56 protein-coding genes and 5 pseudogenes (1 of these 61 cut by a window edge) are annotated in these 53,950 nt (G+C 72.4%); 34 read left to right on the top strand and 27 right to left on the bottom strand.

The features are described from left to right. Positions 1-18, bottom strand: the 5' portion of a protein-coding gene (locus ACFYOH_RS25205) for a hypothetical protein (protein WP_388629434.1). It extends 255 nt beyond the left edge of the window; only the first 18 of its 273 coding nucleotides appear in the window; it begins with the start codon at positions 16-18; its stop codon lies off the left edge, out of view. Between ACFYOH_RS25205 and ACFYOH_RS25200 the strand changes: the two genes are divergently transcribed. Further along, positions 13-567, top strand: a complete 555-nt coding sequence (locus ACFYOH_RS25200) for a hypothetical protein (protein ID WP_388629432.1) — start codon at positions 13-15, stop codon at positions 565-567. The two genes, ACFYOH_RS25205 and ACFYOH_RS25200, sit on opposite strands and share 6 nt — an antisense overlap. A 465-nt stretch (positions 568-1,032) precedes the next feature. After that, positions 1,033-1,911, top strand: a complete 879-nt coding sequence (locus tag ACFYOH_RS25195; protein ID WP_388629429.1) for a hypothetical protein — start codon at positions 1,033-1,035, stop codon at positions 1,909-1,911. A 359-nt stretch (positions 1,912-2,270) separates the two neighbouring features. Here the strand turns inward: ACFYOH_RS25195 and ACFYOH_RS25190 are convergent, their stop codons facing one another. Beyond that, positions 2,271-3,482, bottom strand: a complete 1,212-nt coding sequence (locus ACFYOH_RS25190; protein ID WP_388629426.1) for a cytochrome P450 — start codon at positions 3,480-3,482, stop codon at positions 2,271-2,273. Further along, positions 3,479-4,186, bottom strand: a complete 708-nt coding sequence (locus ACFYOH_RS25185; RefSeq protein WP_388629424.1) for a tRNA-dependent cyclodipeptide synthase — start codon at positions 4,184-4,186, stop codon at positions 3,479-3,481. The genes ACFYOH_RS25190 and ACFYOH_RS25185 overlap by 4 nt, the downstream gene beginning before the upstream one ends. A 226-nt stretch (positions 4,187-4,412) precedes the next feature. Here ACFYOH_RS25185 and ACFYOH_RS25180 point away from each other — a divergent pair, with 226 nt between their 5' ends. The 4 genes from ACFYOH_RS25180 (at position 4,413) to ACFYOH_RS25165 (ending at position 7,565) form a co-directional block, all read left to right on the top strand. Next, positions 4,413-5,255 (top strand): fructosamine kinase family protein, encoded by an 843-nt coding sequence (locus ACFYOH_RS25180; protein WP_388630161.1) that lies wholly within the window; start codon positions 4,413-4,415, stop codon positions 5,253-5,255. Positions 5,256-5,435: 180 nt separating this feature from the next. Continuing rightward, positions 5,436-5,627 (top strand): putative ATP-grasp-modified RiPP, encoded by a 192-nt coding sequence (gene tgmA, locus ACFYOH_RS25175; RefSeq protein WP_020938095.1) that lies wholly within the window; start codon positions 5,436-5,438, stop codon positions 5,625-5,627. A 16-nt stretch (positions 5,628-5,643) separates the two neighbouring features. Further along, a complete protein-coding gene (tgmB, locus tag ACFYOH_RS25170; protein WP_388629421.1) occupies positions 5,644-6,627 on the top strand; it encodes an ATP-grasp ribosomal peptide maturase in 984 nt (327 codons plus the stop codon). A 35-nt stretch (positions 6,628-6,662) separates the two neighbouring features. After that, positions 6,663-7,565 (top strand): Gfo/Idh/MocA family protein, encoded by a 903-nt coding sequence (locus ACFYOH_RS25165; RefSeq protein ID WP_388629418.1) that lies wholly within the window; start codon positions 6,663-6,665, stop codon positions 7,563-7,565. A gap of 123 nt (positions 7,566-7,688) precedes the next feature. Here ACFYOH_RS25165 and ACFYOH_RS25160 read toward each other — a convergent pair whose 3' ends face one another. Further along, the gene (locus tag ACFYOH_RS25160) at positions 7,689-8,597 is read right to left on the bottom strand and encodes a GNAT family N-acetyltransferase (protein WP_388629415.1); all 909 of its coding nucleotides are present in this window, start codon (positions 8,595-8,597) and stop codon (positions 7,689-7,691) included. Positions 8,598-8,849: 252 nt separating this feature from the next. Between ACFYOH_RS25160 and ACFYOH_RS25155 the strand changes: the two genes are divergently transcribed. Continuing rightward, the gene (locus ACFYOH_RS25155; protein ID WP_388629413.1) at positions 8,850-9,956 is read left to right on the top strand and encodes a PP2C family protein-serine/threonine phosphatase; all 1,107 of its coding nucleotides are present in this window, start codon (positions 8,850-8,852) and stop codon (positions 9,954-9,956) included. A gap of 27 nt (positions 9,957-9,983) precedes the next feature. Here the strand turns inward: ACFYOH_RS25155 and ACFYOH_RS25150 are convergent, their stop codons facing one another. After that, positions 9,984-10,424 (bottom strand): Lrp/AsnC family transcriptional regulator, encoded by a 441-nt coding sequence (locus ACFYOH_RS25150; RefSeq protein WP_388629410.1) that lies wholly within the window; start codon positions 10,422-10,424, stop codon positions 9,984-9,986. Between the two features lie 50 nt (positions 10,425-10,474). Beyond that, the gene (locus tag ACFYOH_RS25145) at positions 10,475-11,824 is read right to left on the bottom strand and encodes a transaminase (RefSeq protein WP_388629407.1); all 1,350 of its coding nucleotides are present in this window, start codon (positions 11,822-11,824) and stop codon (positions 10,475-10,477) included. 289 nt (positions 11,825-12,113) lie between these two features. Between ACFYOH_RS25145 and ACFYOH_RS25140 the strand changes: the two genes are divergently transcribed. After that, positions 12,114-12,581 carry a hypothetical protein gene (locus ACFYOH_RS25140; RefSeq protein ID WP_388629404.1) on the top strand — a complete coding sequence of 156 codons (468 nt, stop codon included), beginning with the start codon at positions 12,114-12,116 and terminating at the stop codon, positions 12,579-12,581. 4 nt (positions 12,582-12,585) lie between these two features. Here ACFYOH_RS25140 and ACFYOH_RS25135 read toward each other — a convergent pair whose 3' ends face one another. Next, positions 12,586-12,777, bottom strand: a complete 192-nt coding sequence (locus ACFYOH_RS25135) for a hypothetical protein (protein ID WP_388629401.1) — start codon at positions 12,775-12,777, stop codon at positions 12,586-12,588. A 282-nt stretch (positions 12,778-13,059) separates the two neighbouring features. Here ACFYOH_RS25135 and ACFYOH_RS25130 point away from each other — a divergent pair, with 282 nt between their 5' ends. Then, positions 13,060-14,310 carry a serine hydrolase domain-containing protein gene (locus ACFYOH_RS25130; protein WP_388629398.1) on the top strand — a complete coding sequence of 417 codons (1,251 nt, stop codon included), beginning with the start codon at positions 13,060-13,062 and terminating at the stop codon, positions 14,308-14,310. A gap of 117 nt (positions 14,311-14,427) precedes the next feature. Here ACFYOH_RS25130 and ACFYOH_RS25125 read toward each other — a convergent pair whose 3' ends face one another. After that, positions 14,428-15,987 (bottom strand): helix-turn-helix domain-containing protein, encoded by a 1,560-nt coding sequence (locus ACFYOH_RS25125; RefSeq protein ID WP_388629395.1) that lies wholly within the window; start codon positions 15,985-15,987, stop codon positions 14,428-14,430. Positions 15,988-16,338: 351 nt separating this feature from the next. Here ACFYOH_RS25125 and ACFYOH_RS25120 point away from each other — a divergent pair, with 351 nt between their 5' ends. From ACFYOH_RS25120 to ACFYOH_RS25110, 3 genes are all read left to right on the top strand, one after another. Beyond that, the gene (locus ACFYOH_RS25120) at positions 16,339-16,959 is read left to right on the top strand and encodes an L-threonylcarbamoyladenylate synthase (protein ID WP_388629393.1); all 621 of its coding nucleotides are present in this window, start codon (positions 16,339-16,341) and stop codon (positions 16,957-16,959) included. Between the two features lie 115 nt (positions 16,960-17,074). Next, complete coding sequence (locus ACFYOH_RS25115; RefSeq protein WP_388629390.1) at positions 17,075-17,830, top strand: dienelactone hydrolase family protein; 756 nt, start codon at positions 17,075-17,077, stop codon at positions 17,828-17,830. A 152-nt stretch (positions 17,831-17,982) separates the two neighbouring features. After that, positions 17,983-19,182: a glycoside hydrolase family 64 protein gene (locus tag ACFYOH_RS25110; RefSeq protein ID WP_388629387.1), complete on the top strand. Its 1,200-nt coding sequence runs from the start codon at positions 17,983-17,985 to the stop codon at positions 19,180-19,182. A gap of 69 nt (positions 19,183-19,251) precedes the next feature. On the opposite strand, the gene ACFYOH_RS25105 is transcribed toward ACFYOH_RS25110, so the two are convergent. The 3 genes from ACFYOH_RS25105 to ACFYOH_RS25095 all read right to left on the bottom strand — a co-directional run bounded on the left by ACFYOH_RS25105 (position 19,252) and on the right by ACFYOH_RS25095 (position 22,791). After that, positions 19,252-21,657 carry a M4 family metallopeptidase gene (locus ACFYOH_RS25105; RefSeq protein WP_388629384.1) on the bottom strand — a complete coding sequence of 802 codons (2,406 nt, stop codon included), beginning with the start codon at positions 21,655-21,657 and terminating at the stop codon, positions 19,252-19,254. Between the two features lie 340 nt (positions 21,658-21,997). After that, complete coding sequence (locus ACFYOH_RS25100) at positions 21,998-22,507, bottom strand: prolyl oligopeptidase family serine peptidase (protein ID WP_388629381.1); 510 nt, start codon at positions 22,505-22,507, stop codon at positions 21,998-22,000. Continuing rightward, positions 22,504-22,791: a DUF1905 domain-containing protein gene (locus ACFYOH_RS25095; RefSeq protein ID WP_388629378.1), complete on the bottom strand. Its 288-nt coding sequence runs from the start codon at positions 22,789-22,791 to the stop codon at positions 22,504-22,506. Before ACFYOH_RS25095 ends, ACFYOH_RS25100 begins: the two co-directional genes overlap by 4 nt. A 187-nt stretch (positions 22,792-22,978) precedes the next feature. On the opposite strand from ACFYOH_RS25095, the gene ACFYOH_RS25090 reads away from it, so the two are divergent. After that, positions 22,979-24,007, top strand: coding sequence for an LLM class flavin-dependent oxidoreductase (locus ACFYOH_RS25090; RefSeq protein ID WP_388629375.1), 1,029 nt, complete (start codon positions 22,979-22,981; stop codon positions 24,005-24,007). On the opposite strand, the gene ACFYOH_RS25085 is transcribed toward ACFYOH_RS25090, so the two are convergent. Further along, a complete protein-coding gene (locus tag ACFYOH_RS25085) occupies positions 23,919-24,806 on the bottom strand; it encodes a LacI family DNA-binding transcriptional regulator (protein ID WP_388630158.1) in 888 nt (295 codons plus the stop codon). The two genes, ACFYOH_RS25090 and ACFYOH_RS25085, sit on opposite strands and share 89 nt — an antisense overlap. Positions 24,807-24,900: 94 nt before the next feature. Here ACFYOH_RS25085 and ACFYOH_RS25080 point away from each other — a divergent pair, with 94 nt between their 5' ends. Further along, entirely contained in the window at positions 24,901-25,731 is an 831-nt protein-coding gene (locus ACFYOH_RS25080) for an aldo/keto reductase (RefSeq protein ID WP_388629372.1), read from the top strand. Between the two features lie 13 nt (positions 25,732-25,744). Here ACFYOH_RS25080 and ACFYOH_RS25075 read toward each other — a convergent pair whose 3' ends face one another. Next, positions 25,745-26,620 carry a helix-turn-helix domain-containing protein gene (locus tag ACFYOH_RS25075; protein WP_388629370.1) on the bottom strand — a complete coding sequence of 292 codons (876 nt, stop codon included), beginning with the start codon at positions 26,618-26,620 and terminating at the stop codon, positions 25,745-25,747. 161 nt (positions 26,621-26,781) lie between these two features. Here ACFYOH_RS25075 and ACFYOH_RS25070 point away from each other — a divergent pair, with 161 nt between their 5' ends. From ACFYOH_RS25070 to ACFYOH_RS25055, 4 genes are all read left to right on the top strand, one after another. Continuing rightward, complete coding sequence (locus tag ACFYOH_RS25070) at positions 26,782-27,645, top strand: oxidoreductase (protein WP_388629367.1); 864 nt, start codon at positions 26,782-26,784, stop codon at positions 27,643-27,645. A gap of 57 nt (positions 27,646-27,702) precedes the next feature. After that, positions 27,703-28,311, top strand: a complete 609-nt coding sequence (locus ACFYOH_RS25065) for a DNA polymerase ligase N-terminal domain-containing protein (RefSeq protein ID WP_388629365.1) — start codon at positions 27,703-27,705, stop codon at positions 28,309-28,311. A gap of 6 nt (positions 28,312-28,317) precedes the next feature. Then, positions 28,318-29,328: a non-homologous end-joining DNA ligase gene (gene ligD, locus ACFYOH_RS25060; RefSeq protein ID WP_388629362.1), complete on the top strand. Its 1,011-nt coding sequence runs from the start codon at positions 28,318-28,320 to the stop codon at positions 29,326-29,328. 107 nt (positions 29,329-29,435) lie between these two features. Beyond that, entirely contained in the window at positions 29,436-29,870 is a 435-nt protein-coding gene (locus ACFYOH_RS25055) for a cupin domain-containing protein (RefSeq protein WP_388629359.1), read from the top strand. Positions 29,871-29,895: 25 nt separating this feature from the next. On the opposite strand, the pseudogene ACFYOH_RS25050 reads toward ACFYOH_RS25055, so the two are convergent. The 4 genes and pseudogenes from ACFYOH_RS25050 to ACFYOH_RS25035 form a co-directional block, all read right to left on the bottom strand. Next, positions 29,896-30,140: pseudogene (locus tag ACFYOH_RS25050) on the bottom strand (SpoIIE family protein phosphatase); the annotation flags it as partial. Between the two features lie 317 nt (positions 30,141-30,457). After that, entirely contained in the window at positions 30,458-30,925 is a 468-nt protein-coding gene (locus tag ACFYOH_RS25045) for a peroxiredoxin (RefSeq protein WP_388629356.1), read from the bottom strand. Further along, on the bottom strand, positions 30,922-31,302 hold the full coding sequence (locus ACFYOH_RS25040; RefSeq protein ID WP_388629353.1) for a hypothetical protein: 381 nt from the start codon (positions 31,300-31,302) through the stop codon (positions 30,922-30,924). The genes ACFYOH_RS25045 and ACFYOH_RS25040 overlap by 4 nt, the downstream gene beginning before the upstream one ends. 81 nt (positions 31,303-31,383) lie before the next feature. Further along, complete coding sequence (locus tag ACFYOH_RS25035; protein WP_388629351.1) at positions 31,384-31,908, bottom strand: MarR family winged helix-turn-helix transcriptional regulator; 525 nt, start codon at positions 31,906-31,908, stop codon at positions 31,384-31,386. Between the two features lie 174 nt (positions 31,909-32,082). On the opposite strand from ACFYOH_RS25035, the gene ACFYOH_RS25030 reads away from it, so the two are divergent. From ACFYOH_RS25030 to ACFYOH_RS25020, 3 genes are all read left to right on the top strand, one after another. Continuing rightward, the gene (locus ACFYOH_RS25030; RefSeq protein ID WP_388629348.1) at positions 32,083-32,370 is read left to right on the top strand and encodes a putative quinol monooxygenase; all 288 of its coding nucleotides are present in this window, start codon (positions 32,083-32,085) and stop codon (positions 32,368-32,370) included. 232 nt (positions 32,371-32,602) lie between these two features. Beyond that, positions 32,603-33,268, top strand: a complete 666-nt coding sequence (locus tag ACFYOH_RS25025; protein ID WP_388629345.1) for a hypothetical protein — start codon at positions 32,603-32,605, stop codon at positions 33,266-33,268. 187 nt (positions 33,269-33,455) lie between these two features. Next, entirely contained in the window at positions 33,456-34,259 is an 804-nt protein-coding gene (locus ACFYOH_RS25020; protein WP_388629342.1) for an XRE family transcriptional regulator, read from the top strand. 373 nt (positions 34,260-34,632) lie between these two features. Here ACFYOH_RS25020 and ACFYOH_RS25015 read toward each other — a convergent pair whose 3' ends face one another. After that, positions 34,633-35,490, bottom strand: coding sequence for a LysR family transcriptional regulator (locus ACFYOH_RS25015; protein WP_388629339.1), 858 nt, complete (start codon positions 35,488-35,490; stop codon positions 34,633-34,635). A 110-nt stretch (positions 35,491-35,600) separates the two neighbouring features. Between ACFYOH_RS25015 and ACFYOH_RS25010 the strand changes: the two genes are divergently transcribed. Both ACFYOH_RS25010 and ACFYOH_RS25005 read left to right on the top strand, forming a co-directional pair. Then, positions 35,601-36,449: a DMT family transporter gene (locus tag ACFYOH_RS25010; RefSeq protein WP_388630155.1), complete on the top strand. Its 849-nt coding sequence runs from the start codon at positions 35,601-35,603 to the stop codon at positions 36,447-36,449. A 210-nt stretch (positions 36,450-36,659) separates the two neighbouring features. Beyond that, a pseudogene (locus ACFYOH_RS25005) lies at positions 36,660-37,098 on the top strand (PP2C family protein-serine/threonine phosphatase); the annotation flags it as partial. 31 nt (positions 37,099-37,129) lie between these two features. On the opposite strand, the gene ACFYOH_RS25000 reads toward ACFYOH_RS25005, so the two are convergent. Next, the gene (locus ACFYOH_RS25000; RefSeq protein ID WP_388629337.1) at positions 37,130-37,555 is read right to left on the bottom strand and encodes an ATP-binding protein; all 426 of its coding nucleotides are present in this window, start codon (positions 37,553-37,555) and stop codon (positions 37,130-37,132) included. 175 nt (positions 37,556-37,730) lie between these two features. On the opposite strand from ACFYOH_RS25000, the gene ACFYOH_RS24995 reads away from it, so the two are divergent. The 7 genes and pseudogenes from ACFYOH_RS24995 to hemC all read left to right on the top strand — a co-directional run bounded on the left by ACFYOH_RS24995 (position 37,731) and on the right by hemC (position 43,961). Next, on the top strand, positions 37,731-38,498 hold the full coding sequence (locus ACFYOH_RS24995) for an IclR family transcriptional regulator (protein WP_388629334.1): 768 nt from the start codon (positions 37,731-37,733) through the stop codon (positions 38,496-38,498). A gap of 44 nt (positions 38,499-38,542) precedes the next feature. After that, positions 38,543-40,057: a glycerol kinase GlpK gene (gene glpK, locus ACFYOH_RS24990; protein ID WP_388629331.1), complete on the top strand. Its 1,515-nt coding sequence runs from the start codon at positions 38,543-38,545 to the stop codon at positions 40,055-40,057. 225 nt (positions 40,058-40,282) lie between these two features. After that, a pseudogene (locus tag ACFYOH_RS24985) lies at positions 40,283-40,731 on the top strand (MFS transporter); the annotation flags it as partial. 145 nt (positions 40,732-40,876) lie between these two features. Continuing rightward, positions 40,877-41,833 carry an ATP-dependent DNA ligase gene (locus ACFYOH_RS24980; protein ID WP_388630152.1) on the top strand — a complete coding sequence of 319 codons (957 nt, stop codon included), beginning with the start codon at positions 40,877-40,879 and terminating at the stop codon, positions 41,831-41,833. Between the two features lie 105 nt (positions 41,834-41,938). Continuing rightward, on the top strand, positions 41,939-42,457 hold the full coding sequence (locus ACFYOH_RS24975) for a hypothetical protein (protein ID WP_388629328.1): 519 nt from the start codon (positions 41,939-41,941) through the stop codon (positions 42,455-42,457). Then, positions 42,454-42,930 carry a GNAT family N-acetyltransferase gene (locus ACFYOH_RS24970; protein ID WP_388629325.1) on the top strand — a complete coding sequence of 159 codons (477 nt, stop codon included), beginning with the start codon at positions 42,454-42,456 and terminating at the stop codon, positions 42,928-42,930. Before ACFYOH_RS24975 ends, ACFYOH_RS24970 begins: the two co-directional genes overlap by 4 nt. 95 nt (positions 42,931-43,025) lie before the next feature. Then, positions 43,026-43,961, top strand: coding sequence for a hydroxymethylbilane synthase (hemC, locus tag ACFYOH_RS24965; protein ID WP_388629322.1), 936 nt, complete (start codon positions 43,026-43,028; stop codon positions 43,959-43,961). Between the two features lie 31 nt (positions 43,962-43,992). Here hemC and ACFYOH_RS24960 read toward each other — a convergent pair whose 3' ends face one another. The 5 genes and pseudogenes from ACFYOH_RS24960 to ACFYOH_RS24940 form a co-directional block, all read right to left on the bottom strand. Continuing rightward, positions 43,993-44,520 carry a hypothetical protein gene (locus tag ACFYOH_RS24960; RefSeq protein WP_388629319.1) on the bottom strand — a complete coding sequence of 176 codons (528 nt, stop codon included), beginning with the start codon at positions 44,518-44,520 and terminating at the stop codon, positions 43,993-43,995. 189 nt (positions 44,521-44,709) lie between these two features. Further along, positions 44,710-45,526: pseudogene (locus tag ACFYOH_RS24955) on the bottom strand (ABC transporter permease). Next, on the bottom strand, positions 45,486-46,394 hold the full coding sequence (locus ACFYOH_RS24950) for an ATP-binding cassette domain-containing protein (RefSeq protein ID WP_388630149.1): 909 nt from the start codon (positions 46,392-46,394) through the stop codon (positions 45,486-45,488). Before ACFYOH_RS24950 ends, ACFYOH_RS24955 begins: the two are co-directional and overlap by 41 nt. A gap of 299 nt (positions 46,395-46,693) precedes the next feature. Beyond that, the gene (locus ACFYOH_RS24945) at positions 46,694-46,963 is read right to left on the bottom strand and encodes a hypothetical protein (protein WP_388629317.1); all 270 of its coding nucleotides are present in this window, start codon (positions 46,961-46,963) and stop codon (positions 46,694-46,696) included. A gap of 34 nt (positions 46,964-46,997) precedes the next feature. Continuing rightward, positions 46,998-47,426, bottom strand: a pseudogene (locus ACFYOH_RS24940) (MarR family winged helix-turn-helix transcriptional regulator). Between the two features lie 307 nt (positions 47,427-47,733). On the opposite strand from ACFYOH_RS24940, the gene ACFYOH_RS24935 reads away from it, so the two are divergent. Beyond that, positions 47,734-48,525: an RNA polymerase sigma factor SigF gene (locus ACFYOH_RS24935; protein ID WP_388629315.1), complete on the top strand. Its 792-nt coding sequence runs from the start codon at positions 47,734-47,736 to the stop codon at positions 48,523-48,525. A 71-nt stretch (positions 48,526-48,596) separates the two neighbouring features. On the opposite strand, the gene ACFYOH_RS24930 is transcribed toward ACFYOH_RS24935, so the two are convergent. Beyond that, complete coding sequence (locus tag ACFYOH_RS24930; RefSeq protein WP_388629312.1) at positions 48,597-48,911, bottom strand: ANTAR domain-containing protein; 315 nt, start codon at positions 48,909-48,911, stop codon at positions 48,597-48,599. 128 nt (positions 48,912-49,039) lie between these two features. Between ACFYOH_RS24930 and ACFYOH_RS24925 the strand changes: the two genes are divergently transcribed. Beyond that, positions 49,040-49,849, top strand: a complete 810-nt coding sequence (locus ACFYOH_RS24925) for a VOC family protein (protein WP_388629309.1) — start codon at positions 49,040-49,042, stop codon at positions 49,847-49,849. A gap of 14 nt (positions 49,850-49,863) precedes the next feature. Here the strand turns inward: ACFYOH_RS24925 and glgX are convergent, their stop codons facing one another. Continuing rightward, positions 49,864-52,008, bottom strand: a complete 2,145-nt coding sequence (gene glgX, locus ACFYOH_RS24920; protein WP_388629306.1) for a glycogen debranching protein GlgX — start codon at positions 52,006-52,008, stop codon at positions 49,864-49,866. After that, on the bottom strand, positions 52,005-52,559 hold the full coding sequence (locus ACFYOH_RS24915) for a pep a2 (RefSeq protein WP_388629304.1): 555 nt from the start codon (positions 52,557-52,559) through the stop codon (positions 52,005-52,007). The genes glgX and ACFYOH_RS24915 overlap by 4 nt, the downstream gene beginning before the upstream one ends. Before the next feature lie 326 nt (positions 52,560-52,885). On the opposite strand from ACFYOH_RS24915, the gene ACFYOH_RS24910 reads away from it, so the two are divergent. Together ACFYOH_RS24910 and ACFYOH_RS24905 are read left to right on the top strand one after the other, a co-directional pair. Beyond that, entirely contained in the window at positions 52,886-53,185 is a 300-nt protein-coding gene (locus tag ACFYOH_RS24910) for a DUF5133 domain-containing protein (protein ID WP_153541355.1), read from the top strand. Between the two features lie 106 nt (positions 53,186-53,291). Next, positions 53,292-53,950, top strand: a 659-nt coding sequence (locus ACFYOH_RS24905) for a maltotransferase domain-containing protein (protein ID WP_388629300.1), incomplete at its 3' end; no start/stop codon positions are given.

The following is a 53,950-nucleotide window of genomic DNA, read 5'->3' as shown; positions in this document are numbered from 1 at the left end:
CCAGTCGTCGCCGTGCACCGCGGCGAGCGCACCGCCACCGGTGTGGACACCGCCATGCGGCTCGTGGTGTCCGCGGCCGTCGTCGTGGCCGCTCCGACCGTGGTCGTCACCGCGACCGCGGTCGTCATCGCTCCCATGGTCGTCGCCGCGGCCGTGGTCCTCGCCCCGACCATGGTCGTCATCGTCGCCGCGGTCGTCGCCGCGGTCGTCACCCCGCACAGCGGCCAGCGCCCCGCCACCTGTGTGGATCCCGCCGCGCGGCTCGTCGTGTCCGCGTCCCTTGTCGTCCTTGTCGCCGTGATCATTTTCGCGGCCGTGGTCCTCGTCGGAACCGCGGCCGTGGTCGTCGTCGGAACCGCGGTCGTGGTCCCGGCTGTAGGAGGAGTCGTCGCGGCCTCCGTCGTCACCCGCGGGAACGGCGAAGGCGGCACTGGGCGCGCCGAAGGTGAGTGCGGCGGTGGCTGCCGCCGTGGCCAGAAGCATGCGGGCAGAACGCATATCGATGTCCTTCCGTCGTGGCCGGGCAGCGGATCCCTCATCAGCTGGATGGACCCGGCCTCGACATGAACCACCGTCAGTGAACGTGCAGCCGCCCACCATCCGAGCGACCCAGCCGGGTCACCGCGCCACCCGTCTGTCCCAGTGCTCCCGCGTCCGCGACCCTCCGTCCGGGCGAATCACCCGGCGTGTCGCGCGGCACTCACCGACGCACGCAGCGCGGCCCGGCCCCAGGCAGCGAAGGGTCGTTCCGTCGACCGTGCCGTACGACCGGAAGAACCGGGGAGCCGCCCCCGAGGGCAACATCAGCCACACGGCCGAGAGATCGGTCGCCGGATCACCCGTACGGCCGTGTGGGCACGAGCCGGCCGCCGGGAAGGTCGGCCGGAGCACCACATCGCGACGGACTTGGCCTCTGCCCGGCTGAGATCCGGCCGGACCCAACGCGGGAGGCCCCGCCCCTCTTGTTATGACCGAAGTCATAACGCAGTCTGGTGCCGGCAGCACAACAGGTCGACGCGGTGGGAGGAAGCGGTGGCGGACGCGATGGCGCGGGCCCTGTGGGAGCGGTACGAACCGGTGCACGGTCTCGTGTACTTCGCACCGGAGGCGCACCGCGCGGCGGACTCGCTCGGGATGCGCGGATTCTGGATGGGGTACTTCGCGCTGCGGGCGGCGCCGCTCGGTGCGGTCCCGCCGTCCGTCGTGACGAGCTGTTTCTATGTGTTCCATCCCGCCCGGGTGGCCCGGGCCCTGCCGGACGCCTGGACGCACGCGACTCCCGCCGATGTGCTGGCCGCCCGCCAGGACGCCCTGGACGCGGCGATGACCGGTCTGTTCGGAGCGGACACCGTCGGCTCCGCCGAGTTCACCGAGGCTGCCGACCTGGCCTGGGAGGCCGCCGCGGCGGCGGACACCACGGGGCGGGTGCTGGCCGCGGCCAACCAGGCCCTGGACCGCCCGGAGCGCCCCACCGCGCGGCTGTGGCAGGGCCTGACCACCCTGCGGGAGCACCGGGGTGACGCGCATGTCGCGGTGCTGGTGAGTCAGGGACTCGGGCCGGTCGAGGCCATGGTGCTCAAGGCGGCCGCCGGCGAATCCGACGGGGCCTTTCTGCGGGAGACGCGCAAGTGGGAGCAGGCGGACTGGGATGCGGCCGGGGCACGTCTGCGGGAGCAGGGCCTGCTCGAAGCCGACGGGTCGCTCACTCCGGCCGGCGCGGCCGTACGCGCGGAGGTGGAAGCGCTGACGGACGCGGCGGCCGAAGGCCCCTGGACCGCCCTCGGCACCGACCGCACCACACGCCTGGCGGACCTGCTGGATCCGCTGGCCCACATCGTCGAGACCTCGGGCCTGCTGCCACCGACCAACCCGGTGGGCCTGACCCGGGGCACCCACCCGGCCGCCCACTGACCAAGCCCCGGGCCGCCCGCCGGGAATGCCCAGGAAGCGCACACCCGCCCGCCCTCCGGCCAAGCCTGTCCGCGATGCCCCGGGCGGAACCCCATCAAGTCGTCGACCGCGCCCTGGCCGGTCCGGGGTTGTGCCGTTGGGGAGGGTGGGTGGTGGTCCAGCCCAGCCCGCCGGATACCAGGTCCGGGGCCGGCCTCGCAGACCGCCGCCCGCCCTCCGGCCGGTCGAGGCCGCCGGAAACCAGTCCCAGGGCCGACCCCCACAGACCGCCACCCGCCCTCCGGTGGATCTCCCGACGCCCCCGCCCGGCCGCGTCGGGTCGGGTCGGGGGCGTCGTACGGACGGCCGGCCGGCGTGATTTACCAGGTCACCGGTAGTCGCTCGGGGATTCGCTTCATGAAGCCCGTGCGCCAGACCAGTTGGGCGGGTGGTACGGCGAGCGCGAGGTCCGGCAGGCGGTGCAGGAGGACCTCCAGGGCGATCCGGGCGTGGGCGCGGCCGAGTGCGGTCGCGGGACAGTAGTGGGCGCCGCCGCCGAAGGAGAGGTGGTCGGCGATGTTGTCGCGGTGGACGTCGAAGCGGTGCGGGTCGGGGAACTTCTCCGGATCGAGGTTGGCGCCCTCCACCAGCACCAGGACGAGTTCGCCCTCGCGTATGACGACATCCCCCAGCCGGACGTCCTCCAGGGCGAGGCGGGGCAGGGCGTCCCCGATGGAGAGGTTGACCCGCAGCAACTCCTCCACGCCGGGGCCGATCAGGTCCGGGCGGTCCCTGAGGAGGTCGCGGGCGATGGGGTGGGTGAGCAGGTGGACCAGGGCCATCGCGAGGAAGCCGGACGTGGAGATCACACCCGCGCCGAACATGGTGACGCCCACGGTGGCCAGCATCTCGTCGGTGAGGTGGGCGTAGTCGGGGTCGTCGCGCAGGGCCGCCAGTTCGCCCATCAGACCGTGGGTCGCCGGGTCGTCGAGCAGGGCCGTCATCCGGGCGATGTCCCGGTCCCAGTTGATCTTGGCGCCGGTGACCGGGCACGCCGAATTCATGAAGGCGATGTCGAGGCTGCGCACAAAGCCCGGGGCCTCGCTCTGCGGGATGCCGAGGACGCGGCAGTGCATGCCCGCCGAGTACGGCTCGCAGAACAATCCGCGCAGGTCGGCCGTCGGGCCGTCGGCCAGCAGCCGGTCCACCAGCCGGTGGGCCTCCCCGCGCAGCCACTCCATCAGGCCCGGCGACTTCGGGTTGAGCGCCTTCAGCACGGCCCGGCGCAGCCCGGCGCCGGTGATGTTGCCCATGTTGTTCACGACCTCGGGCGGGATCGTGAGCGCGTACTGCCGGGGTACCCCGGGGGCGGAGGTGTCCTTGAGGGAGAACCGGTCGTCCTTCAGGATCTGGGCGCACAGGTCGTACGACGACACCAGCCAGGCCTCGTCGCCGGCGATGGTCCGCACGCGCCGTACGGGGGTGGTGGCGCGCAGGTGCTCCACCTCGGCGGGAACCTGGGTGCCGTCCCAGGAGAACGGGAAGTCGAGCAGGGGCGGGTGGTCGGCGCGGGCGCCGGGGGCGGTGGTCATGCGGCGGTTCCTTCGAGGGCGGGGGTGACGATGGCGTGGCCCTGGTTGCGGGAGGCGCGCAGACCGGCGCCACGGGAGTACAACAGCGCGGCCATCGGCAGCAGTTGGTGGTAGCAGTTGAGCGAGGAGGGCACCTTGAGGATCGCGGGGGTGTCCAGGAACAGCGGCGCCTCGGCACAGACGTACTCCAGACACACGGCCCGCTGCCGCTGGGTGGGCGTCTCGCCACGCGCACTGAGGAAACGATTCACCAGGGCGTCGCAGACGGCCCGGAAGGCCCCGTCGGAGGCCAGGCGCGCCTGGAGCTCCCGATGGATGTCCTGGTAGGCGGGGTTGGTGCGGAACTCGGACATCGGATGCCAGTCCATCCGCAGACCCTCCGGATCGGCCGCCGACACCGCGTCACGGACCTTGGCGCGCACCCCACGCAGGTTCTTCACGGCCTTGCGCCGGGCCTCGTCCGGTGGATAGCCGGACGCCTCGTACATCTCGGCGACGAACAGGTCGGTGTAGACGAAGTCGACCCTGTCGAAGTGGTCCAGTCCCCAGCGGGCGAGGTCGCGCAGGCGGCGGGCGGAGAAGTAGCTGTTGCCCGGCGACACGCCGATCACGGCGTGTGCGCCCTCGCCCAGGATGACCTCGCAGTGAGAGGTGTACGGCTGGACTTCGAAGACGTCGGCCATCAGCACGGATGCTGTGGTCAAGGGGAAAGCCTCCGCCGCGCGCTAGTCCCGGCGGGGCCCAGTGCCCCTGGTGTGGCGTCGCGGCGCCCTCACGCTAGCGGTACGGATTCAGCACGGGTAGTTACCGCCCCGGTTTGACCGAAAACAGTCGTAGCAATGGTCGAAGTCGCCTGCGGCAGGCCCCTGTTGCGGGCCCTACGCTGGGGCTGTGGGCAACCGAGACGAGGATCGTGAGGATCCGGGACAGGTGGCGTCCCGGCTCACCGGACGCCCGGTCACCGACGCACGGGCGGCCTCCGGGTCGCCGGCCGAGGTGACGCTGGACGGCGGCACGACGGTGATGGTCAAGCGCGGTGAGGCGCCCGGGGCCGTACGCGCGGAGGTGGCGGGGCTGCGCTGGCTGGCCGAGGCGCACGCCGTCCGGGTGCCGGCCGTGCTCGGTCACGACCGACGCTGGATGGTGACGGAGTGGGTGCCGACCGGACGGCCCGACCCCGAGGCGGCGCATCATTTCGGCCAGGCCCTGGCCGCCCTGCACGCCGCGGGTGCTTCGGATTTCGGAGCTGCGCCGCCCGGCGGCCCCGAGGACGCGTTCATCGGCCTCGCCCCCATGCGCAACGCGCCGGGCGACGACTGGCCCGGCTGGTACGCCGAGCACCGTGTGCTGCCGTATGTGCGCGGCGCCGTCGACCGCGGCACGCTCCGCCCGGGCGAGGCGGCCGTGTTCGAGCGGGTCTGCGCGCGCCTGCCGGATCTGGCCGGGCCGGCCGAGCCGCCCGCGCGCCTGCACGGCGATCTGTGGAACGGGAACGTGCTGTGGGGCGCCGACGGCGAGGTCCGGCTCATCGACCCGGCCGCGCACGGCGGCCACCGGGAGACGGACCTCGCGATGCTCCAGCTCTTCGGCTGCCCCCATCTGGACCGGGTGCTCGCGGGGTACGAGGAGATGGCACCGCTCGCACCCGGCCGGCGCGACCGAGTGGGCGTGCACCAGCTGTTCCCACTGCTGGTCCACGCCGTGCTGTTCGGACGCGGATATGCGGAACGTGCTTTGACGGTGGCACAGCACGCACTGTCGCTCGCGGAGTGACCGCCGCCTTTCCCTGGCGGAAGCGCAACGTCCTGGGCTTCACCGGCGTCATCGGCCATGCAGGCATGCCGTTCTGCGGTGCCCGTCGGCACCCCCTCCGACCCATGGTTACTCAGCGTGAGGAAACCAATCACCCGTTCGATTCGTATAAGGACGTGAAAGCCGAATCAGGGAGAGACCATGCAACCGTTCACGCTCAACTACGCGCGCCCCGCTGTGCAGTTGGACGTCACCACTCCGTATGCGTATGACTCCGGACTGCAGTTGAACGTCCTCCCGGACGGGCGGATCGCCGCCACCGACCACGCGACCCTGAGGGCACTGGGGACCACGACCTCGACGGCCGGTTCCAAGACGCACTTCGACGACTGAACGCGGGCCCTGGAAGATGACCGTGCTCATCCTGACCAGTGAAGAGGACGTGACGGCGGACATGGTGGTCCTCCGGCTGGGCGAGGCCGGTGTGCCCGTCGTCCGGCTCGACCCCGCCGATCTGACCAACGGGGTGGCGCTGTCGGGCGAGTACGTGCGGGGCGCCTGCCGTGGACATCTGTCCGTCGGTGGGCGCCTGGTGAGCATGGGCGGCCTGCGCTCCGTCTGGGTGCGCAGGCCCGGCGACGCCGCCGCCCGGGCCGCCCAGCCGTCCGCCTGGCTGACGGAGGAGTCGTCGCAGGCGCTGTACGGCATGCTGCGCACGACCGACGCGCGCTGGATGAACCATCCGGACGCGGCCCGTCGCGCCCGCCACAAGCCCTGGCAGCTGCATCTCGCCCAGAACAGCGGCCTCGCGGTGCCGGCCACGCTGATCACCACGTTCCCGCAGGCGGCCCGGGAGTTCGCGGAGCGCTTCCCGGATCTGGTGGTCAAGCCGGTGTCCGGCGCGCATCCACAGGAGCCGCCGCGTGCGGTGCCGACCAGCCGGGTCGCACCGGACACCGACTTCTCGGCGGTGGCCTTCGGTCCGACGCTGCTGCAGCGCCGGGTCCCCAAACGGGCCGACATCCGGCTCACCGTCGTCGGCGACACGCTGCTGGCCGCGCGCAAACCCGCCGACCCGGACGCCCACCCGGACGACGTGGACGTCCGTTTCGCCCAGTCGGTCTCTCCCTGGCTGCCCGCGGACGTGCCCCCGCGGGTCGCCGAGGGCGTACGGCGGTACATGAAGGGCGCGGAACTGGCTTACGGCGCATTTGACTTCGCCGAGGACGCCGACGGGATCTGGTGGTTCCTGGAGTGCAACCAGTCGGGTCAGTTCGGTTTCGTCGAGATGGACACAGGTCAGCCCATCGCCGCCACGATCGCCAACTGGCTTGCTGCGGACGGGGATCCGGGCGCCAGGTGTGCGGAGGTCAACCGGAGCGCAGGCTCTTGAGGGTGCGGGGATCGGCTCGGAGAAGGGAACGACACATGCGTATCGGACTGCTGGGGACGGGCCCGTGGGCCCAGGCGGCGTACGCCCCCGCCCTCGCCGGGCACCCCGGCGTGGAGTTCGCCGGGGTGTGGGGCCGCCGTCCGCAGGCCGCCACGTCGCTGGCCGAGCAGTACGACGTACCCGCGTTCGACGACGTGGACGCGCTGCTGGCCGGCGTGGACGCCGTCGCCGTGGCCCTGCCGCCGTCCGTGCAGGCCGAGTTGGCGGTGCGCGCCGCGCGGGCGGGCCGTCACCTGCTGCTGGACAAGCCGCTCGCGGTGTCGGTGGCCGAGGGGCGGGCCGTCGTGGCCGCGGTGGAGCGGGCCGGGGTGGCCTCGGTGGTGTTCTTCACCGCGCGCTTCCAGAAGGAGCCGGACGCCTGGATCGAGGAACAGGCGGCCGTGGCGGGCTGGTTCACGGCCCGCGCGCAGTGGCTGGGGGCCGTCTTCACCTCCGACAGCCCGTTCGCGGCCTCGCCGTGGCGGCGGGAGAAGGGCGCGCTGTGGGACGTCGGCCCGCACGCCCTGTCGGTGCTGCTGCCGGTCCTCGGCGACGTACTGCAGGTCGTGGCGGCGGGGCACGGTCCGGCGGACACCGTGCACCTGGTCCTCGACCATGCCACCGGCGCGTCGAGCACGCTCACGCTGAGCCTGACCGCGCCGCCGGCGGCGGCCGGGGCCGATGTGGAACTGCGGGGCGAGGCGGGCGTGACGCTGATGCCGGGGAGTTCCGAAGGAGCGGTCCCGGCGCTCTCCCGCGCCACCGACGCCCTGCTCACGGCCGCCCGCACGGGCCGCCCCCATACCTGCGACGCCGCCTTCGGCCTCCGCGTCACCGAGATCCTGGCGACAGCGCAGGCCCACCTGACGGACGCCAGCGATGCGGGGCCGACCGACTGACCGGTGACCGAGGCCGGCGGACTCGCGCCGTCGCCGTCGGTGCCGGTGCTCGGGGTGAGCCGGACCGCTCCGGCTCACCCCGAGCCCAGAACCTGCGGCAGACCACCACTGACGGCCCGCTTGTCACCCGGCGCCGACAACGCCGTCGGCCCAGAAGTTGATGCGCTCCCGTACGACGGGATAGCCGGCCCTGGTGAAGTGTGCGGCCATGGGGAAGTTGGTCCGGTCGGTGGCGGCGGCGATGAAGTCGGCGCCGTGGGCTGCCAGGAAGTGGGTGCACTCGGTGAGCAGGTCGTAGGCGTAGCCGTGGCCCCGTTGTTCCGGCACGACGCCGATGAAGCCGACGCAGGGTCCGGACGGATTGCGCGCGGGGATGTGGATGCCGGCGGGCTCGCCCTCGGGGGTGCGGGCGATCTGCCACCAGGCGCGCGGGGACGGAAACCAGTGGAAGAGGTCCAGTTCCTGCCGTGCGGCCAGGTCCGGCCCGCCCTGCGCGACGGCCCGGCGGGCGTGGGCGTCCAGGGTGACCGAGTGGATGCGGCGCAGCAGGTCGTGGAACACGGCGTCGTCCGGTTCGGCGGCGAAGACCAGACGGCCGGGCCGCTCGGGCAGGCCCCGGTCCGGGGTCCAGCGGTACAGGAAGCGCTCCACCAGTGGTGCATAGCCGGCCGCGCGTGCGGCGGCGGTCCGGATGTCGACGGCTGCCCGCAGTCCCGGGTCGTCACGCCATCCGGAGGGCAGGTCGAGTTCCAGTTCCTCGGTCTGCCAGGGCGCCGTCCGAAGGAGTTCGGCTCCGGCCTCCTCCTCGCCCTCGGCCACGTCGAACCAGTTGATCAGGAGCGGCTCGGAGTCCTCGGGACGGCCCCACCAGGCGGCCCGGGCCACGGTGCGGCCGTCGCGCACGGCGATGCGCTGCCAGTCGGGGCGGTAGCGGGTGCTGCGGTGCTTGTCACGGAACGCCAGCGGGTCGGGCATGGTGTCGAAAAGGTGCGCGGTGCTCTCGTCGAGCGCGCGGATGACCAGGGTGGTCATGGATTCCTCCGGGATGCTTGCCGCGGTGCGGCGGCGGGGACGCGCTCCCGGTCAGGCTTGGCACACCCGGGTGACGGGGAGGCGGGAGCGCGGAACGACAGTGGCCATGACGCTCGCCTCCTTCCGTCCGTCTCGGGCGTGCCCGCACAGGCTATGCGGGCCGCGCACGGGGCGTCCATCCCTTGTCCGACCGCACGAGGGGCGAGGGGTCAGCGGGAGGCCCGGGTGCGGAGGTCGGCGTAGCTTGGGGATGTGAAGTCGGTGCGCGGCGGGTCGTCGCGTCGGGACCGGGAGGATCGCGGCTGGTTGCGGGGCGCGCCGCCGCCGTGGTGGGTACGGGTGCTGCCCGTGCTGCTGCTCGCGGCCGTCACGACGGCCACGCTGATCACTCCGGACGCGCGGGACGCCGGTTTCCTGCTCGGGGCGATTCCGCCGCTGGCGGTCCTGTCGTACGGCCCGCTGGCCACCGCGGTCCTCGGTCTCGGGGTGGTCGCGGTGCTGAACGTGCCGGCCACGCATCTGAACCGCCCGGGCAACACCGATCTGCTCAGCATCGTGTTCGTGGCCGTGCTGAGTGTGTTCGTGTCCTATGTGCGCAGTCGGCGAGACGCCCAGCTGGACACGGAGCGGGCGATCGGCGAGGCCGTGCAGCGGGCCGTGATGCCGCTCCTGCCGGAGCGGGTCGGGAACGTGGGCTGCGCGGGCTTCTACCGGGCCGCGCAGGACGGGACGCTGGTGGGCGGGGACTTCTTCGACGTACGGGACGGCCCGTACGGTGTGCGCGCGGTGATGGGGGATGTGCAGGGGCACGGGCTGTCGGCGGTCGCGACGGTGGTGTCGCTGCTGGGCGCGTTCCGGGAGGCGGTGCTGGACGAACCGGGCCTGGAGTCGGTCGCCGCGCGCATGGACCGCAGGCTGGCGGTGGACTCGGCGGACGTGCGGCACGCGGAGCTGTTCGCCACCGGGGTGCTGCTGGAGCTCTCCCCCGACGGGGGTGCGGTGCGGGTGGTGACCTGCGGTCATCCGGTGCCCGTGCTGCTGCACGGGGAGGAGGCACTGGAGGTGACGGTCGTGCCGGGACCGCCGCTGGGGATCGGGCTGGTCGGCGCCGACCCGCCGAAGGAGTGCACCATGGCGCTCGGGCCGGGCGACCGGCTCTTCCTGGCCTCCGACGGGGTGTGGGAGGCGCGGGACGCCGAGGGCGGCTTCTATCCGCTGCCGACGCGGCTGACCGCCCTGAGCGGCACGGCGTCCGCCGAGCTGCCGGGGGCGCTGTGGACGGACCTCCTGCGGCACGGTTACGAGGTCCGGGACGACGTCACCATGCTGATGCTGGCGCCCGCACCGCCGCCCGGCTGACCGCCCGGCCGGTCGACCCGCCTCCCATCAGCCCACGTCCCACAGGAAGCGGTGGGTGTGGATGCCGAAGTACGGGAAGGACTGGATCTCCCGGACGCCTTCCAGCAGTCGTACCACGTCGTTGACGAAGTCCAGCAGGGCCTTCGGGCCGGGCGCGACCACCTCGGCGAACAGATCGAATCCGCCCGAGGTCAGCACCGAGTAGACGACCTCCGGGCGTTCGGCGAGGGCGTCGGCGACGGCGCGGGGGTCGCCGTCGACTCCGATGCCGAGCAGGGCCATGGCCTGGCCGCCCATGGCCATCGGGTCGGTGACCCCGACCACCTGGACGGCCTTGGAGTCCAGCAGGCGCTGCAGCCGCTGCCGCGCCGCCGAGGCGGACAGGCCGACCTTCGGGCCGAGGTCGGCGTAGGCGATACGGCCGTCGGTCTGCAGCTCGCGCAGGATGGCCCGGTCGATCTCGTCCACGCGTGTCCTTTCGTGTCTGATGCCGTCTCTGTTGCCGTCGCCCCGGTGCGTCAGCCGACCAGCTCGGCGAGGGCGGCGTTGAAGACCTCGGTGTGGGTGTCGACGTCCTGCTCGGTGGTGTCCGGGCACATGAGCGCCATGTTGTGGAACGGGGTCAGCAGGATGCCCCGGTTGGCGAGGTAGAGGTGCAGGAAGTCCTCCAGCTCGGGGTCGGAGACGGCCGCGGACTCGGTGCCGGTGCGCGGCGCCGGGCTGGTGAAACGGTACTCGGTGCGGGCGCCCAGCCGGCTCACGGACCACGGCAGCCGGTGCGCCTCGATGGCCGCCCGGACGCCCGCCTCGAAGCGCTCGGAGAGCTTGCCCATCCGGGCGAACGCCTCGTCGGTGAGGACGTGTTCGAGGGTGGCCCGCATCGCGGCGACCGACAGCGCGTTGCCGGCGAGGGTGCCGCCGACGCCGCCCATGTCGACCAGGTCCAGGTCGGTGCGGGCCAGCAGCCGCTCGGCGAGTTGGGCGGACAGCCCGTAGGCACCGGCCGGGATGCCGCCGCCGATGGCCTTGCCGATGGTCAGCAGGTCGGGCTCCAGGTCCCAGGCAGCCGTGCAGCCGCCGGGTCCCGCGGAGAAGGTGTGGGTCTCGTCGTTGATGAGCAGGCTGCCGTACCGCCTGGTCAGCTCGCGGACGCCGGCGAGATAGGCGGGCTCCGGCAGGACGATGCCGATGTTGGTGAGGGCGGGCTCCATCAGGACGGCGGCGACGTCACCGTGGGCCAGTTCGCGCTCCAGGCCGGCGAGGTCGTTGAACTCGGCCACCCGGCTGGTCAGGGTCACGGGGCACGGCGCACCGACGTTGCCGGGGCGGGCGGTGCCCGTGCCGTCCGGGCCGACGACGATCAGCGACTCGTCGACGCTGCCGTGGTAGCAGTAGCTGTTCACGAGGATCTTCGGGCGCCCGGTGACGGCCCGGGCGAGCCGGATCGCCCAGCGGTTGGCGTCGGTCGCGGTGAGCGCGAAGCTCCAGCGCGCCAGGCCGAACCGGCGGGTCAGCTCGGCGCCCACCCACTCCGCGTCCTGCGTCGGCAGCATCGCCGTGGCCCCGCCCAGCTCGGCGAACCGGCGCTGCACGGCCTCGGTGACCGGTGCGGGCGAGTGGCCGGCCATCGCACCGGTGTCGCCGAGGCAGAAGTCGATGTACTCGTGCCCGTCCACATCGGTGACCCGGGCCCCGCGCGCACCGGCCAGATAGCGGGGAAAGGCACCGGCCGTCTTGTTCATCCAGGTCATCGGCACCCGGCCGAAGAGGTGGTCGGCCCCCGCATAGGCCGCGCGGGAGCGCGGGCCCTGGCGCTCGGCCTCGGCGCTCTCGCGGGCCAGGAGGGTGTGCAGACGCGTGCGGTCCATGGAGTACCTCACTGGAGACGGTGGCGAATGCCGTGACTCTACGACTGAAACAGCCGTACTCTCAACAGTAGACGACTGAATCAATCGCCAGCTCGCTTGAATCGAGTGCAGCTCCCGGTGGGGGACCCCCGTCCGGGTGACGCGCCCCCTCGCCCGACTGACGAACTCGCAGCCGGAGTTCGAACGTCCCGGCTCAAACGCCAGGGTTCGCCACCCCTTCCGTCACGTAGAAATATCTACGAGCATGCATATGCCGAGGGCAGGCGGACGAGGACACCCGGAGCGGTGCATGACGAACACGATGTGGATGCGGGGCGTGGAGTGGCTGGCCGCGGCGTCGGCGGACCCGCGCTCCTGCAAGTGGGAATGGGATCACGGCGAGGGCATCGCGCTGCTGGAGGCGGGCCGCTTCTGGGACGTGCTGAGCGTCCCCGAGCGGCTGGGCCTGCTCACCCTCGACCTGCTGTGGCGGCCGGGGCTGCCCGTGCCGGGGCCGACGCTCATTGACACGGCGGCGGGCCGGGTCGGGTTCTTCCTGCCGCCAGACCCCTCCGGCGGCTGGGTGGGAGCCGGTCTGCGGTACGCGACCAAGGGGGCCTGGGTCGCCGTGCCGCCGCCGTACCGTCCCGCGCGTTTCCTGGAGTGGCTCGTGCCGCCGGACGGCTCCGGCGCACTCCATTTCCCGGGCGCCCTGGAGGGGGCGCTGCGGCAGGCCAACGGCACCCTGGCCGTCCTCGCGCCGCTGTGCGGCCCGTGACGGTTCAGGCGCGCTCGCGCGCGGGCCGGGCGCCCGAGCCGGCCCGGGGGAGGGCGGCCGACAGCGCGTCCGGCTCCGCGGGCACGGTGCGGCCCTGCGCCCGCCACTCGGCGACGAGACCGGCGTAGATCGGCTCCCGGGCCCGATCCGTCTGCGCCGGCCGGCCCGCCCTGCGCATCCGGTCGATCCGGTCCATCCAATCCAAACGGTGCGCCGGGTCCAAGCGGTTCATGCCGGGGCAACGCCCGTGGCCCGTCACCGGTACGGCCCACCCGGCAGACTCACCGGGTCGGGTGAGAGCATCGCCCGAACGAGGCCTTCCGCCCGTCGGACAAGCATCCCGCCGACAGGCGACGGGCGGGGCGGCCGCCCGCTCGCCCGACGGGCGCGGCTGGGGGCGCCCTCCTATGCTTGGACGGTCAGGGCTCCGGCGTCCCGCTCATCGCACGCTCACCTCTCATGTGCTTGGAGTCAGTCCATGTCGCATACGTCCGCACGCCTGCTGAGGAAGGCCGCGGTCGCCGTCGCGGTGGGGACTCTGATGGCACCGGTCGCCGCCGGGCCCGCATGGGCGTCCCCGGCCGCAGTGCCGGCCGCCCTCGGCGCCGACGCGCCCAGCCCGAGTCCCTCGGGAGCGGCCGTACGTGACCTCACCCCGGGCGTGACACGCCAACTGGACACCGCCGTGCGCAAGGTGATGCACGAGGCGGGCGTTCCCGGCGTGACCGTCGGCATCTGGACGCCGGGACGGCCGAGTTACGTCCGCTCCTTCGGGGTCGCCGACAAGAGCACCGGCCGGAAGATGACTCCGGACCTGTACATGCGCATCGGCAGCGAGACCAAGACGTTCACGGTGACCGCGCTGCTGCAGCTGGTGGACCAGAAGAAGGTGGGCCTGGACGACCCGATCGGCAAGTACATCGGCGGCATACCCAATGAGAACAGGATCACGCTGCGTCAGCTCGCCGACATGCGCAGCGGACTGTTCAACTACTCCGAGGACCCGGACTTCGACAAGGCGCTCACCTCGGACCCGCAACGGCCCTTCACCCCCGAGCAGTTGCTCGCCTACTCCGTCAAGCATCCGGTGAGGTTCCAGCCCGGGGAGAAGTTCTCCTACAGCAACACCAACCTCATCCTGCTGGGGCTGGTGGTGGAGAAGGAGAGCGGGCAGCACCTCGGCGACTACATCACGCAGCACGTCCTCGATCCGGCCGGCATGAAGCACACACTCTTCCCCACCGGCAACGAGTTCCCCGCCCCGCATGCGCACGGGTACACCGTGCAGACGGCGAACGGCGAGGAAGCGGACGCGACCGACTGGAATCCGTCCTGGGGCTGGGCGGCCGGCGCGATGATCTCCGATCTGCGGGATCTGCACACCTGGGCGCGCACGGTCGCCACGGGCCGGTTCCCGGACGGTGGGCGGATGGTGAGCGCCGCCGTCCAGAAGCAGCGGCTGATCACCCCGGGAACCGGCATGATCAAGGGTGCCGGATACGGTCTGGGCATCTTCGACGTCCTGGGCTGGATCGGCCACAACGGCTCCCTGCCGGGCTACCAGACGCTGACCGTCTACCTGCCCGAGACGAGGACGTCGCTCGTCGTGCTGCTCAACACGGACACCGACTACCGGTCACGGGAACCCAGTACCGCGCTGGGCGAGGCGATCACGAAGATCATCTCGCCGGCCCACGTGTACAACCTCCCCGTCACGCGGACCGGATGAGGCACGCGGGGCCGCGACCGGTCCCCCGTTCCGGTCGTGCCCCGCGGACTGCCGAAGGTACGTGCACTGCTGGACGGGGGGGTAGTGCACGCGTGCCCGGCAGGGTCCGCACGGGACTCACCACTGCACAGCCGAGTCCGGTTGGTCCGGGTTCGCCGCGCCGGTGCCGGCGGTCACGCCGAGGTCGGGCACGGGCAGTTCGCCGGTGACGAGGTGGGCGAGGACGACCTCGTACAGGTCGGTGCCGCCGGCCGTCAGCCGCCGCTCCAGGACGGCTTCGGCGGCCCGGACGTGTTCGCGCACGGTCTGGGCGTGTACGCCGAGGGCCTGGGCGGCGCGTTCGGCGTGCGCGTCGGCCCCGGCCCAGGCGCACAGGGTGCCACGCAGATCCCGGCCGTCCTCGTCGAGGCGGCCGAGCAGCCCCTCCGCCCAGGAGCGCAGCGCGCTCGTCCCGAGCAGCTCGGTGAGCCGGGTCCGGACCGGCGGTCCGGCCGCACCGCCGGACAGGTCGTACGGGCCGTGTGCGGCCTCGGTGTTGAGGGCGGCGTGGGCGAGGGCGCGGACGGGCAGCCGGGACAGGTCGGCGCCGAGCAGCGCGGCGACCCGGTCCATCCGGGCGCGGACCGTGTTGCGGCTGACGCCGAGCACCTTGGCCGCGCTCACGGCGGTGAACTCAAGACCGAGCCGGGTGGTGGCGAGCAGTTCGGCACGCACATGGTGCGGCAGCGCGTCGAGCGGGCGCAGCACGGCGGCGGCCCAGGCCCGCAGCGCCGCGGGGTCCATCAGCTGTGCGGGGCGGGTGCGAGCGGCGTAGACGGCGTACCGGTCGGGCTGGAAGCGGGCCACGGCGAGGGCGGTGACGGCCTGTCCGTATGCGGTGGCGGTCAGGGCGAGGCGCTGCCGGGGGCTGCCGCCGAGGAAGGTGCCGGACCGGTCGGCGATCAGGGCGCGCAGCCGCTCCCCCACCTCGGCGGACGGACCCACGACGATGACGTGCTCGTCCACCGCGGGGCAGCGCACGACGAGCGCGCGGCCGTCGGTGGCGGCCACGCACGCGTCGGCGAGCCGGTCGCGTTCCACAGCGGCGTCCTCGAGGACGTAGACGCGGGCGGAGTCCTGTTCCAGCAGGCCCGGCCAGAGTCCGGCGGCGACCCGGCGGGCGGAGACGGTGTCCTCCACCATGAGCAGTTGCAGGATGGCCAGCCGCAGATCGGCCGTGGCCCGCCGCAGCCGCCGCGCGGACTCGGCCGACTCGCGTTGCCCGAGCAGGAGTTCCAGTACGGCGACGGTGTGGCCGAGGATCTCGGTGCCGCGCCGGTCGAAGGGCTCCGGGCGGGCCACGGCGAGGACGGCGCCCGCCGCCTGGCCGGACCCCGGATGCCGTATCCCGACCAGGCGTACGTGCCGTACCCCGTCGTCGAGGGACGCGGCGGAGACCCGGCCCGCGAAGACATCGGCGACGACGGCGGAGTCGAGCGGCAGCGGCTCACCGGCGAGCAGGTCACCGCGGCCGTCCTGGAGGCACACCGCCGCGTTCACGGTCCGGGCGAGCCAGTCGACGAGCCGGCGAAGATCGCGTCCGGCGGGCCGCAGCTGGTCCAGCAACTCCTGCGCCCAGGCGCTGTCCCCGCCGTACGGCTGCTGGAACGCCGGGCCCTCGTCCGGTCGGCCGGCCACGTTCCCCTCTCCTCGCCTCTGTGTTGACCTGGGCATACGTATCGGCACGTTACCCGAAACGGCGCGCTCCCGCCGCCGGACATGGCTCCGCCGGCGGGCCCGGGGGGGTGGGCCACCGGCGGAGACGTCGCGTCCGGGGCGGGGGGATGCCCGCGAGCGCTCACGGGTCGCATGCCCCGTAATCCGGGAAGTACGCCCATGAATCGACGGGGCGGTCGGCCGGTAGCGGCTCACTCCGCTGGTACGGAGAGGGGAACTGGGGATCCTGAAAGGCGCTGGAACCGGCTTGCCACGGGTGCCGGTGGCCCGTGGGGTGCGCATGGGGCGTCCGGTACGGCATAAGCTCGGTGAATGGCGAAGTACTTCGACGTGCACCCCGAGAACCCGCAGCCGCGCAGCATCGCCCAGATCGCCGACGCGGTGCGCTCGGAAGCACTCATCGCATACCCGACCGACTCCTGTTACGCCCTGGGCTGCCGACTGGGCAGCCGGGACGGCATGGACCGGATCCGCTCCATCCGCCGTCTGGACGACCGGCACCACTTCACCCTGATGTGCCGGGACTTCGCGCAGCTCGGCCAGTTCGTGCGGGTGGACAACGACGTCTTCCGGGCCGTGAAGGCGTCCACGCCCGGCAGCTACACCTTCATCCTCCCGGCCACCCGCGAGGTGCCGCGCAAGCTGCTGCACCCGAAGAAGAAGACCGTCGGCGTGCGCATCCCCGACCATGTGGTCACCCAGGCGCTGCTGGCGGAGCTGGGCGAGCCGCTGCTGTCCAGCACGCTGCTGCTGCCCGACGAGGAGGAGCCGTTGACGCAGGGCTGGGAGATCAAGGACCGGCTCGACCACGCGGTGGACGCGGTGGTCGACTCCGGCGACTGCGGCACCGAGCCGACGACGGTCGTGGACTTCTCCAGCGGCGAAGCGGAGATCGTACGGCGGGGCGCCGGGGACACCAGCCGTTTCGAGTGAGCGCGCGGCACTCCCGGTACGAGGTTTCGGATCTTGCGTGACAGCATGGGCCGTAGCCGTGGCGTCGTGGGGCCATCGCCGCCCGACGCCCATGTCCCCAGGGAGAATGCCCACCATGACCGATGTCCAGGCAACCGATCTCGACATCACGACCGAGGACGGCGTCGCCGACGCCTACCTCGCCCATCCCGCCGACGGCCGCCCACGCCCGGGCGTGCTGTTCTACCAGGACGCCTACGGCCTGCGGCCGCACCTGAGGTCGATGGCCGACCGGCTGGCCACCGCCGGCTACACCGTGCTGGTGCCGAACGTCTTCTACCGCCTCGGCCGCACCCCGGTCGTCGAGCTGCCCGAGTTCATCGACCCGGCCGTCGATCCGGCCATCTGGGAGCGGCTCGGCCCGGTCGTGTCCTCGCTGACCCCCGACCTGATCAAGCGGGACGCGGGCGCCTATCTGCAATGGCTGGCCGACAGCCCGCTGGTCACCGACGGGCCGGTAGCGGTGACCGGGTACTGCATGGGCGCCCGTCTGACCCTGTGGACGGCGGCCGCGCACCCGGACCGGGTCGCGGCCGCGGCCGGCTTCCACGGCGGCGGCCTCGCCACCGACGAGCCGACGAGCCCGCACCTGGGTGCCCCGGACATCACCGCGGAGCTCTACTTCGGGCACGCCGACAACGACCGGTCACTGCCCCCGGAGCAGATCGAGCGCTTCGAGGAGGCCCTGACCGCGGCCGGGGTCCGGCACACCTGCGAGGTCTACCAGGGCGCCCCGCACGGCTACACCCAGGCGGACACCCCGGCGTACGACCGCGAGGCCGACGAACGGCACTGGGCGGCCCTGCTCGACCTGCTCAAGCGCACGTTCTGACACCCGCTCACGGCGCCTGCCGCACGGCGGGCGCCGTAAGCCGCTCTGCTCAGGCATTGACATGCACGCGGCGCAGCACCAGTCTGAGAGCGCTCTCAAACAGGTACGGACCAATATCCGTACGACCCCGACCCCACACGGAGGTAAGGAGAGTGCCTCACACACGCACGCACCCGGCGCTGCCCCTGGCGGCCGCCGCGGCCTTGGTCGGCGGAGTGCTCGCCCTCGGTGCCCCGGACCGTGCCGGTGCCGCGGTACCGGACACCATCCCGCTGAGGATCACCAACAATTCGGGCCGCTCCGAGCCGGTCTACGTCTACGACCTCGGCACCCAGCTGTCCTCCGGGCAGCAGGGCTGGGCCGACGCGAACGGAAGCTTCCATCCCTGGCCGGCGGGCGGCAACCCGCCGACGCCCGCCCCGGACGCGGCGATCGCCGGCCCGGCCCCCGGACAGTCGACGACCATCCGGATACCGAAGTTCTCCGGCCGGATCTACTTCTCCTACGGCCAGAAGCTCGACTTCCGGCTGACCACCGGCGGCCTGGTGCAGCCGGCCGTGCAGAACCCCTCCGACCCCAACCGGAACATCCTGTTCAACTGGTCCGAGTACACCCTCAACGACTCGGGGCTGTGGCTGAACAGCACCCAGGTGGACATGTTCTCCGCGCCGTACGCGGTCGGCGTACGGCGTTCCGACGGCAGCGTGAGCACCACCGGGCACCTGAAGTCCGGTGGCTACAACGGCTTCTTCAACGCCCTGCGCGGTCAGTCGGGCGGCTGGTCCGGCCTGATCCAGACCCGCTCCGACGGCACGGTGCTGCGCGCCCTGTCACCGCTGTACGGCGTGGAGACCGGCGCCCTGCCGGCGAACGTGATGGACGACTACGTCAACCGGGTCTGGCAGAAGTACTCGACCTCGACGCTGACCGTCACGCCGTTCGCCGACCAGCCGAACACCAAGTACTACGGCCGGGTCTCGGGCGACGTCATGAACTTCACCAACTCCTCGGGCGCGGTCGTCACCAGCTTCCGGAAGCCGGACGCGGACAGCGTCTTCGGCTGCCACAAGCTGCTCGACGCGCCGAACGACAATGTGCGGGGCCCCATCTCCCGTACGCTGTGCGCCGGTTTCAACCGCTCGACCCTGCTGGTGAACGCGAACCAGCCGGACACCTCGACGGCCGCCTTCTACCAGGACACGGTCACGAACCAGTACGCGCGTGCGGTGCATGCGCAGACGGCCGACGGCAAGGCCTACGCGTTCGCCTTCGACGACGTCGGCAACCAGGAGTCGCTGGTCCACGACGACAGCCCGCAGCAGGCGTATCTGACGCTGGATCCGCTCAGCTGACGTACTAGGTGACATGCGAGGGTCCCGCACCCCGGCCGGCTGCCGGGGTGCGGGACCGTCATGTGTGGGTCAGCCGGTCGTCAGGGCGGTGTCGTCCACGACGAAGCTGGTCTGCAGCGAGGAGTCCTCCACGCCGTTGAACTTCAGGGTGACCGTCTGGCCCGCCAGCGAGGACAGGTCGAAGGTCTTCTGGCTGTAGCCGGAGGCCGCGTTGAGGTTCGAGTAGGTCGCGAGGGTCTTCGAACCCGCGGTCACCGTCAGCTTGTCGTACTGGGTGCTGCTGGTGGTCTCCGAGGTGTCGATGTGCAGGTAGAAGGTCAGGTTGGCCTTGCAGCCCGCGGGGATGGTCACCGACTGGGACAGCGTGTCGGTGTGCGTGGTGCCGTAGCCGTCCAGCCAGGCCTTGTACGAGCCGCCGTGGGCCGCCTCACCGGTGTCGTTGGTGATGACGCCGCTGGTGGCACTCCAGCCGGTGCTTCCGGACTCGAAGCCGGGGTTGCTCAGCAGCTGGGTCGAGGTGCAGCCGCCACCGCCACCGGTACTGACCGTCCAGGTGAAGGTCGCGGTGCCCGTGGCGCCGGTGGAGTCGGTCACCGTCACCGTGGTGTTGTAGGTGCCCGCCGTGGTGGGCGTACCGGTGATCAGTCCGGTGGAGCTGTTGATCGACAGGCCCGCGGGCAGACCGGAGGCGCTGTAGGACAGGGCTCCGCTGTTGGTGCTGCTCGCCTGGACCTGCAGGCTCACGGCGGTGCCGACGGTCGAGGACTGGCTGCCCGGGTTGGTGACCGTCACTCCGCTGCTCGGCGGGGTGATGTGGCTGCCGACGTTGATACCGGCGAAGGCGTTGCCGACTCCCGCGTACTGCGCGGAGTTGGTGCCGTACAGGGCGGCAGCCGCGTTCAGGGCGGCGGTGCGGGCCCCCGCGTAGTCGGTGCTCGACGTCATGTACGTCGTCAGCGCCTTGTACCAGATCTGCAGCGCCGCGGCCCGGCCGATGCCGGTGACGGCGACGCCGTCGGAGGTCGGGCTGTTGTAGGTCACGCCGTTGATGACCTTGGTGCCGCTGCCCTCGGAGAGCAGGTAGAACATGTGGTTCGCCGGACCCGAGGAGTAGTGCACGTCCAGGTTGCCGACGCCCGAGTACCAACTGTCCGCCGAGGAGCCGTCCTTGCTCGGCTTGTCCATGTAGCGCAGCGGGGTGCCGTCGCCGTTGATGTTGATCTTCTCGCCGATGAGGTAGTCACCGGGATCGGAGCTGTTGTTGGCGTAGAACTCCACGCCGGTGCCGAATATGTCGGAGGTCGCCTCGTTCAGCCCGCCCGACTCACCGGTGTAGTCGAGGCCGGCGGTGTTGGAGGTGACGCCGTGGCTCATCTCGTGGCCGGCCACGTCCAGCGAGGTCAGCGGGTCATTGTTGTTCGTGCCGTCGCCGTAGGTCATGCAGAAGCAGCTGTCGTCCCAGAAGGCGTTGACGTAGTTGCTGCTGTAGTGGACGCGGCTGTAGGCGGCGACGCCGTCGTTGCGGATGCCGCTGCGGCCGAAGGTGTTCTTGTAGAAGTCCCAGGTCTCCTGCGCCCCGTAGTGCGCGTCCGCGCCCGCGGTGGCGGCGTTGGAGTTGGTGCCGTCGCCCCAGGTGTCGTTGCTCTGCGAGAACAGCGTCCCGGTGCCGGAGGTGCCGTGGTTCAGGTTGTAGGTCTTGTGGCCGCCGCGCGACCCGTCGTTCAGCGTGTACGTCGAGCCCGACTGCGTCGTGGTCAGGCTCACCTGCCCGCTGTAGTGGGTGTTGCCCACGCCGGTCTCGATCGCCTGGTACCGGTGCAGCTCCTTGCCCGTGGTGGCATCGGTGATGACGTGCAGCCGGCTGGGCGTGCCGTCGTCCTGGAAGCCGCTGATCACCGTCTCCCAGGCGAGCTTCGGGGTGCCGGTGCCGGCCCAGATCACCTTGCGGGCGCTGTCGGTGGCGGGCTTCTTGGCATCGAGGGACTTGGCGGTCTTCAGGGCCTTGCTCTCGGCGGCCGACTTGCTGAAGGCCGCGGTGGTGGAGGCGACCTTGATCTTGTGCTTGTTGTTGTAGGTGGTGCTCACGGTGCCCGCGGCCAGGGAGGCGGGCGGGGTGTGCACGACGAGGTCGCCGCCGAGGACGGGCAGGCCGGCGTAGGTGCGCTCGTAACGGGTGTGCAGGGTGCCGTCGTTGTCCTTGACGACGTCCTTGACGACCAGCTTCTCCTTGGCGCCGAGGCCAAGGGTGCGGGCCGTCGCGGCGGTCCGCTGCTGGGCGCTCCTGATCAGCGCCTGGTGCTGGGCCGGGCTGAGCCTGGCCTCCAGGCCGCCGGTGCGCAGCGGGCTGGGGTGGGGAGCGGCAGGCTTGGCGGCGGCCGGAGTGGCCTGCATGCCGAGGGTGAGCAAGGCCGCGGTGGAGACCAGGGCGGCTCCGACCGTGGCACGCTTGTGGGGAAGGCGTCTGTGGGGTCTCACTCGTACTCCTCCTGCTGCGGCCGCCGGATCGCGACCGGTGACAGACGGGCAGACGGGTCTGCTGCCCGGGTGAGCTGAGCTGTACGGGACCGTGATCTGTGCACACACCGGGGATGTGAGGTGCGTGGAGGAAGGATTCCAGCCTTGTCTCGCACATGTCAGTCATCTGGAGGTCATTCGAGGGTTTTCCCTATGCCGGTGAGCAGGGGTGGGAAGGGCCGGGGTCCTGCGGCGTCATCGCTGTCAGGTGCCGCCGCAGGAAACGCGCCTGATGCCGCGGCAGGTCGCGTGTGACGTCGGTGCCGATGGGCTGGTGTCCGGCGCCGGGCAGGAGCAGTACCTAGTGCGGCCGACCCGAGGCGAGCAGCACATCGGACAGCCGGAGGGTGTGGGCGGGCGGGACCCTGGGGTCCGCGAGGCAGTGGACGAGCAGCAGGGGACGGGTGAGCCGGGGCGCCTCGCGGAGCAGGGAGACCTCGTACCGCTCGGGGTACGCCTCCGGGTGGCCCAGGAGCCGCTCACGCCAGTGGGCGTCGTAGAGCCGCTGGTCGGTGACGCCCGCCCCGGCCACGGCGGCGCGGAAGACGTCCGGGCGGCGCAGCACGGTGAGCACGGCGAGCGAGCCGCTGAATGACCAGCCACGGATGCCGAGTCGGCGCAGGTCGAGCAGGGGGTGCGCGCGGGCGGCCGCCCGCAGCGCGCTCACCTGGTCGTCGAGCGCGGGCCCGAACAGGTCGCCGTACACCACGCGTTCCCAGTCCGGCCCGCGCTCCGGGGTGCCCCGGCCGTCGGTCACCAGCACCGCGAAGCGCTCGGCGAACCACTGCGACACCAGCGTCCTCCATCTCACAGACGCACGGTCAGCGCGACGGTCACCTCGTCACCCGGTGCGAGTCCCTCGGGCCGGCGCACGGCGCTCTTGAGCGGCAGCAGATATCCGCCGTCCCTGGGGAAGAGGGACGTGGTGAAGTCCGTGCCGCCGATTCTGGCCTCGACCGGGACCACGCCCCAGCCATAACTGGCCAGCGCGGCCACGTCACGGATGTCGGCGCACTCCGCGTCCGGCACGGCGACGAAGTAGTACGGCGCCGGACCCCGCCACTCCACGACCCGTCCGGCGAAGGCGAGTTCCACGATCTGCCCCCTTCCGCAAAGGCTCCCCAGCGTACCGGCGCACCACCGGAGCCCCGGCTGTTCGGGGTGCCTCGGCGACCCCGCCGGTCGAGGGCGAGATCGTCGTCCCGCCGAAGTGATCACACGGTTGTCACACCCGCCTGCCAGAATCGGAGAAGGAACCGACGTACGACCGCTGGAGGAGCCCGTGCCGCCCACCGCCCGCCCGCTGCGCAAGCTGGGCTTCCTCACCATCGGCCTGTTCGACCCGGCGGATCCGGCCCGGGGACACGAGTCCACCCTGGAGATCATCGAGCTGGGCGAGCGGCTCGGCTTCGACAGCGCCTGGCTGCGCCACCGCCATCTGCAGTACGGCATCTCCTCCCCGGTCGCCGTCCTCGCCGCCGCCTCCCAGCGCACCCGCCGTATCGAGCTGGGCACCGCGGTGACTCCGCTCGGCTGGGAGAACCCGCTGCGCCTCGCCGAGGACCTGGCGACGGTGGACGTCCTGTCCGGGGGCCGGCTGAACCCGGGCGTCAGCGTGGGCCCGCCGATGCACTTCGAGCAGGTCAAGGGCTCCCTGTACCCGGACACGGCCGACGCCGAGGACTTTGGCTACGAGCGGGTGCGACGGCTGCTGGACCTGGTGCGGGGCAAGCCCGCGAGCGACTTCAGCGGGGTCGAGGGATTCGAGGTGTTCAGCGATGCGGTCCAGCCGCACTCCCCCGGACTCGGCCGGCGGATGTGGTACGGCGGTGGGAGCCTCCGCTCGGCGCGCTGGGCGGGCGAGCACGGCATGAACTTCCTGACCAGCAGCGTGGTCAAGGCGGAACAGCCGGACGGCCCATGGGACTTCGCCGAGATCCAGCTCTCCCTCGTCCGGGAGTTCCGCGCCCATCACCCCGACGGCGAGGAGGCCCGGGTCTCCCACGGCCTCGTCGTGATACCCACCGACTCCGCGAGCCCGGAGCAGCGCGCCAAGTACGAGGCGTACGCGGCGAAACGCCTGCCGCGTACGGCCTCCCCGCAGGGTCCGGGCCGACTGCTGTTCGCCCCGGACCTGGTCGGCACCTCGACGGAGATCGCCGAACGGCTGCGCGCGCACGCCGCGTTCCGGGAGGTGGACGAGGTGGCGTTCGCCCTGCCGTTCACCTTCGAGCACGAGGACTACATACAGATCCTGACGGACATGTCGACGAAGCTGGGGCCGGCGCTGGGGTGGAAGCCGGCGAACTGAGCGCGGTCGGCACCGGCACCGTCCGGCCCCGTCGACCACAGCGGGCGCCGGTGCCGTCGAGCAGCCGGGCGGCGCCCTCGTGGCCGCCGGTGATCTCGCCCCCGGTGCGCACGACCCACTCCCTGGGCACGGTGACGCCCTCGGCGCGCAGTGCGTCCCGGAAGCCGCGCAGCCGTTCCACGGAGGCGATGTCGTCCTGTCCGCCGACCACGGCGAGCCTGCGGTGCCCGGCCTCCAGCAGCAGCCGCGCGGCCGTGCGCCCGCCGGCCCGCTCGGCGGGGATGACGGCGGGCAGCGAGTCGTCCTCGGGCAGGCAGTTGGCGAGCACGGAGTGGGTGCGGTGCAGGCCCTCGGGGACGCGGACCCGGCGCAGTGACATGGCCGCGTAGATGATGCCGTCGACGCGCCGGTCGAGGAGTTCGGCGACGGCCGCGTCCTCCTTGGCCGGGTCGCCGCCGGCATCCACGGTGAGCACGAGGTGGTCGCTGTCCCAGGTCGTCTCCATCGCGCCGCGCAGCAGCCGCCCGGCGAACGGGGAGGAGGCGATCTCGTCGGTGACCAGCCCGATCACGGCCGTACGGCGGCGGCGCGGGCCTCGGGCGACCGGGTCGGGCCGGTAACCGAGCTGGGCGGCGGCCTGCCGGATGCGGTCCTGGGTGGCGGGCGAGAGGTTGCCCTCGGCGCGGCCGTTGAAGACGAAGGACACGGCGGTGTGCGAGACGCCGGCGAGTCGCGCGACATCCCGCGAGGTGGGCCGTCCGCCGCCGCCCACGCCGTTGCTGTCCGCGCCGCCGCCCATGCCGTCCGCTGCCCTCTTCCCACCCGTCCGGTTGATCACCGCTCACCCTATCCGTGAGGCTGGAGGGACGACACTGTCGAGGGAAGGTCCCATCGTGAACCGCATTCCGGCGCACACGCTCAACGACGGTACGACGATCCCCGCGATCGGCCTCGGCACCTGGCCACTGGACGACACGGCCGCCGAGCAGGCCGTACGCTCCGCGCTCGACCTGGGCTACCGGCTGGTGGACACCGCGACGAACTATCGCAACGAGACGGGTGTCGGGCGGGCCGTGGCGGGCAGCGGCGTGCCCCGCGAGGAGGTGGTCGTCACCACCAAGCTGCCCGGCCGGCACCACGGCTACGAGGAGACGCTCGCCTCCTTCGAGGAGTCCCGGCGGCGGCTCGGCCTGGAGTACGTGGACCTGTATCTGATCCACTGGCCGAATCCCCGGGTCGGCAGGTACGCCGATTCCTGGAAGGCGATGATCAAGCTGCGCGAGGACGGGCTGGTCCGCTCGATCGGCGTCTCGAACTTCACCCCGGAGCACATCACGCGGCTGGAGAAGGAGACCGGGGTGCTGCCCTCGGTGAACCAGATCGAGCTGCACCCGCTGTTCCCACAGGAGGAGCTGCGCGCCTTCCACGCGGACAAGGGCATCGTCACCGAGAGCTGGAGCCCGCTGGGCCGGGGCAGCGATCTGCTGGACGATCCCGCGGTGGCGGAGATCGCCGCGGCGCACGGGGTGACGCCGGGGCAGGTGCTGCTGCGCTGGCATCTCCAGGTCGGCGCGCTGCCCATCCCGAAGTCGGCCGATCCGGGCCGGCAGCGCGCCAACCTCGACGTCTTCGGCTTCGAGCTGGACTCCGGCCAGCTCGCGGCGATCGCCCGGCACGCCCCGCACCGGCTCGGCGGCGACCCCGAACGGCACGAGGAGTTCTGAACCGACCGGGCCCCTACTGCTCCTCGATCCGTTCCTGCGCGCTGCCCGGCCCGACACCGTCACCGGCCGGCGCGGCGAGGCTGCCGAGGATGTCGAGCAGTTCGGCGCTGCGGCTGCCGGGCTCGGCGTGGAAGACGACCAGGGTGAGGCCGTCGGTGCCGTCCACGGACAGCTTGTCCGACTGCAGGTCGAGGTCGCCGACCTGCGGATGGGTCAGATGGCTCACCCGGCCGCGGCGGGGCCGTACCTCGTGCCGGGCCCACAGGGTGCGGAAGCGTTCGCTGCTCAGGGACAGCTCGCCGACCAGGTCACGCAGCCGCGGGTCGTCCGCGTCCGCCCCCGCCTCGGAGCGCAGTACGGCCACGCCCTCCTCGGTGAGGTCCTCCCAGTCCCGGCGCAGCTCGCGCTCGGCCGGGTCGAGGAAGACGGCCCGCAGGAGGTTGACGCCGGGCCGGTAGTTCGGGGTGAGTGCGGAGGCGAGGGCGTTGGCGGCGAGGCAGTCGGTGTAGCGGGTCTGGACGTAGGCGGGGTTGCGCGACCAGCCGTCGATGAGCTGGAGCAGGCTCGCCGGGACCTGCTGGGTGCGGCGCCCGGAGCGTACGCCTGGGCCGGGCCGGTCCTGGGCGAGGCCGACCAGGTGGGCGGTGGCATCGGCGTCGAGCCGCAGCACACCGGCGATGGCCTGGAGGACCTGCACGGACGGGTTGCGGTCGCGGCCCTGCTCCAGCCGCAGGTAGTAGTCGGAGCTGATGCCGGCCAGCATCGCGACCTCCTCGCGGCGCAGCCCCGGCACCCGGCGCAGCCCGCCGCCGGGCAGCCCCACCTGCTCGGGCCGCACCAGCGCCCGGCGGGCGCGCAGGAACTCGCCGAGCGCGTTCGTTCGGTCCATGGCCCCACCGTACGGCGGCCCGGCCGACGGTGACTGGCCCTGTCACTCCCAGGATCGACGGGGTACTGCAACGGCGGGGCCGACGGGCGCAGGGTGGAGAGCGAGGCCGCCGGCAGGTCCGGTGGCCAGGGCATCCTGAGCATCATCTGGAGAGGTACGACATGACTGCACAGCTCGGCGGCACCCTCACTCCGGCCGACGGTCTGGCCCTGACCCGCGTCGGCTACGGCGCCATGCAGCTGGCCGGCCCGCACGTCTTCGGTCCGCCGAAGGACCGTGACCGGGCGGTGGCGGTGCTCCGCGCGGTGGTGGAGGCGGGGATCACGCACATCGACACCGCCGACTTCTACGGGCCCGTGGTCGTCAACGAGCTCATCCGGGAGGCGCTGCATCCCTACCCCGAGGAGCTGCACATCGTCACCAAGGTCGGCGCCCGCAGGGGAGCCGACGGCAGCTGGATCCTGTCCCGGCACCCGGAGGACCTGAAGGCGCAGGTCTACGACAACCTGCGGAGCCTCGGTGTGGAGTCGCTGGACGTGGTCAATCTGCGGGTCGGTGACGTGGACACCCCGAACGAGGACTCCCTGGCCGAGCAGTTCGGCGCGCTGGCCGAGTTGCGGGAGCGGGGGCTGATCCGGCATCTGGGGCTGAGCACGGTGACCGCGGCGCAGCTGGACGAGGCGCTGGCGATCGCGCCCGTGGTGACCGTGCAGAACCTGTACAACCTGGCCAACCGGCAGGACGACGCGCTGGTGGAGCGCACGGCGGCCGAGAACATCGCCTTCGTGCCCTACTTCCCGCTCGGCGGCTTCACCCCGCTGCAGTCCGACGCGCTGGCCAAGGTCGCCGCCCGGCTCGGGGCCTCGCCGCAGCAGGTGGCGCTGGCCTGGCTGCTGCGCCGGTCGTCGAACGTCGCGCTGATCCCCGGCACCTCCTCGCCGGAGCACCTGCGGGAGAACATCGCCGCCGTGTCCCTGGTGCTGCCGGACGACGCGGTCGCCGAGCTGGACGGCATCGCGGGCTGAACGGCCCGGTCCGGGGTACCCGGGGGCCCGTGAGGCGGTGTACGGAAGGAGCTTCAGGTGGCAGCGGAGGACCGGCTGCGGACGTACCGCGGCAAGCGCGACTTCGAGCGGACCCGCGAGCCGTCGGGGCAGGAGCCGCGGGCCGGGAGTGACGAGCCGCATTTCGTGGTGCAGATCCATGACGCCAGCCGGATGCACTTCGACTTCCGGCTCCAGGTGGACGACGTCCTGAAGTCCTGGTCGATCCCGAAGGGCCCGTCCACGGATCCCGGAGACAAGCGGATGGCCGTGCCCACCGAGGACCATCCGCTGGAGTACGAGGAGTTCGAGGGCGTGATCCCGAAGGGCGAGTACGGCGGCGGGACCGTGATCGTCTGGGACAACGGCACGTACGAGCCGCTCAGCCACGACCGCAAGGGACGCCCGGTGGACTTCGCCCAGTCGCTGGAGCGCGGGCACGCCACCTTCCGGCTGCACGGCAGCAAACTGCGCGGCGAGTACGCCCTGACCCGCTTCCGGGGAGACCAGGGTGAACAGGAGGCCTGGCTGCTGGTGCGCAAGGGGCCGGCGCGGTCGGCCGGGCACGGCACCCCGGATCCCCGGCGGGCTCGCTCGGTGCGCACCGGACGCACCCTCGCACAGGTCGCGGCCGACGGCGAGGAGTGAGGGGCGGTGCCGGGGCTGCTGGAGGGGCTGCCGGCCGACCGCCGGGAGCTGTTGCGCCCGGCCGGGCCGGGCACCGAACTCGCCGCGGCCCCGATGCTGGCCACCCTCAGCGACCGGCGGGACTTCAGCGAGGGCTGGCTGTTCGAGCGGAAGCTGGACGGCGTCCGGCTGCTGGCGGTGCGCGAGGGCGACTCGTTGCGGCTGCTCTCGCGCACGGGCCGGCGACTGAACGACACCTATCCGGAGATCGTGGAGGCGCTCGCGGCGCAGGAGTGCACCGACTTCACGGTGGACGGCGAGGTCGTCGCGTTCAGCGGCGGCCGTACCGACTTCGCGCGGCTGCAGCGGCGGTTGGGGCTGACCCGGCGCCGGGACATCGAGGCGTCCGGAGTCGCGGTGACGTACTACCTCTTCGACCTGCTGCGTCTGGAGGGTACCGACACCCGTCAACTTCCTTTGCGGGTCCGCAAGTCGCTGTTGCGGCGGGCGCTGTCCTTTCGTGCCCCGCTGCGGCTGACCCCGCATCGCAACGCGGGCGGCGCGGAGTTGCTGGCCGAGGCCTGCGGCCGGGGCTGGGAGGGGCTGATCGCCAAGCGGGCCGACGGGCCGTACCGGACGCGCCGGTCCCCGGACTGGCTGAAGCTCAAGTGCTCTCAGGGGCAGGAGTTCGTGATCGGCGGCTTCACCGAACCGGCGGGCAGCCGCGTCGGGTTGGGAGCGCTGCTGCTCGGCTTCTTCGACGGTGACCGGCTACGGTACGCCGGGAAGGTCGGCACCGGTTTCGACCGGCGCACCCTGCTGGATCTGCGCGAGCGGCTGGACGGGCTGCGCCGGGACTCCTCGCCCTTCACCGGTGCCGTGCGCGAGGCCCGCGCCCGCTGGGTGCGGCCGGAGCTGGTCGCGCAGATCGCCTTCACCGAGTGGACCCGGGACGGGATGCTGCGGCATCCCCGCTACCTGGGACTGCGCGAGGACAAGCGGCCACGGGACGTGGTCCGGGAGCGCGCGGGGACCTGACACCCGCGATCACGTACGCATACGGATCTTCGAGTTCCGCCCCCAACTCGCCTGCAAGGCGCTTATGTTCACGGCGACACCCCGCTCGCCTCCCGAAAGGGTCCCGCATGCGTACCGCTCTCCGTGCCGCCGTCACCGGCGCGCTGACCGTCGCCACCGTTCTGACCTGCGGCACCGCGCAGGCGACCCCGCCGGGGCCGGGGGTGACGGCCCGGATCATCAGCCAGACCACCATAGGCGGCACCGACTACACCCTGCGGGAGATCACCGTCCCGCCCGGCCAGAGCACCGGCTGGCACTACCACGACGGCCCGCTGTACGGCGTGGTCAGGCAGGGCACCCTCAGCCACTTCGACTCCGGTTGCGCCTCGGACGGCGTGTACCGCACGGGCGCGACGATCCAGGAGCCGGCCGGTGCGGACCATGTCCACATCGGCCGGAACCTCGGGGACACCCCGCTCGTGCTCGATGTGCTGTACGTTTTGCCGCACGGCGCCCCGTTCTCGGAGGACGCGCCGAACCCGGGCTGCCCGTTCCAGTGATCGGTGCCGGACGGACGGTCAGGTGCGGGGCAGCGCCTGCTCGGCCCAGATCGTCTCCCTCGACGTCCCGGTCGCGGTCCTCGACCAGGCCGTCGGTGCAGAGCGCGACGACGGAGCCCTCGGGCAGTTCCGGCTCCGTCCCCTCGAACGGCAGCCTGCCGGCGCGAGGGGCGGTCCGGCGCTCATCTGGATGGACCGGGCGGTGCCGCCCGGCAGGACGACGGTAGGGGCCGGATGACCGGCGGCGGGCAGGCTGAGCCGCCGGGAGACACTCGAGGGCCTCGGCGGCCAGGGTGCTGCCGGACGGGCCGGCGGTGAGGACGAAGCCGGTGGGCTCGCCGTCGGCTCCGGTCATGGGGCAGGCGGTGAGGGCCACGTCGATGCGGTGTCCGTCACGGTGGCGCAGCGCGACGGTGCCGGCCCGCGCGGCGAGTGTGTCGTCCGGGATGTCCCCGGCGAGCAGCCCGGCCGCGGGCCGGCCCACGACGTCTTCGGCCGGGTGGCCCGTGTATGCCCATGGATGTTCCGATCGGTCCGGCGCATCGAGCGCGCGGGTGTCCCCGTCCGCCCCGCGGGGCGGGCGCCGTTCAGCCCTGGTGGGCGCGCAGGGCGGCGAGAGCCCGGTCGGCGTGGGTGTTCATGCGCAGTTCGCTGCGGACGACCTCCAGCACCGTGCGGTCCTGGGCGATCACGAAGGTGACGCGCTTGGTGGGGGCGAGGGAGAAGCCGCGCTTGACGCCGAACCGCTCGCGGACCGTGCCGTCGGTGTCGGAGAGCAGCGGCATGCCGAGGCCGTGCCGTCCGGCGAACTCCTGCTGCTTGTCGACGCTGTCGCCGCTGATGCCGACGGGCTGGGCGCCGACGGCGGCGAACTCGGCGGCGAGGTCCCGGAAGTGGCAGGCCTCGGCGGTGCAGCCGGGGGTGAGGGCGGCCGGGTAGAAGAAGAGGACCACCGGCCCCTCGGCCAGCAGCTCGGTGAGCCGGCGGGTGGTGCCGGTCTCGTCGGGCAGGGCGAAGTCCTCGGCCTTGTCCCCGACCTCGATGCGTTCCGTCATGAGCGTCCTTCCTCGTTCCGGGCGACTCCCCGGGCCCACAGCACCAACGGCACCTGCAGCGGCAGCCGTGCGAGGGCGGCGGTCCGCAGCGGCGCGGGCCGGTGCCGCCAGTCCACGGCCATCTGCAGGTTCGCCGGGAGCACCCCGACGAAGAAGGCCGCGGCCGCCTTCGCGGCGACCGCGCGTGTCCGGGGGGCGGCGATCCCGGCCGCCAGGGCCAGCTCCACGGCGCCGCTGCCGTACGTCCATGCCCTGGGCGAGCCCGGCAGCGCACGCGGTACGAGCCCGTCGAAGGGGCGCGGTGCCGCGAAGTGGGCGACCCCCGCCGCGGCCAGCAGGCCGGCGAGCAGCAGGGGCGAGCGTTCGGACCGGGGCACGGTTCCTCCTCTGGTGGCCTGCCGCCGGATACTACTGGACGGTAGGCGCAGGGGTGACCCGTTGCGAAAGGACGCCGGCCGTCACACCGTGGTCACGGCGTCGTCCGCCTCCCGGCCGGAGTCCTCCTCGGTCGTGTAGGCGAGGAAGTCGTCGACCATGCGGTGGAACAGGGTCGCCATCTGCCGCAGATCCTCCGGCCGCCAGTCGGCGAGGGCGAGCTGCATGCCCCGGGCCCCGGCCTCGCGGACCCGGTCGACGGCGTCCCGGCCCGCGTCGGTCAGCTGGATGCGCTGGGCGCGCCGGTCGACGGGGTCCGGGACACGCGTGACGTATCCGGCCCTCTGCAGTTGCTGCACGGTCCGAGTGACATGCGAGGCCTCCACGCCGAGGCGCTGCGCCAGCTCCCCCGGGCGCAGCGGTTCGGAGTCGGCGATCTGCCGCAGCAGGGCCACCGCGGCCCGGTCCAGCGGCACCCCGGCCAGCACCATCAGCCGCTCGTGCTGCCGGGCTCGGGTGCCGAGGTAGGTGATGCGCGTCAGGGCGCGCTCTATCTCGGTGACCTCCGGGGACGCGACGGGCAGGTCGGACAGCGATTCCGCGGGCATGCCCGCAAGTTTACCGGCTCATTGCGTGAGTCAAGTAAATTCCCCTCCCCGCTCTCGCCCTTCCCACGACGGCCGGCCGCCCGCGGACATGGCCGCGTGTCGTACGGACCTCCCCCGGGCGGGAGCGTGCTGGAATCGGCGAGTCCACCCGCCGAGGAACACCGGAGGAATGCCATGGCCTTCGCCGTCGTCGCCCAGTACGAGTGCGCTCCCGCCGACGCCGACACCGTGCGCGACGCGCTGCGCAAGATGCGCGAACTGGTCCCGTCGGAACCCGCGAACCTCGCCTACGAGGCGCACGAGGTCGTCGACCGGCCAGGAGCGTTCGTGCTGTACGAGCGCTACACGGACCGCGCCGGCTTCGAGGCGCACAAGGAGACGGACCACTTCGCGGAGCTGATCCGGGGAACGGTGTTCCCGCTGCTGAAGGAGCGGAGCATCACGTTCACCGAGACCCTCTGACCGCCACGGATGCCGCGGGTACCCCCGGGAGACGTCACCGGGACGCGCCGGAGACGGCGGGACGCCTCCCCGCCGCGGACCGGGCGGACCCGCCGGTGCCATGGGCGTCCGTCCCGCGGGACGTCCCGGCCGTCCCTGGGGACGCCGGAACGGCATTCCGGCGGCTTGTCACGGAAACCCTGGCTGTCGTGATCACTGCTCGTGGTCACGCGAACGACAGCCGGAGGTTTCCATGATCCGACGGAGTCTCAAGAGCGGCTTGCTGGCCACGGTGGCGGTGCTCGCGTTCCTGCCCACGGCGGCCGGTGCCGGCACGGCGGACGCCGCCGCACCGCGCCCGGTTCCCAGCGCCACCGCGCACTACACCCACCATGCCCAGCACCGCACCCACCGCACCCACCGCACCCACCGCACCCACCGCACCGGCCGGCGCGTCCACCATCGCAGGCACGTCACCCACCGCCGGCACCACCGCGTCCACCTCCGCACCCACCACAGCCACCGGGTGCACCGGATCCACCGCCTCACCGCCCGGCGGGCGGCGTACCGCTTCATGCCCCAGACCGCGGCCTACCGCCTCGTCATGCACGCGGCGCCGTACCGACTCGCCGCCCACCGGATGCAGTACCGGTTCGCCGCACAGTGGATGGCGCACCGCCACCTTCAGCCACTCACCGGCCGCGTCGCCACCCGCCACGCCCCGCTCAACGTCCGCTCCGGTCCCGGCACCGGCTACCGGGTGATCGGCCACCGGCAGACGGGCCGGCTCCTGGTCCTCACCTGCCGGACGCGCGGCTCCTGGGTGTACGGGAACCGCACCTGGTACCGGCTGCCGCACCACGCGGGCTACGTCTCCGCACACTACGTCCGCGCGGCCCGCCCTCTTCCCTGGTGCTGACGGCCCTTCAGCACAGCACCACCCAGCCGCCGAAGGCCCGTTCGACGACCCCCGAACGGGCCTTCGGTACGCCCACGCCTCACCCTGCTCATACCTCACCGCGTGTTCCAGTCGCCGTCCTCGCGGGAAGCCATTCCGGCATCAGGGGCGAAACGGCCCATAGCGGAACGGGAGTCGAGGACGCACGATGCGGCACCCCCAACCATCGACCACGCCGGACGAGGCACTGGTGGTGGGACTGCGCGAGCTGAAGGACCGTACGGGGCTGAGCCTGGCGGCGCTGGCCGCGCGGACCCCGTACAGCAAGTCCGCGTGGCACCGCTATCTGTCCGGCGGGACGCCGCCGCCGAGGCCCGCCGTGGAGGCGCTCTGCCGGCTCGCCGGCGCCGATCCCGAGGCCGTACGGGCGTTGTGGGACGCGGCCGGAACGCCCGCACCGGAGGCCGTGCCCGAGGAGCCCGGCCCCGGGCAGCGGCTCGGCCGCCGGCTCGCATCCCGGCTTCCGCGGCGGCTCCCGTCGCGGCTTCCGCTGTCCGTGTTGGCGCTGTTCGGCACGGCTGCCGCGGTGGCCGCCGCCGCTGTCGCCCTGTCCATGTGGCCGGGTACCGCACCCGCCGCGCAGACCCTGCCGGGGGTACCCCGCTGTCATGGCCGGTCCTGTCAGGGCGAGTTGCCCGACGCCTCGATGTGTGCCCGGGACGCACGGACCACGAGCACGGTCACCGGTCGCTCCTACACCGTCCGGCTGCGCTGGTCGCCGGCCTGCCGGACCGCTTGGTCCGAGGTGTGGCTGCGCTCGCCCGGGCCCCGTGAGGTGTCGGTGCGCGCGGGCCATGACGTGATGTCAGCCGGTTATCCGGCGGACGACTCCGCCGGGGACAGCAGCCCGATGCTCTCGGTGTCCTCGCCGCGAGGCGTGGAGGCGTGCGCCGAGGTGGCCGGGGAGCTGGCCTGCACGGGCCTGGACGTGGAGCCCGACGCGCTGGGGTGACGCCGTGCGCGGGGGCGGGTCAGCCGGCGGTGACGAGTGGCTGACCGGTGCCGCTGGGCTCGGGCGCCGTGCGGAGCGCAGGGCGGCGATGCCGATGCACACGATGGACGGCGAGCAACTGGCCGCCCAGCCATGGCCGAAGACGGCGCCGAAGCGGCCCATGCCCGAGGTCCAGCCGGCGGGGCGCCGATGATCTCGCCGGGTCGGGGCAGCCGATCGCCTGGGCGAGGACGAAGAGTTCTCCCTTTTGCGGCTCGGTGCGCCGCAGAGGTGTGTCTCTGGGGCGCCCGTGCGTCGATGGACGGGTGCGCGCCCGCCCCGCCACGTGATGTCCGCGCCTTTCGGCCTGGGCCGTCCCGGTCGTCCTGGTCCCTCAGCTCGTGCGGTACAGCTCGCTGAGCAGTTCGAGGACCGCCTGGAGTGCCGGATGCGGGTCGTCGCGCCACCAGGCGAGCCGTACGGCGACGGGTTCGGCGTCCCGGACCGGCCGGTAGACGACGCCCGGTCGCGGGTACTGGTTCGCGGTCGACTCCGCCGTGACACCGATGCCGCGTCCGGCGGCGATGACGGTGAGCCAGTCGTCGACGTCGTGGGTCTCCTCGACTGCGGGGCGGGAGTCCGCAGGCCACAGCTCGGGGGTGGTGGTGCCGGTGCGCCGGTCCACCCAGAGGGTCCGGCCGGTGAGTTCGGCGAGCCGTACGGACCGGCGGCGGGCGAGCGGATCGTCCGCCGCCATCGCGCACAGGCGCCGCTCCAGGCCCACGATGGCGGTGTCGAACCGCCGGTCCTCCAGCGGCCGGCGCACCACCGCGAGGTCGCAGGCGCCTTCCGCGAGACCGGCGGACGCCGTGTTGACCCGGACGAGGTGCAGATCGGTCCCTGGGTGGGCGGCCGTCCAGCGCCGCTGGAAGGCCACGGTGTGACGGCCGACGGCCGACCATGCGTAGCCGATCCGCAGCCGGGTGTGCCCCGAGGCGGCCTCCTGGACCAGGACGGCGACGTCCGCCAGCACCCGCCGGGCCTGCGCCACCACCCGCAGCCCGGTCGCCGTCGGGCTCACCTCGCGCGAGGTGCGCCGCAACAGCCGTACGCCCAGGGTTCGTTCGAGCCCCGCCAGGGTGCGGGAGACTGCCGCCTGGGACACCCCGAGGGCGATCGCCGCGTCGGTGAAGGTGCCCTCGTCGACGATGGCGACGAGACAGCGCAGCTGCCGGAGTTCGACCTCATCCATGCCTTCAGCGTATAGATGCGGTCGCGCATGCATTTTGCGCAAGCACCGGACGGGCGGACGCTCCTGCCATGCGACGAGTTCTCGGAGACCGCACCGCGACGGTGTCCCCCATGGTCCACGACCCCGCGCCGGGGCGGCTGGCCGGCGTGGCGACGATGTTCGGCAGCGGCCTGTCCAACCAGACCGGCGCGGCGATCGGCGCCCTGGCCTTCCCGGTCCTCGGTCCGCTCGGCGTGGTGGCCGTACGCCAGTACGTCGCCGCACTCGTCCTGGTGGCCGTCGGCCGACCGCGCCTGCGGGACTTCACCCGGCGCCAGTGGTGGCCGGTGCTGCTGCTCGCCGGGGTCTTCGGCACCATGAACCTGAGCCTGTACAGCGCGATCGACCGGATCGGCCTGGGGCTGGCGGTGACCCTGGAGTTCCTGGGCCCGCTCGCCGTCGCGCTCGCCGCCTCGCGCCGCCGGCTGGACGGGGGGTGCGCGGCGCTGGCGGGGGCCGGAGTCGTGGTGCTGATGCGCCCTCAGCCGTCCACCGACTACGTGGGCATGGGTCTGGGCCTGGTGGCGGCCTGTTGCTGGGCCTCGTACATCCTGCTCAACCGGATCGTCGGGCGGCGCATCCCGGGCGCCCAGGGGTCGGCCGCGGCCGCGTGCCTGTCGGCGCTCGCCTTCCTGCCGATCGGGATCGTGGTCGCCGTACGGCATCCGCCGACGGCCGGGGCCCTGCTGTGCGCGGTGGCGGCGGGTGTGCTGTCGTCGGCGGTGCCGTATCTCGCCGATCTGCTCACCCTGCGCAAGGTGCCGGCCCAGACCTTCGGCCTGTTCATGAGTGTCAATCCGGTGCTGGCGGCGGTGGTCGGCTGGGTGGTGCTGGGGCAGGGTCTCGGGGTTCCGGAGTGGGCGGGGATCGGGGCGGTGGTGGCCGCGAACGCGGTGAGCATCGCGAGCACGCACCGCTGAGCTCCAGCGGCACGGCCGCTCCGTCGCTCGCCCCGACAGCCGTGTGCGCTCGGCACCGAGTGCGTCGCCGTGCCCGTCTACCGCGGAACACGCCCGGTTCGCTCGGCGTCTCCCTGCCGGCGGAGCGGCGGGCCCGGCTCCAGGAGATCGGGGCACGACTGCTTCCGGTCGCGAGCCGGGTGACCAGGAGCCTCTCGCTCACCATCTGACGGTCCCGACGACTTCGTCACCGCCGTGGTCGCCGGACACTCCCGGTCGGGACATCTGGAGATCGTCAACTGCGGACATGCGCCGCCGCTGCTGGTGTCCGGCTCCGGAGAGGTCGGGGCGGTGGAGCCCCGCGCATCCCGCTCCGCCTCTCGGGCTGCGCGCCCTGTCGGGCGAGGTTCCCCCGCCACAGCGGTTGCCCTTCGCGGTCGGAGATCAGCTGCTGCTGTACCCCGACGGGGTCACGGAGGCCCGCGATCACGCGCGTGCGTTCTATCCGCCGGCCGAAGGGGTGGCCCGGCATGTGTGCGACGAGCCGGCGCGCACTCTCACCGCGCTCCACGACGGACTGCTGGCGCGTGTGGGCGGCCGGCTGCCCGACGACGCGGCTCTGCTCCTGCTCCGCAAGACGACCGCGGACCATCCGGCGTACGTGCAGTGACGCTGCGAGGCCACGCTCAAGGTCGAGGAATCTAGGGCGCGACGAGTTCGGCCCAACGGGTGACGCCGTCGAGGTGGGTGTCCATGCCATGGCGAGTCGCCAGGGCGTGGACGATCGCCTCGCCCCTGCCGTGCTCGTCGGGGTCGACCCCGACGAGGGACCGGCACGCCGGAAGGACGGGGCCCGCGTCGGTGACCTCGACGCGCAGGGTGCAGCCACCGTCGCCCTGCACCCACGACAGCCGAAGCACAGCCGGGGGCCGGGCGTGCAGGATGGCGTTGGTGACAAGCTCCGACACCACGAGCAGTGCGTCCTCGACGAGGTACGGGCACACCCTCCAGTCGGCGAGGACCGCCGCAGCACGACGGCGTACGGCCGAGACTGCGCCGGCGACAGGCGGAACCGGACACACGTGTTCGCATGCCGCCTGAAGCAGCGTCTTGAGCTGTGCCGCCATGTTCTCTCCCGATGGTGTGACCGACCGGTCCGCGCCGTCGTAACCGCGCGTTTCCGGCTCGCAAGCACGCTATGGAGACAAATCGGGCCGGTCAATGAACGTCGGTCGGCATTACCGAACGCCCGCCCGCCCTCGCCCACGGGCACGGCCTCCGTGCGGGTAATAGGCTCGCTTCATGGCCGGCCCAGTCCAGTCGATCGAACGGGCGGCGGCGATTCTGCGTCTGCTCGCCGGCGGACCCCGTCGACTCGGACTCGGCGAGGTGGCGGCCTCGCTCGGGCTGGCGAAGGGCACCGCCCACGGCATTCTGCGCACGCTCCAGCACGTGGACTTCGTGGAGCAGGACGCGGCGACCGGGAAGTACCAGCTCGGCGCCGCCCTGTTGCATCTCGGCACCAGCTATCTCGACGTGAACGAGCTGCGCTCGCGCTCGCTCAACTGGGCCGACGCCCTGGCCGCCCGCAGCGGGGAGGCGGTACGCCTGGGCACGCCCCTGGAGGGCAGCGTCCTCGTCGTCCACCACGTCTTCCGGCCGGACGACACCTTCCAGACCCTGGACGTGGGCTCGCTGCTGCCGCTGCACGCCTCCTCGCTCGGCAAGGTGCTGCTGGCGTACGGGACCGCGAGCGTCGAGCCGGCCCAGGGACCGGGGCTGGAGGCGTACACCCGGCACACCCTGGTCGATCCCGAGCGGCTCGCCCGGGCGCTCGCGGAGGTCAGGGAACTCGGATGGGCCGCCGAGATCCAGGAAATGAGTATGGGCGAGGCCGGAATCTCCGCACCCATCCGCGGGCACGGCGGCCTCGTCGTCGGCGCCATCGGCCTGTCCGGGCCGGTCGAGCGGATATGCGACAGCCAGGGCCGCCCCCGCCCGAGTCTGATCATGCTGATCCGCGAAGCGGCCCGGGCGATCTCCAGAGACCTGGGAGCCGCCCGCTGGTAGAGCAGCACAGCCGCCCCTCGATCCGTCGGAAGGCAGACCCGATCATGGCCGAACGGTACGTAATGTCCATCGATCAGGGCACCAACTCGACCCGATGCATCCTGTTCGACCACCGTGGGCGGCTGGTCTCGGTCGCGCAGAAGGAACACCGGCAGCACTTCCCGAGGCCCGGCTGGGTCGAGCACGACGCCATGGAGATATGGCACAACCTGCGGCAGATCCTGCCCGAGGCGCTCTCCGACACCGGTGCCGGCAGGGAGCAGGTCATCGCCGTCGGCCTGGCCAACCAGCGTGAGACGACGGTGCTCTGGGACCGGCGGACGGGCGCCCCGGTGGGCCGGGCGATCGTCTGGCAGGACACCCGCACGGCGCCGCTCGTCGACGAGCTCATGCAGCGCCCCGGGGAGGCGTTCTTCCTGGAGCGGTGCGCCCTGCCGCCCTCGACCTACTTCTCCGCGCTGCGGATCCGGTGGCTGTTCGACCACGTCAAGGGGGTCGAACAGCGCGCCAAGGACGGCGAGGTGCTGTTCGGAACGATGGAGAGCTGGCTGATCTGGAACCTCACCGGGGGCGCCGACAGCGGCCTGCACATCACCGACGCCACCAACGCAAGCCGCACCATGCTGATGAACATCCGCACGCTCACCTGGGACGAGGAGCTGCTGGCCTTCTTCGGGGTGCCCCGTGCGATGCTCCCGGAGATCCGGTCGTCCGCGGAGGCCTACGGCGAAGCCCGTGCGGTGCTGCCCGGGGTCTCGATCACGGCCGCCCTCGGCGACCAGCAGGCCGCCCTCTTCGGCCAGACCTGCTTCTCCCCCGGCGAGGCCAAGTGCACCTACGGAACGGGCAGCTTCCTGCTGCTCAACACCGGCGGTGAGCTGGTGCGGTCCCGGCACGGGCTCCTCACGACCGTCGCGTACAAGATCGGGGACCAGGAGCCGGCCTACGCCCTGGAAGGGTCGATCGCCGTCACCGGCGCACTCGTCCAGTGGTTCCGGGACCGCCTGGGGCTGATCAACAGCGCGCCGGAGATCGAGACCCTCGCGCGGACGGTCGAGGACAACGGCGGCTGCTACATCGTTCCCGCGTTCTCGGGCCTGTTCGCGCCCCGCTGGCGCAGCGACGCACGCGGGGTCATCGTCGGCCTCACCTCGTACATCACCAAGGGCCACCTGGCGCGTGCCGTCCTGGAAGCCACCGGATGGCAGACCCGGGAGGTCGTCGACGCCATGAACGCCGACTCCTCGGTCTCCCTTCGGCAGCTCAAGGTGGACGGGGGCATGACCGCGGACAACCTGCTGATGCAGTTCGTGGCCGACGTGCTGGACGTGCCCGTCGTACGGCCCATGGTCGCCGAGACGGTCTCCCTGGGCGCCGCCTACGCGGCCGGGCTCGCCGCCGGCTACTGGCCCGATCTGGAAGTGCTGCGCCGCAACTGGCACCGGGCCGCCCAGTGGCTGCCCGACATGGACCCCGAGCTGCGGGAGTCGGAGTACGACAACTGGCAGCGGGCCGTCGAACGGTCGCTGGGCTGGGTCAGACCACCACGATCCGCCTGAACGCCGGCCCGCCTGGAGGCAGCCGGTACACACGCGGGCATTTTGCTTGCCTGACTCAAGTAAGCCGTCCATGAGCCGGGTGGCCATGAGCGGAAGCCCACCCCCGGTGCGCCGCATCCCTTGGGGACGGGGAGCGGCGCCGGCCCGGACCGGTCGCCGAACCGACTCCCCCCGGCCGGCACCCGTCCGGGGGCACCTCCCGGAGCCGCCCGTGTCGCGATGATCAACAAGCGCCGTGGTCCGAAGATCACGCTGATGCTGGGGGCGTTGATCGTCGCCGCCGGATACGGCCTGAACATCGTGAGCGAGGTGTGGCAGCTGGTCCTGGTCTCCCGCGTCATCGGCGCCGGCGTCGGCTTCGCCGACGGCGCCATGCCCTGATCACGGGCGCGGTCCCGCCCTCGGAGACGGCCGCCGCGAACAGCCTCCACACGCTGATGCGCTCCATCGGCACGTCGGTGGCCAGCGCGGTCGCCGGGGTGATCCTGGCGCAGCTGACGATCAGCCTCGGCGGCCATGCGCTGCCGTCCGAGAACGGCTTCAAGGCCGTCATGGCGATCGGCGCGGGCGCGGCGATCCTGGCCTTCGCCCTCGCCTCCTTCCTCCCCCGCCACCGCCCGACCACCCCGGCACCGGCACCGGCGTCGGAGCCGTCGGCGGAGACGGTCGCGTGAGGGGGCCGGCGGAGACGGGCAGGCCAGGCCGGCCGGGCTGGCCCGGGCCCGTTCAGGGGAACCGGCGGCCGAAGGCGCGTGAGGCCGGCGGAAGCGGTCGAGACCTTCAGCCGTGACCGCCGTGCCCCTGCCGCTCATCGCGCCGATGCTCGCCACTCCAGGCACCCTGCCGCCCGCCGCCCAGGACCAGCGGTGGGCGTACGAGACCAAGCAGGACGGCCAGCGGGTCATGGTCTATCTGCCCGGCGACGGCAGCCTGCTGCTGCGCGCCCGCTCGGGCGAGAACATCACCGCGGCCTACCCCGAACTGCGGCCGCTCGGTGGCGCGCTGGGCACCACCCCCGCCGTACTGGACGGCGAGGTGCTGGCCCTCGACGAACGGGGCCGGGCCGACTTCCAGCTGCTGCAGAGCCGGATGGGCCTGGCGCACGCCCCCGCGCGGGCGGCACGCCGGGCCGCCCAGGTGCCGGTGCATCTGGTGCTGTTCGACGTGCCGTACTGCGAGGAGTCCCTGCTGCGGCAGCCGTACGTACGGCGGCGGGCCCGGCTGACGGAGCTGGGCCTGGCCGGGCCGTACTGGTCGACTCCGGGCGCGGTGACCGGACACGGCGCCGAGGCGCTCGCGGCGACCCGGGAACACGGCCTGGAGGGTCTGGTGTGCAAGCGGCTGGACTCCGTGTACGAGCCCGGGGTCCGCTCCCGTGCCTGGATCAAGATCCGCAACATGCGCGCGGAAGATGTGATCGTCGGCGGCTGGCTGCCCGGCAAAGGGCGGCTGAGCGGACTGCCCGGCGCGGTGCTGGTCGGTCAGCGCGACCAGGACGGCCGACTGCGGTACGTCGGCGGGGTGGGCACCGGCTGGAGCGAGGCCGAGCGGACTCAGCTCGCCGCGCTGCTGCGGGACACCGCGAGCGAGCGGTGCCCCTTCGATCCGGTGCCGCGCGTTCCGGACGCCCGCTGGGTGCTGCCCCGGCTGGTCGGCGAGGTCAGCTACAGCACCCGTACCCGGGCCGGGCTCATGCGCCAACCGTCCTGGCTGCGGCTCCGCCCTGACCTCACCCCGGAGGAATCCGCGGCGGACCTGCCGGAGGGCTTCGGCTGAGGAGACACCCCGGTACGCCGCCAAGCCGTACGGTGCGCCCGCTTCCGCCTGCTGCGCCGCAACCTCGCCATGGACGCCCGCGCGCCGCGCGCGCATCATGGCCGGATGGATCTTCACGTGGAGCTGCCCCCGGCCATCGACGCATCCGGACTGCTGGCCCTCGCCGAGGGTCATCACGGCCGTACGGCCCGGGCGCTGGGCGTCCGGGAAGCCGCCGGTCACCTCGTCAAGGTGTACGCGCTGGAGGCACCGGGGCGTACGGTCGGACCGCAGGCCGTGGACACGGCGCTGGACCTGGCCGCGGGCCATCTGAGCCTGGGACGGGTACGCGGATCACTGGGCCTCGCGGTGCTGATCGTGCACGCCGGCGGCGACGGCGACTACATCGTGGTGCACAGCTGGATCGAGGGACACATGTCCGACCTGGCCGTGTTCACCGGTCCGGCCGGGCGGCCGGCGGAGCTGCGGCCGGGCCGGGCGGGGCTCGCGCCCTGCGTCTGGGAGGCCGCGCTGCTGGCGCACGAGCGGGAGGCGTTCTCCCGGCATGTGCTGGACGGCGACGGCCCGCTCGCCGAGCGGCTGACCGCCTGGAGCGCCGACACCCTGGAGGGCGAGGTCCGGTGACCGGTACTCCCCTGGTGCGGCACGCCGACCGCGCCGCTCTGCCGCGCGTGGCCGAACTGGCCGCCCAGCACGCCGACTACGAGCGCGCCGCCCCGCCGGTGGAGGACCTCGCCGCCCGGCTGGCCGGCCTGCTGTTCGACACGCCCGCCCCGCGGCTGCGCTGCCTGGTCGCCGAGGCACCGGACGGCGAGGTCGTCGGCTACGCCACCTGCGCGTCCGGACTGTCCACCTGGGACGGGCGGGAGTACCTGCACATGGACTGCCTGTTCCTGGCCCCCGGCCATCGCGGCCTGGGCCTCGGCCCGCTGCTCGTGGACGCGGTGGTGGCCGAGGCCCGGCGGCTCGGCCTCGCGCAGGTGCAGTGGCAGACGCCCGCCCGGAACGAGAGGGCGGTCCGGTTCTACGACCGGCTCGGCGCCCGCGCGCAGCAGAAGCTGCGCTACAGCTTCCCCGTCGGCGAAGCCGGCACCTGAGCCTTCACGAGTCCCGGGACGGCGCCGTTCGAGAAGACCGCGGTGTTCGACCGGGTCCTGACCGGGCGTCGGGTCCAAGGGTCTATCGTGTCCCCATGTCCGTCCCGGAATTGGTCCGTATCGTCTCCCGCGACTCACCGATGGCCCTGGCCCAAGTGGAGCGGGTCCGCGCCGAGTTGACTGTGCTGCACCCCGGTGTGCGCACCGAGGTGGTGCCGGTCAAGACCACCGGCGACAAGTGGCTCGGCGATCTGTCCAAGGTCGAGGGCAAGGGGGCGTTCACCAAGGAGGTCGACGCGGCCCTGCTGGCCGGGGAGGCCGATCTCGCGGTGCACTGCGTCAAGGACGTGCCCGCCGACCGGCCGCTGCCCGCCGGGACGGTGTTCGCCGCCTTCCTGAAGCGGGACGACATCCGGGACGCGCTGGTCCACCCGGGCGGACTCACCCTGGACGAGCTGCCGGCCGGCACCCGCATCGGCACCTCCTCGGTGCGCCGGGTGGCCCAACTGGCCGCCACGCACCCGCATCTGGAGTGCGTGGCGTTCCGCGGCAACGCCAACCGCCGGCTGGAGAAGCTGGCCGCCGGCGACGCGGACGCTCTGCTGCTGGCGGTGTCCGGTCTGGAACGGATCGGCCGCACGGACGTGATCAGCGAGGTGCTGTCGACGGAGACGATGATGCCGCCGATCGGCGCGGGCATCCTCGCCCTGCAGTGCCGGGAGGACGACACCGCGCTGATCGACGCCGTCAGCGGGCTCGGCGACCCGGACACCCATCGGGAGGCGACGGCCGAGCGGATGTTCCTGCATGTGCTGCAGGGCCACTGCAACAGCCCGATCGCCGGCTACGCGCACGTGGACCGCGGCGGGGAACTGTCCCTGCGGGCCTGTGTGTTCACCCCGGACGGCAAGACCCGGCTGAACGCCCACGAGTGGGCGGGACGGCTGGATCCGGCCACGCTCGGCACCTCGGTCGCGGTGGCGCTGCTGCGGCAGGGCGCGCGGGAGATCATCGACGGCATCCCGCACTGACCGTACGGCGGCGCCGCCGGCGTCGCCCGTGTCAGGCGGTGGTGCCGGGCTCCGTCTGGTCCTTCAGGAACGCGCTGACCTGGTGGGCCAGGCTGCCCTGCCCGGCTGCCGCGGGGGCGGCCGCCGGGGTCGCGTCCAGGACGCCGATGCCGCCGGTCCACAGCCGGCGGTCGGCCCACTCGTCCTCCACCCGCAGCTGCACCTGCACGTCCACGTGGGCCAGGGCGGCCTCGGGGGCGGCGGCGTAGATCACGGCGGTGGCCCGGCGCAGCGGGTAGACGTCGAAGCCCTCGATGAACTGCGAGTTGCGCCAGTCGATGAACGCGCCCTCGCCATCGGGGCCGACCCGGACGTCGATCTGGCCGTCCTCCAGGTGGATGCCGTAGTGCCGGGCGCCACGGTTCTCGACCGTCACCCGGACACTGAAGTACGTCAGCCCGTCGGCCGCGTCGTCGCGTCCGCGCGGCGGCTCGGCCGCCTCCAGACGGTGGACGCGGACCCGCAGACCGGCATGCTCGTCGTACTCGTGCCAGTCCCCGACCACGTTCGGCTCGTACACAGTGCCCCTCTCGACCTTCGAGAGCTGCTGTCTATCTGTGCGCCGAGCGCACTGTCAAATGCGCAGAATGCGCTGTGGCCAGCGGGTTCGCCCGCTTTGATCGGTGATCAAGCGCTGCCCAGGAAAGATGCGTTCGCGGCGCATTCGGCAGGGGTACGGTGCGTGCCGCACATCACGTCCGCGGCAAGATCACCGGGCCAGCCGGCCGAGCAACGAGGAGGCCGTGGTGATGCCGAGGGCGGCGGCCACCGCGAGGACGGCGAAGTCGGCGCCGAGATGCGCGGGCGTGCGGAGCAGGAGGCCGCGCAGGCGTCGACCTGATGGCTCAGCGGGTTGACCTCGCTGACGGCCTGGAGCCGGCCCGGCATCACCGAGAGGGGGTACAGGGCGTTGGAGCCGAAGAACAGCGGCATGGTGATCGCCTGCCCGAAGCCCATCAGGCGGTCGCGGCTGAGCATGATGCCGGCGATGGTCATCGACAGGCAGGAGAAGAACGCGGAGGCGAGTACGACGGCGAGGGCGACGCCGAGCAGAGTCGCGATGACGATCACGACGATCGCCTGGATCAGCGACTTCACCCCGGCGGCGAACGCCTTGCCGGTGATCAGGGCCGAGCGCGGGGTCGGGGTGACGAGGAGCTTGTTCAGGATGCCCGCGTCGCGTTCCCAGATGATCTGGATGCCGTGGAAGATCGCGATGAACAGCGCCGACTGGGCGATGATGCCGGGCGCCATGAAGTCGATGTACGGCACGCCGCCGGTGGGTATCGCCCGGATCCTGGTGAAGGTCTGACCGAAGATCAGCAGCCACAGGGCGGGCTGGACCGCGCGGGTGTACAACTCGGTGCGGTCGTGGCGCAGCTTCTGCAGCTCCACGGCGCACATGGCGACGACCCGCGCGGGCAGCAGCCGGCGCGCGGCACGGGCGGGCTGAGCAGCAGGGCGGTGTCGCTGCGGGAGGTGCGGTCAGCCGACTCGGCGCGCGGTGCGGCGGGTGCTGCGGACATCGCGGCAACCTCCTCCGGAGTGGTAGCCGAGGCCGCTGCCGGCGACGTCGCGGAAGACGTCCTCCAGCGTGGGCAGGGTGTCGGTGCCCAGGCGTTCGGCGAGGCCGCGGCGCAGCTCGGCCGGGGTGCCGAGGGCGCGGATGCGGCCGCGGTGCATCGGGCCGACCCGGTCGCAGTACTGGTCGGCCTCGTCCATGTGGTGGGTGGTGACGAGGACGGTCGTCCCGGTCGCCGCGCGGACGGCGTTGATGTGCTCCCAGACGCCGGTGCGGGCGATCGGGTCGAGGCCGATGGTCGGCTCGTCGAGGGTCAGCAGCCGGGGCGCGCTGACATGCACCTGGGCCAGTTCCAGGCGGCGGACCATGCCGCCGGAGTAGGTCCCGGCGAGCCGGTCGGCGGCGTCCGCGAGGCCGACGGCGGCCAGCGCCTGGCTGACCCGTTCGGCACGCTCGCGGCGGGGCACGTCGAAGACACGGGCGAACAGGGCGACATTCTCCCGGCCGGTCAGCCCACTGTCGGCGGACAGCTGCTGCGGGACGTAGCCGAGCAGCCGGCGCACCGCCATCCGCTCCTTGGCGGCGTCGTGCCCGAAGACGCCGACCATGCCGGCGGGGACGGGCAGCAGGGTGGTGATGCAGCGGATGGCGGTGGTCTTCCCGGCGCCATTGGGCCCGAGCAATCCGAACACCTCCCCCTCCCGGACACCCAGATCGAGCCCGTCGACGGCATTGGTCTCACCGAAGGCGTAGACGAGCCGGTCACGACTGACGGCGTCGACGACCGGGGCGGGGCCGGGCGCGCTGCGCGCGGCTTCGGCAGCCGTACCGACGGCGTCGGTGTCCGAGGCGAGGCCGGGCGCGCGTCGCACGGCTCCGGCCACCGAACCAACGGCGTCCGCGTCCGGGGCGGGGGCAACCCCTCGACCTACGGCCTCGGCACCTGAACCGACGACGTCGGCGTCCGCGGCGGGGGCGATCCCAGGACGCGCGGGTTCGGCGGCTGCGCCCACGGCATCGGCGGGTTCGCGAGCAGCGCTGACGGTCCCGGTGGTGCCGCCGGCTGTGGTGGGAGCACCGGGTTTCGCGTCGGCCTCGACGGCTGCGGCGGCAGCGGAGTCGCCGGGGCTGCTGGCGGCGTCCAAGCAGTCGCCGGGGCTGCCGGCAGTGTTCACGGCGCCGCCGGCAGTGTCGGTGGTGGCCGCTGCGTCGCCGGGACGGTCAGCGGTGTCCGCGCAGCGCCAGGCCTGTCGGCGGTGTTCACGGCGCCGCCGGCAGTGTCGATGGTGACCGCTGCGTCGCCGAGACCGTCGGCGACGTCCACGCCGTCCCCAGGCCGGTCAGCGGTGCCGGCGGCGTCGCCAGGGATGTCCGCGGAATCGGCGGAGCCGGCGGCCGTGCCGGCGGCGTTGCCCGGGTGCTCGGTGCCGTCCCTCGTCATGGCCTCTGGGCCTCGTCATGGTCGTCGGTCTGCGTCATGACTCCTCGGCCTCTTCGTGCAGGCCGGCCGCCAGCTTGCGCAGCGCCGGCAGGGCCGCGCGCAGGGCCTCCCCGGTCGGTGTCGTCGAGCCGGGACACGTGCCGGCCGACCAGTTCGGTCCGGCGCCGCTTCCAGTCGTCCAGCCTCTTCCCGGCTTCAGCGGTCAGTTGCAGCCGGGCCGCGCGCCGGTCGGCGGGGTCGGTCTCGCGGAGCAGGTATCCGTCCCGGACGAGCTGGTTGACCAGGGTCGACACGGAGTTGCCCGCCAGGTGCAGCGCCCACGCCGCGTCCGAGATGCCGATGGCGGGCCGGGACTCGACCAGCCGGAGCAGTTCCACCTCGGCGCCGCGCAGCCGGGGCAGGCTCAGCCCGCCGCGCAACCGGCGCCGGATCAGCCGCTGGATGCGCACCAGCGCTCCGCCAACTCCTCCGGGAAGGTCTCGGAATCCCTTGCCGCTCACCGCGCCGTCTCGGTTTCCACACCAGAAGATCACCCCTGTTACAGAGGTAATGCGCGCCAAGGAAAGGTCAAGGATCGACCTGGTTGCATCCCATTTGTACCTAATTGTTTTGCGATGTCCGGGAGCGGGAAAAGGGTGGACAGTGCTTCGGACCGGAGGCACGTCCGTGGGAGTCGGCTCCTTGCCGCCGCCCCGCTTTCCCCTTCCCCGGTCCGAGCGCGCCTCCCACGGTGTCTGTACTTCCAGCACCTGCTGAGAGAGGTGCGCACCATGTCCGTCACCGGCAGTACGACCTCACACCCCCACGACGACGCCCCCGACACGGTGGAGTCCTTCGAACGGCTCGCGAAGCTGTCCGACGGCCCCGAGCGGCGGGCGCTGCGTGATGAACTGGTCCGCTTGTGGCTGCCCATGGCCGAGCGGATCGCCGTGCGGTTCCGTGGTCGCGGGGAGACCCTGGAGGACCTGTACCAGGTCGCCGCGCTGGGTCTGGTGAAGGCCGTCGACCACTACGACCCCGAGCGTGGCCGCGCCTTCGAGGCGTATGCCGTGCCCACCATCACCGGTGAGATCAAGCGCCACTTCCGCGACCACATGTGGACCCTGCACGTGCCGCGCCGGGTGCAGGACCTGCGCAACCGGGTCCGCTCCGCCGGCAAGGAACTGGCCCAGAGCACCTCGGGACGCCCGCCCACCGTGGCGGAGATCGCCGCCTACACGCGGCTCAGCGAGGACGAGGTGCGCACCGGCATGGAGGCGCTGGAGTGCTTCTCCGCGCTGTCCCTGGACGCCGAGGTGGCCGGCACCGACGGCTACGCCCTCGGGGACTCCCTCGGCGGCCCCGACCCCGGCTACGACCTCGTGGTCGACCGGGCCGCCGTCAAGCCCTGTCTAGCGGCACTGCCGGAACGCGAGCGCGTCATCCTCTATCTGCGGTTCTTCCGCGGGATGACCCAGAGCCGGATCGCCCAGCAGCTGGGCATCTCGCAGATGCATGTCTCCCGGCTGCTCAGCAGCTGCTTCGAGCGGCTGCGCGAGGAACTGCTCGCCGAAGCCCGCTGAATCCGCCGGGAAGCCCGCTGAATCCGCTGAATCCGCCGGTCCCTGGCACGGCCGGCGAAGCCCCCTGCCGCTCATTCCTCCGAGGACCCGGGCACCTGCGTCGGGCCGTACCGGTCCAGGGCGTCCTCCAGCTCGGCGCGGACATCGGGCGGGATGTCGCCCCGGCGCCCCCAGATGAGGATCAGCTCCGCGATGTTGCGCAGCTTGATGTTGGTGTGCTGGGAGACGTCCCGCAGCACCTCCCAGCCCTCGCCCGGGGTCACCCTGCCCAGGGCCACCACCATCCCGATCGCCTGGTCGACGACCGCGTGGGAGGCCACGGCCTCCTTCATCTGGTCGACCTCGGCCTGCAGCGCGGAGAGCCTGTCGGGCTGGTTCGCTCCCATGTGCCCATCGTGCTCGCCGGCCTGGACCGCTGCCACCGGGGGTACTCGACAGGCAGCCGACCCCCTTCCGGTTGGACACTGGTGCGAGAGCGGTGGCCGCCCGGCCCCGAGAGCAGGACGCGACGGACATGAACCACAACACCCCCGTCAGTGGTGGACCGCGCAGGCGAGACGTCGTCTCCACCCACTCCGTTTTCGGCGCCCCGTGCTGGGTGAGCCTGACCAGCCGTGACCTGGAGGCCACCCAGGACTTCTACACGGCCGTCCTGGGCTGGCGGTGGCGCGGCGCGAAACTCGGCGAACACTTCCGGATCGCGCTGGCGGACGGAGTGCCGGTGGCGGGGATCGCCGCCGTCGCCGCCATGTGGCAGATGGCCGTGGCCTGGACGCCGTACTTCGCGGTGCCGGACGCCGACGTGGCGGTGTCCCGGGTCCGCGAGCGCGGCGGTACGGCGGCCGTCGGGCCGCTGTCCTTCCCGCCGGGCCGGGCCGCGCTGCTCGCCGACCGGGACGGGGCCACCTTCGGCATCTGGCAGGGGGAACTGGTCGCCAACTGGGAGGCGTGGCGGCGGGCGTCACCGACGTTCATCCGGCTCCACACCCGCGACGCCTTCGACGCCGCGATGTTCTACGGCGAGGTCCTCGACTGGGCGTCAGGGCTGCCGGGCTGCTGCGAGGTGGAGTACGAGGGCGGCGAGGTGGTGCTGCGCAGCCAGGGCGACATCGTGGCGCGCATCGACTCGGGCGCGGTGGAGTCGGCACCGGATCCCTCCGTCCGGCCGCACTGGCAGATCCACTTCGCCGTAGCGGACGTCACGGACTGCGCCCGGGCGGCGGAGAAGCATGGCGGCAGCGTGCTGAGCGAGGACGAGAACGAGGCGATCCTGCGGGACGCGGACGGCGCCCAGTTCACGGTGACGTCAGGCCGAATGCGCTGAACCCGGACAGCCGCTCAGTTCGCGACCCGCGACGGACGCGACAGCAGGATCAGACTGCGGGCCTCCACGCGAAGCCGCGTGCCGGCCTTGCGTTCGCGCTCGTCGGGGATGCCGTCCGGGTCGGCGGTGTCGATCAGGGTCGTCCAGCGCTCGCCGAACGCGTCGTCGGGCAGCCGGAAGTCGACCGGTTCCCAGTAGCCGTTGACGAGCAGCAGAAAGGAGTCGTCGACCATCCGGCGACCATGGGCGTCGCGTTCGGCGATGGCGTCGCCGTTGAGGAACACTCCCACCGAGTGCGCGTCGTCGCGCTGCCAGTCCCGGCCGGTCATCTCGCGGGCGTCGGGCCTGAGCCACATCAGGTCGGGCAGCGGTTGCCTGGCATGGGTCGCGGTATCACCGCGGAAGAAGCGGCGGCGCCGCAGCACGGGATGCGCGGCGCGCAGGGCGATCAGGCGCCGGGTGAACTCCGCGAGGCCGCGCTGCTCCCCCGCCAGTTCCCAGTCGACCCAGGAGATCTCGTTGTCCTGGCAGTAGGCGTTGTTGTTGCCCTGCTGGGTGCGGCCGAACTCGTCGCCGTGGCAGAGCATCGGGATGCCCTGCGAGAGCAGCAGCGTGGCCAGCAGATTGCGCTGCTGCCGGGCGCGCAGTTCGAGGACGGCCGGGTCCCTGGTGGCGCCCTCGACGCCGCAGTTCCAGGACCGGTTGTGGCTCTCGCCGTCCCGGTTGTCCTCGCCGTTGGCCTCGTTGTGCTTGTCGTTGTACGACACCAGGTCGCGCAGGGTGAAACCGTCGTGCGCGGTGACGAAGTTGACGCTCGCGCGCGGCCGTCGTCTGCTGTGCTGGTACAGGTCGGAGGAGCCGGTCAGCCGGGAGGCGAACTCGCCGAGCGCACCCGGCTCGCCCCGCCAGAAGTCCCGTACGGCGTCCCGGTACTTGCCGTTCCACTCCGACCACAGCGGCGGGAAGTTGCCCACCTGGTAGCCGCCCTCCCCCACGTCCCAGGGCTCGGCGATGAGCTTGACGCGGCTGATCACCGGGTCCTGCTGGATGAGGTCGAAGAACGCCGAGAGCCGGTCCACCTCGTGGAACTGCCGTGCCAGCGTGGCCGCGAGGTCGAAGCGGAAGCCGTCGACACGCATCTCGGTGACCCAGTACCGCAGCGAGTCCATGATCAGCTGGAGCACGTAAGGGTGCCGCATCAGCAGGCTGTTGCCGGTGCCGGTGGTGTCGTAGTAGTGCGCCCAGTCGCCGTCGACCAGGCGGTAGTAGGAGGCGTTGTCGATGCCCCGGAAGGACAGCGTGGGGCCCATCTCGTTGCCCTCGGCGGTGTGGTTGTAGACCACGTCGAGGATGACTTCGAGGCCGGCCGCGTGCAGCGCTTTCACCATGGCCTTGAACTCGTTGACCTGCTGGCCGAGGGTGCCGAAGGCGGCGTAGGCGTTGTGCGGCGCGAAGAAGCCGATGGTGTTGTAGCCCCAGTAGTTGGACAGGCCGCGGTCCTGGAGCACGCCGTCCTGCACGAACTGGTGCACCGGCATCAGTTCCACCGCGGTCACGCCGAGCGAGGTCAGGTGCTCGATGACGGCGGGATGGGCAAGGCCGGCGTAGGTGCCGCGCAGCCGCTCGGGGACGTCGGGGTGGGTGCGGGTCATACCGCGCACATGGGCCTCGTAGATCACCGAGTCCGAGTACGGCGTCCGGGGCGGGCGGTCGTCGCCCCAGTCGAAGTACGGGTCGGTGACCACGCCCAGCATGGAGTGCCCGGCGCTGTCGGCGGGGGCGGGGCCGTCCGGGTTGCGTTCGTACAGCGAGGCGTGGTTGTCGATCTGGCCGTCCACGGCGCGGGCGTACGGGTCGAGCAGCAGCTTCGCGGGATTGCACCGGTGGCCGAGCGAGGGCTGCCAGGGGCCGTGCACCCGGTAACCGTAGCGCTGGCCCGGCGCGATGCCGGGCAGATAGGCGTGCCAGACGAATCCGTCGACCTCGTGCAGCCGGACCGGGGTCCCGGTGCCGGCGTCGTCGACGAGGATCAGCTCGACCCGCTCGGCCACCTCGCTGAACAGCGCGAAGTTGGTGCCCTGTCCGTCGAACGCGGCACCCAACGGGTAGGGCTGCCCGCTCCACACGGGCAGCCCTTTCCTGGTTCTGCGGGCGGTCACCGGCTGCCCTCCAGGGCGCCGTCCGAAGCAGCCGCCACGGTGGCCGGCGCCGTGAGCATGTCGTCCATGGCTCCGGCCGGCGCGGCCAGCACCACCACCGGCGTCTCGCGCGGCACCTGCAGCCCCTGCCGCAGGGTCGGCGCGGGGGCGGTCGGCACCAGCGGGACGCGCTGACCGGCGCGGGCCCGCTGCGAGAACCAGATGATCTTGCTGCCGGTGTCCGAGGCGCAGCAGCCCCAGCCGTCACTCATGGCGGCGATGTCCGCCAGGCAGGACCGCAGGTCCAGGTCGGGGCGCAGGTCCGGGTCGTCGTCGCCGAAGGCGGTGATGAGGTGCTGGCCGTTCCACCACATCTCGATGGAGGTGTGCTTGTCCTTCGCATGCTCGTCGATCGCCCGCAGCAGCAGTTCGGCGCCGCGGCAGACGGGGACCGCGAGGTTCTCGAGGTCCCAGTAGCGGAGGTGGGCGGCCAGGATGCGGCTGACCTGTCCCACCCGTTCAGGGCTGACTTCCACGTCGAGGTGGTAGTAGCAGGGCACTGCGGTCTTCATCGTCGCTTGCTCCTCACCGGCGAAGCTCTCGCTCCCCTCGCCCGTCCGGGAGAGGTCCCGGATGCCCGTCCGGGAGGGATCCCGGACACACAGCGTGAGTGCTGATCGCTTCTGAGTCACCTCTACGTTGACCGCACTACGCCATTCGTGCAACACGAGGGCCCGACACACATCGTCGTTGAAGATCCAACAAGACGCTGCGTCGTCATCCGTGCACCATAAGTGAAAGCCTCGATCGCCGTAACGGTGCCGTGCCCTTCCGTGCGCGGACACCACCCGACCGTCGGGAACGCGCCCAGTCGAGAGCGTGGAAGGTGAAGAGGGCAATGCTGCTACCCGCCAAGGCCGAAGTGGCCCGGGCGTTGCGGCGTTACCGGGCGTGGGAGCGCGTCATGCTCGCCTCGCCCCACGACCGCACGGTCCGGGCCACCTTCGAGGACTCGGGCTACACGCTGTGCGTACTGATGGGCAAACGCTGCGCCCGCGAGGCCGCGGACGCCGCCGAACGCTATCTGCGCACGAATCTGGTCACCTACCTGCGCGAGCAGGACGGACGGCCGCGGCCGCGCCGATCGGCCAGAAGAGCGCCGCCATCGGAGCGGCGTTCCACGGCGCCAAGCCCCTGAGCTGGCACCGTACAAGGCGTTCCCCCGGAGCCGGCGTGAGTCGGCCCCTCTCGGATCGCGAAGCCGGGCCGGGTGCCCGGCTTCGCGCACGGCGGAGGTGAGATACATGCGCAGGACCCCGGCCATCGGCCGTGTACCGGTACGCGACGTCCGGCCGGCCGTGGAGTGCGGCAGGCGCCCGGCGAAAGCGGTGGCCGGGGAGACCTTCCAGGTCACGGCCACCGTGTTCCGTGAAGGGCACGATGCCGTGGGTGCCAATGTGGTCCTGCGCGATCCGAAGGGCCGCCGTGGCCCGTGGACGCCGATGCGGGAGCTGTCCCCCGGCAGTGACCTGTGGGGCGCGGACGTCACCCCGGACGCGACGGGTCTCTGGACCTTCCGGGTGGAGGCCTGGAGTCATCCGCTGGCGACCTGGCGGCACACCGCCTCCGTCAAGGTGCCGGCCGGGATGGACATCGGGCTGGTGCTGGAGGAGGGCGCCGAGCTGTACGAGCGGGCGGCCGCCGGCGTGCCGAAGGGGCCGGAGCGAAACGTTGTCCTCGCCGCCGCGCAGGCCCTCGGCGACGACTCCCTGTCGGTGCACGAGCGCCTGAAGTCCGCCCTGTCGCCCGAGGTGGACGTGCTGCTGACCCGCTATCCGCTGCGGGAGCTGGTCACCGCCTCCGACCCGATGCCGCTGCTGGTGGAGCGGGAGCGGGCCCTGTACGGCTCCTGGTACGAGTTCTTCCCGCGCTCGGAGGGCACGGCCGAACAGCCGCACGGCAC

Source organism: Streptomyces sp. NPDC007856, assembly GCF_042868225.1.
In the GTDB taxonomy this organism is placed as follows: Bacteria; Actinomycetota; Actinomycetes; order Streptomycetales; family Streptomycetaceae; genus Streptomyces.
Note: the sequence above shows the minus strand (reverse complement) of the source record. Positions and strands in the feature narration are given on the sequence as shown.

What these genes read in the sequence shown, in the direction of transcription:
- ACFYOH_RS25020 (WP_388629342.1), top strand. Translation starts at nt 33,456, where the DNA reads ATGCGGCACCCCCAACCATCGACCACGCCGGACGAGGCACTGGTGGTG.
- ACFYOH_RS25160 (WP_388629415.1), bottom strand. Translation starts at nt 8,597, where the DNA reads ATGACCACCCTGGTCATCCGCGCGCTCGACGAGAGCACCGCGCACCTT.
- ACFYOH_RS25140 (WP_388629404.1), top strand. Translation starts at nt 12,114, where the DNA reads ATGACGAACACGATGTGGATGCGGGGCGTGGAGTGGCTGGCCGCGGCG.
- ACFYOH_RS25190 (WP_388629426.1), bottom strand. Translation starts at nt 3,482, where the DNA reads ATGACCACCGCCCCCGGCGCCCGCGCCGACCACCCGCCCCTGCTCGAC.
- ACFYOH_RS24925 (WP_388629309.1), top strand. Translation starts at nt 49,040, where the DNA reads ATGAACCACAACACCCCCGTCAGTGGTGGACCGCGCAGGCGAGACGTC.
- ACFYOH_RS25025 (WP_388629345.1), top strand. Translation starts at nt 32,603, where the DNA reads ATGATCCGACGGAGTCTCAAGAGCGGCTTGCTGGCCACGGTGGCGGTG.
- ACFYOH_RS25145 (WP_388629407.1), bottom strand. Translation starts at nt 11,824, where the DNA reads ATGGACCGCACGCGTCTGCACACCCTCCTGGCCCGCGAGAGCGCCGAG.
- ACFYOH_RS24915 (WP_388629304.1), bottom strand. Translation starts at nt 52,559, where the DNA reads ATGAAGACCGCAGTGCCCTGCTACTACCACCTCGACGTGGAAGTCAGC.
- ACFYOH_RS25165 (WP_388629418.1), top strand. Translation starts at nt 6,663, where the DNA reads ATGCGTATCGGACTGCTGGGGACGGGCCCGTGGGCCCAGGCGGCGTAC.
- ACFYOH_RS24995 (WP_388629334.1), top strand. Translation starts at nt 37,731, where the DNA reads ATGGCCGGCCCAGTCCAGTCGATCGAACGGGCGGCGGCGATTCTGCGT.
- ACFYOH_RS25075 (WP_388629370.1), bottom strand. Translation starts at nt 26,620, where the DNA reads ATGGACCGAACGAACGCGCTCGGCGAGTTCCTGCGCGCCCGCCGGGCG.
- ACFYOH_RS25015 (WP_388629339.1), bottom strand. Translation starts at nt 35,490, where the DNA reads ATGGATGAGGTCGAACTCCGGCAGCTGCGCTGTCTCGTCGCCATCGTC.
- ACFYOH_RS25070 (WP_388629367.1), top strand. Translation starts at nt 26,782, where the DNA reads ATGACTGCACAGCTCGGCGGCACCCTCACTCCGGCCGACGGTCTGGCC.
- ACFYOH_RS24935 (WP_388629315.1), top strand. Translation starts at nt 47,734, where the DNA reads ATGTCCGTCACCGGCAGTACGACCTCACACCCCCACGACGACGCCCCC.
- ACFYOH_RS25030 (WP_388629348.1), top strand. Translation starts at nt 32,083, where the DNA reads ATGGCCTTCGCCGTCGTCGCCCAGTACGAGTGCGCTCCCGCCGACGCC.
- glpK (WP_388629331.1), top strand. Translation starts at nt 38,543, where the DNA reads ATGGCCGAACGGTACGTAATGTCCATCGATCAGGGCACCAACTCGACC.
- ACFYOH_RS25000 (WP_388629337.1), bottom strand. Translation starts at nt 37,555, where the DNA reads ATGGCGGCACAGCTCAAGACGCTGCTTCAGGCGGCATGCGAACACGTG.
- ACFYOH_RS24945 (WP_388629317.1), bottom strand. Translation starts at nt 46,963, where the DNA reads ATGACGAGGGACGGCACCGAGCACCCGGGCAACGCCGCCGGCACGGCC.
- ACFYOH_RS24910 (WP_153541355.1), top strand. Translation starts at nt 52,886, where the DNA reads ATGCTGCTACCCGCCAAGGCCGAAGTGGCCCGGGCGTTGCGGCGTTAC.
- ACFYOH_RS25035 (WP_388629351.1), bottom strand. Translation starts at nt 31,908, where the DNA reads ATGCCCGCGGAATCGCTGTCCGACCTGCCCGTCGCGTCCCCGGAGGTC.
- ACFYOH_RS24980 (WP_388630152.1), top strand. Translation starts at nt 40,877, where the DNA reads ATGCTCGCCACTCCAGGCACCCTGCCGCCCGCCGCCCAGGACCAGCGG.
- ACFYOH_RS25120 (WP_388629393.1), top strand. Translation starts at nt 16,339, where the DNA reads ATGGCGAAGTACTTCGACGTGCACCCCGAGAACCCGCAGCCGCGCAGC.
- tgmB (WP_388629421.1), top strand. Translation starts at nt 5,644, where the DNA reads ATGACCGTGCTCATCCTGACCAGTGAAGAGGACGTGACGGCGGACATG.
- ACFYOH_RS24975 (WP_388629328.1), top strand. Translation starts at nt 41,939, where the DNA reads ATGGATCTTCACGTGGAGCTGCCCCCGGCCATCGACGCATCCGGACTG.
- tgmA (WP_020938095.1), top strand. Translation starts at nt 5,436, where the DNA reads ATGCAACCGTTCACGCTCAACTACGCGCGCCCCGCTGTGCAGTTGGAC.
- hemC (WP_388629322.1), top strand. Translation starts at nt 43,026, where the DNA reads ATGTCCGTCCCGGAATTGGTCCGTATCGTCTCCCGCGACTCACCGATG.
- ACFYOH_RS25010 (WP_388630155.1), top strand. Translation starts at nt 35,601, where the DNA reads ATGGTCCACGACCCCGCGCCGGGGCGGCTGGCCGGCGTGGCGACGATG.
- ACFYOH_RS25115 (WP_388629390.1), top strand. Translation starts at nt 17,075, where the DNA reads ATGACCGATGTCCAGGCAACCGATCTCGACATCACGACCGAGGACGGC.
- ACFYOH_RS25130 (WP_388629398.1), top strand. Translation starts at nt 13,060, where the DNA reads ATGTCGCATACGTCCGCACGCCTGCTGAGGAAGGCCGCGGTCGCCGTC.
- ACFYOH_RS25045 (WP_388629356.1), bottom strand. Translation starts at nt 30,925, where the DNA reads ATGACGGAACGCATCGAGGTCGGGGACAAGGCCGAGGACTTCGCCCTG.
- ACFYOH_RS25085 (WP_388630158.1), bottom strand. Translation starts at nt 24,806, where the DNA reads ATGGGCGGCGGCGCGGACAGCAACGGCGTGGGCGGCGGCGGACGGCCC.
- ACFYOH_RS24930 (WP_388629312.1), bottom strand. Translation starts at nt 48,911, where the DNA reads ATGGGAGCGAACCAGCCCGACAGGCTCTCCGCGCTGCAGGCCGAGGTC.
- ACFYOH_RS25135 (WP_388629401.1), bottom strand. Translation starts at nt 12,777, where the DNA reads ATGGACCGGATCGACCGGATGCGCAGGGCGGGCCGGCCGGCGCAGACG.
- ACFYOH_RS25055 (WP_388629359.1), top strand. Translation starts at nt 29,436, where the DNA reads ATGCGTACCGCTCTCCGTGCCGCCGTCACCGGCGCGCTGACCGTCGCC.